Here is a 57,671-nt window from a genome sequence, read left to right on the forward strand (position 1 = left end):
GTGAAGCACAACGACCCGGTCGTGATGATCGAGGCGTACAGGCAGCTGGCCGCGCAGTGCGACTATCCGCTGCACCTGGGGGTGACGGAGGCGGGGCCGGCGTTCCAGGGGACGATCAAGTCGGCGGTGGCGTTCGGTGCGCTGCTCTCGCAGGGTATCGGTGACACGATCCGGGTGTCGCTGTCGGCGCCTCCGGTGGAGGAGGTCAAGGTCGGCAACCAGATCCTTGAGTCGCTGAACCTCAGGCAGCGGGGTCTGGAGATCGTCTCGTGTCCGTCGTGCGGCCGTGCGCAGGTGGATGTGTACAAGCTGGCCGAGGAGGTCACGGCGGGCCTGACCGGTATGGAGGTTCCGCTGCGGGTGGCCGTGATGGGCTGTGTCGTCAACGGTCCCGGTGAGGCCCGTGAGGCGGATCTCGGTGTGGCCTCCGGCAACGGCAAGGGGCAGATCTTCGTCAAGGGCGAGGTCATCAAGACCGTCCCGGAGTCGAAGATCGTGGAGACCCTCATCGAGGAAGCCATGAAGCTCGCCGAGAAGATGGAGGCGGACGGCGTGGCCTCCGGCGAGCCCGAGGTCTCCGTCGCCGGCTGACCCCTCCGGTCCCCCCTCACACCCCGTCACCCTGACGCCCCGTCACCTCCCTGGTGGCGGGGCGTAAGTATGTCTCCGACTCCCTTGACAGCTCCGATGTATGGAGGGACGTTATGGGGCGCACCTGCACCTATGTCCCACACGCCATACCCGCACCGGCTATACATCGGATGACAAGGTGACCGTATGAGACGCCGCAGACTGCTGGCCCTGTGGACCGCCCTCCTCGCCCTGCTGCTTGCCACCGCCCCCTCGGCCCAGGCGGCCCACACAGCACAGGCGCCCCCTTACCCACCCCGCCAGACCACGCTCCGCAACGCCACCGCCGGTCTCTTCCTCCACTGGGGCATGTTCACCGCCCCCGCCCACTACGACTGCGCCTCCTGGGAGAAGGCCGTCGACGACGGCGGCTGGAAACCCGACTACTGGGTCGACGAGGCCCGCAAGATCCGCGCGAGCTACATCGTGCTCGCCACCTTCCACTCCCGCCTCGGCTACGCGCGCCCATGGCCGTCGGCCATCCCCGGGTCGTGCTCCACGAAGCGCGACATCCTCGGCGAACTCATCGACGCCGCGGCGAAGAAGGGCCTGAAGGTCATCCTCTACATGACCGACGACCCCCAGTGGCACGACGAGAAGGGCGTGGAGAGCCTCGACTCGGCCGCCTACTCCGCATACAAGGGCCACGACGTCGACCTCACCACCCGTCAGGGCTTCGGCGAGTTCGGCTACGACAACTTCTTCGAGGTCATGCGCAACTACCCGAAGCTGTCGGGCTTCTGGATCGACAACGACAACGAGTACTGGGAACAGCACCAGCTCTACGAGCAGATCCGGCAACTGCGCCCGGACATGACGCTGAGCAACAACAACGAGGACACCCCGATCATGGACATGGTGTCCCATGAGCAGAAGGTCGGCATGACCCCGCCGTACGACCAGCCGTCGGCGATCTGGACGCCCCTGCCGCGCCTGACCGAGTCCTGCTACAAGGTGCCGGACACCGGCAGCTGGTGGTACGACGGCCAGGACCGCCCGGTGTCCACCGCCCTCAACGTCGACCGGTACATCGCCAACGCGGGCAACTCCATCCGCTCCCTCATGGACTTCACCGCCATGGTCGACGGCCGCTTCCCGCCGCAGCAGGAGAAGTTCATCGACCTGCTGAAGGACTACCTCCCGCCCATCTGGGAGTCCCTGCACGGCGTCGACGCGGGCGGCTTCCTGTACGGCGGCATGCAGCCGGGCAGCTGGAACGACGGCTCGTACGGCTACGTCACCGTCAGCCGCGCCCACCCCGCCACCACCCAGTACGTCCACGTCACCACCCGCCCGACCACCGGCGCCCAGATCCGCGTCCGCGACAACGGCTACCGGATCGAGCGCGTCACCGACCTGCGCACCGGCAAGCGCCTCCACTTCGACCAGCGCGGGGGCACGCTCACCATCCGAGGCATCACCGACTGGGACCCGTACGACACCGTGTTCAAGGTGCGCACCGCCGCACACCGCGAGGGCGTGTACCCGGCCTACTCCGTCAGGGCGAGCGAACCCGCCCTCACCGACGGCGACTTCACCACGTACAGCGACAACAAGGGCGTCCTGCCGACCGGTTTCACCCTTGACCTCGGCCGGGCCCGCAAGGTGGCCTTCCTCGGGATCGACCAGCGCGAGTGGTCGCCGACGTACAACCGGGAGTCCTTCGGCCGCAAGGAGGACTCCGCGCGGATCAAGGACTACACGGTCTCCGTGAGCGACGACGGAACCACCTGGCGGCAGATCAAGGCAGGGGTGCTGGAAAGCGCCCGGGGAATCCGCTTCGTGGACCTCGGCGACCGTGTGCGCACCCGCCACGTCCGGCTCGACGTCCCCACGACCTGGGCCGCGGCCACCGTACCGAACTACCACAAGCAGCTGCGCATCGACGAGGTACAGGTCGGTTACGGCCATCCCAGGAGCAAAGGCTGACCCGCGGCTCCCACCGCGCTGCCCCCGCGGGGCGGCGCGGCACAATTTCGGCAGGTACAGTGCGGAGATCAGCAGACCCTCAGGGTGAGGCCCGCACGTGTTGACCCAGACCACCTCTCGGGTGCTCGAACCGAGCGACCTGGACGCCGCGCTCGCCGTCCTCGACCGCGAGCCGGTCGCCAACGCCTTCGTGACCTCCCGCGTCCAGGTCGCGGGCCTCGACCCCTGGCGGCTCGGCGGGGAGATGTGGGGCTGGTACGAGGACGGCATGCTGACGTCCCTGTGCTACGCGGGAGCCAACCTCGTCCCGATCTGCGCCACCCCGCGCGCCGTACGCGCCTTCGCCGACCGCGCCCGACGGGCCGGACGCCGCTGCTCCTCCATCGTGGGGCCCGCCCAGACCACCGCCGAGCTGTGGCGACTGCTGGAACCGCACTGGGGCCCCGCCCGGGAGGTCCGCACCCGCCAGCCCCTCATGGTCACCGACCGCATGCCCGCCGACATCGCCCCCGACCCCTACGTGCGCCGGATCCGCAAGAACGAGGTGGAGACGATCATGCCGGCGTGCGTCGCGATGTTCACCGAGGAGGTCGGCGTGTCCCCGCTGGCCGGGGACGGCGGCCTCCTCTACCAGGCCCGCGTCGCAGAACTCGTCGGCTCCGGCCGCTCCTTCGCCCGCCTCGACGAACACGGCAAGGTCGTCTTCAAGGCGGAGATCGGCGCGGCGACCTCCCAGGCGTGCCAGATCCAGGGCGTGTGGGTGGCCCCGGAATACCGGGGCCGAGGACTTGCCGCCCCCGGAATGGCCGCGGTCCTGCGGTACGCGCTGGCCGACGTGGCCCCGGTGGTGAGCCTGTACGTGAACGACTTCAACACCCCGGCGCGGCGGGCGTACGAGCGGGTGGGCTTCCAGGAGGTCGGCGCCTTCATGAGCGTGCTGTTCTGAGACGGTCGCAGCAGCCCGGGGCGGTCGTACCGGGAGAGGTCAGGGCCCGCCTCAGGGACGTCTGAGGGGCAATCCCGGATGGCCGGGCCGAACGGTGTCGGCAGCATGATCCTCATGACCTCACACTGGATCTCCGGACGTGTCTCCCGACGTTCCTTACTCGGTGGCTCGCTGGCCGGCGCGGCCCTGGCCGCGTCCGGCGGCACGATGTCCCGTGCGGCCACCGGCGCAGACCGCCGCCCGCCGCCGCTGGACACACAGGCCCTGCGCGCCGCGGTCCGCGACCTCACCCACCCGCCCGCCACCTCGGCGCAGCTGCGCGTCTCCCGCGGGGCGGACCACTGGTACACGGCCGTGGGAGCCGCCGACCTGACCGACGGCCGCTCCCCGCGCCCGGCCGACCGGTTCCGCGCCGGCAGTGTCACCAAGGTGCTCGTGGCGACGGTCGTCCTGCAGCTGTGGACCGCGCGCCGCCTCCGGCTCGACGCCCCGATCGGCCGCCACCTGCCCGGGCTGCTCCCGCCGGACTCCGCCCGGATCACCGTCGCGCACCTGCTCAACCACACCAGCGGGCTCCCCGACCACCAGGGTCTGCCCGACCTCAGCACCCCGGAGGCCGTGCTGCGGCACCGGTTCGACCGGTGGACGCCGCAGCAGTGGGTCGACACCGTCGCACACAGTCCGCTCAAGTTCCGGCCGGGCACCGCACAGGAGTACCGGGGCATCAACTACGTCCTGCTCGCCCTGCTGGTCGAGGAGCTCACCGGACGCCCCTACGGCGAGGCGATCGCCTCCCGCGTCCTGCGCCCGCTGGGACTGGACCACACCCTCATACCCGGCGACGACCCGCGGCTGCACGGCCCGCACGTGCACGGCTATCTGCGGATGACCGACGGCTCCCTGAGGGACGTCACCGTCTTCGACCAGTCCGGCTCCTGGGGCGAGGGCGAACTGGTCTCCAGTCTCGACGACCTCGGTCGCCTGCAAAAGGCCCTGTTCACAGGCGAGTTACTGACTCCGCAGGCGACGGAGCAGCTCTTCACCATGCCCCCCGACACCGTGCGCATGCTGGACGGCAGCCCCGCCCGGTACAGCATGGGGCTGCAGAAGGCCACCGTGAACGGAGTGACCTTCTGGGGGAAGACCGGCGAGACCTACGGCTACCGCACCCGCGTCTTCGCCACCCGCGACCGGAGCCTGAGCTTCGTGCTCTCCTGCACGCCGACGCCGCTCAGCACGGACGAGGACATGACCCAGCGGGTGGTCACTGTGCTCACCTCCTGACCCACACGGCGGCGGCGCCCCCCTGTAGTCTCCCCGCATGGACGTAGTGATCGGCCCACTCGACCTCCCGGCACACGTGGACGAGGCCCTGGCCGTCCAGGCCGTCGCCTTCGGACTGGACCCCGACGAGGTGGCCGTGCGACGCCAGATCGTCCTGCGCCACATGCAGTACCCGGGAGCGAGGGCACTCGGCGCCACAGCCGGCGGACGGCTCGTCGGATTCGTCTACGGCATGCCCAACGACCGGACCCACTGGTGGTCCACCGTCGTGGAACCGTATCTGCGGGCCCGCGGCCACGACGACTGGCTCGACGACTCCTTCGTGATCACCGAGCTGCACGTCCACCCGAGCCACCAGAACCGCGGTGTCGGCCGGGCCCTGATCACCGCGATCACCGACGGCGCCACCGAACCCCGCTCGATCCTCTCCGCCATCGACATCGACAGCCCCGCCCGCGGCCTCTACCACTCCCTCGGCTACCAGGACCTCGCCCGCCAGGTCCTCTTCCCCAGCGCCCCGAAGCCGTACGCCGTCATGGGCGCCCCGCTGCCCCTGCGCCGGAGTTAAGGATTTCCGGCCACGGCGGCGCCCCGGCTAACCTCCTGGTCATCACCTTCACCCGGCAGGAGTACGAGAACCATGGCGAACGCACCGGTCCAGCGCATGTCCCAGCTGCTGGCGAAAACGCTGCGCGACGACCCGGCCGACGCCGAGGTGCTCAGCCACAAGCTCCTGGTCCGCGCCGGCTACGTCCGCCGTACCGCCGCCGGCATCTGGAGCTGGCTGCCCCTCGGCAAGAAGGTCCTGGCGAACGTGGAGCGGATCGTCCGCGAGGAGATGGACGCCATCGGCGCCCAGGAGGTCCTCCTCCCCGCCCTGCTGCCGCGTGAGCCGTACGAGGCGACCGGCCGCTGGGACGAGTACGGCGCCGAGCTGTTCCGCCTGAAGGACCGCAAGGGCGGCGACTACCTCCTCGGCCCCACCCACGAGGAGATCTTCACCCTGCTGGTGAAGGACCAGGCGTCCTCCTACAAGGACCTGCCGGTCATCCTCTACCAGATCCAGACCAAGTTCCGCGACGAGGCCCGGCCCCGCGCGGGCATCCTGCGCGGCCGCGAGTTCCTGATGAAGGACTCGTACTCCTTCGACACCGAGGACGAGGGCCTCGCCCAGTCCTACGCCCTGCACCGCCAGGCCTACCAGCGGATCTTCGAGCGCCTCGGCCTCGACTACCGCATCTGCGCCGCCACCGCCGGCGCGATGGGCGGCTCCAAGTCCGAGGAGTTCCTCGCCCCGGCCGAAGCCGGCGAGGACACCTTCGCGGACTGCCCGAACTGCGACTTCGCCGCCAACACCGAGGCGATCACCTACGGGCTCCAGGAGCAGGACGCCACCGGCGTCCCCGCCGCCGAGGAGATCCCGACCCCGGACACCCCGACCATCGAGACCCTCGCCGCCTCCCTCGGCGTCCCGGCCTCCGCCACCCTGAAGAACCTCCTCGTCAAGGTCGACGGCGAGATCGTCGCGGTCGGTGTGCCCGGTGACCGCGAGGTCGACATGGACAAGGTCGAGGCGCACTTCGCCCCGGCCGCCGTCGAACTGGTCACCGCCGAGGACTTCACGGGCCGTCCCGACCTGGTCCGCGGCTACGTCGGCCCGCAGGGCCTGGGCGAGAAGGTCCGCTACATCGCCGACCCGCGCGTGGCGCCGGGCACCGCCTGGATCACGGGCGCCAACAAGGAGCACACCCACGCCAGGAACGTCGTCGCCGGCCGTGACTTCGAGGTCGACGCCTACGTGGACGTCGTGGTGGTGCAGGAGGGCGACCCGTGCCCCAACTGCGGCACCGGGCTGAAGCTCGACCGCGCCATCGAGATCGGGCACATCTTCCAGCTCGGCCGCAAGTACGCCGACGCCCTCAAGCTCGACGTCCTCGGCCAGAACGGCAAGCCGGTGCGCGTCACCATGGGCTCCTACGGCATCGGCGTCTCCCGCGCCGTCGCCGCCCTCGCCGAGCAGCACGCCGACGAGCAGGGCCTGGTGTGGCCCAAGGAGGTCGCCCCGGCCGACGTGCACGTGGTCGCCGCGGGCAAGGCCCTGCAGACCGAGCTCGCCCTCGAGGTCTCCGGGAAGCTGGCCGCCGCGGGCCTGCGCGTCCTGGTCGACGACCGGGCGGGCGTCTCCCCGGGCGTGAAGTTCACCGACGCCGAACTCATCGGCGTCCCCCAGATCCTCGTCGCGGGCCGCCGCTCCGCCGAGGGCGTGCTGGAGCTGAAGGACCGCAGGAGCGGTGAGCGCGAGGAGCTGACGGTGGACGAGGCGATCGCACGCCTGACCGCCTGACCATCGCCGCGCGCGGCGGTCGGCGGGGTGCCGGCAGGCCTCGGCGGCGACACCGCCGTCGCGGGGCAGCCCCCTGGGCTGGGGGAGGGCTGACGGCCGCCCTGTGGCGGACCGGCCCTCCCCGGACCGGCGCCCATGCGGCCGCGGCCGGGAGCGGCCTCCCGGCGCCGGACCGAGGCGGCGCCGCCGCTGCCTGCCGACCCTGGTGATGGACCTCGTCGAGGGCCCCGACCTGCACCGCTACCTGCGCGAGAGAGGCCCCTTGCGCCGACGGCGCGGCGGACCCGCCCTGCGCCACCATGTCGACCCGAGCACCGGTCGGCCCGCCCGTACCCCTGGCACCCGGTCTCCGGGGCCGCCGCGACCACCACCGCGGCGGCCCCGGCCAGGGGCGTGGGATCCAAACGTCGGCCGGCCCGCGTCAGGCTGCCGCCCGGCTGGTCGCACCGCACGAGCTGGTCGCGACGACACCCGGCTGGAGCACCGCGCCCGCCGAGCCACGACCGACAGCCCGGCCCTGGACCTGAAGCTCCGCGCACGGCAGGGGGCGTCCTCAGAGGGTGTCCGCAAAGTTCCTCCCCCCAGCCTTCGGCCGGGGGCCCCCAGAGCGCGCACCAGACGCCGCGGAGCCGCCCTCCGGGCGGACGACGGGACTTCGCGGAGGCGGCCTAGAGCCAGCCCGCGAACTCCAGCAGCAGTTCAGCGTCCTGCTCACGACCCACCCGGCGGGCCCGCACCCCGGACTCCACCGCCCGGAACAGGGTCCAGCCTTTGAGCCGCTCCTGGTCCACGTCCAGCGACTCCGCGAGCCGCTTCACCCGCCGCCGGGTGGTGGCCGCCCCCGACGGCGTGGCGATCAGGTCCTCCACCCGGTCCCGGACCAGCCGCGCGAGATCGAAGGCGCACTCGCCGACCAGCGGGTCCGGACCCACCGCCAGCCACGGCATGCGGTCCCCGGCCAGCACCTTGCTCTGCCGGAACGTGCCGTGCAGCAGCCGATGCTCCGGCGGCGCGGCCAGCAGCTCAGCGCGGGCCGCGAGCGCCGCCTCGACCAGCGGGGCCACCTGGGGGTCGGTCTCCGCGCCGGCCCGCATGGCCTCGGCCTGCCGCCCGGTCCGTCCGGCCACGGTCTCGAAGGAGAACTCCGCCGGCGGTTCCACCCACAGCCGCCGCAGCGTCCCCGCCGCCTCCAGCAGCGCCTTCGCCTCGGGCAGGGACCGCACGGACACATCGGGGTGCAGCCGTTCCAGCAGCAGCACGCCCTCGGCGCCGTCCGTCTCCAGGAGCTGTACGGCGCCCAGCCCGTCCCAGTGCGCGAGCGCCGCCCGCTCCGCCTCCGGCCGGGCCCGGGGCGGCGCCAGCTTCAGCACGGCCGGGGTCCCGTCCGCCCGGCGCACCAGCACGACCAGGCTGCTGCGACCGCCCGGCACCTGCACCCGCTCGACGGTCAGCCCGCGCAGCGCGACGGCCTGCCGCACGGCCTCCGGCAGTCTTTCCAGCCAGCCGTCACCGTCCGGTGCCGTCTCACCGAGCGCTCTGACGAGACGCCGCGGCGGTTCGAAAGCCATGCGCGAGCCGTTCCTTCCCGGGCTGCCGGATCATGCCGTCGGTGTCGCCGAGGCCGAGGCCGGCGGCGCGGTCGCGGACGCACCGGCCGCGGTGCCGTCCCGTTCGGCGAGACCAGGGAAGGCTACGCTCTCGCCGCGCCAGCGCACCGCCCGCACGGCGGTCTCCCGCAGCACCCCGGCTGCCTCGCGGCGCCGCCCGCCCGTCGTCGCCCGTACCAGGTCGGAGTACACCCCGGCCACGCGTTCCTCCAGCTCGGCGGCGAGCCTCACCGCCGCCTCGGAGTCCGGTACCGGGAACGGCAGGGCGTACGCCGCGTCCGCGGCCACCGGGGCGCCGCCCAGGTCGCGCACCTCACGGACCAGTGCATCCCTGCGCGCCCTGTGCGCGTCGTACGCCGTCCGTGCTTCAGTGCGCCGTTCCGCGCGGATCCGCCCGCCGACGACCCCGTACCCGTACACGGCCGCGTGCTCGGCGGCCAGGGCCGCCTGCAGGGCCTTGAGCTCGCCGCTCCCGGCCTGGTCGCTCACTTCCCGTCCTCCGTCAGCAGATACAAGTGCACCGCTCCGGCGGCCGCCACCGAGGCCAGCAGCCGGGCCAGCTCACCGTCCACCTCCAGCAGCGTCTTCGCCCGCCGGTCGGCGAGGTCCCGCTCGGCGGCGGCCAGCGCGGCGCGGGCGGCCTTCTCGTCGGTCGGGACGGCCGATGCCGATGCCGATGCCGATGCGGAAGCGGAAGCGGACGCCGGGGCCGGCGCCGAGGCGCCGGGAGAGCGCGAGGGCGCCGCCGTACCGCCGCCGAACGCCTCCGCGTGCGCCGCGGCCTCCGCCCGCAGCGGCTCCAGTCGGCCGGCCAGCGCCGGATGCGCCGCGATCACCGCGTCGTACCGTGCCACCAGGGCCCGGCTGTCCCGGGCCGCACGCGCGCGTGCCCGCGCGGAGACCGAGGGGGCGTCGCCCGTGCCACCGGATCCCCCGCCCCCGTCGGAGCAGCCCGCGAGCAGGGCCGCTCCCGCGGCCGAGGCGAGCAGTGTTCTTCTGCGCGACCACGGGAGGGCACGCGGCGGTGAGGAGAGGGGCACGGCAGACGTCCTCGGGGGCTCGTACGAACACACGGGCGGGGGCTCGCCGCTGATCACGGTACCCGCGAACCCGCCCGACCCATGTCACCGGCTCGTGGACCCACTTGAGGGGGCGTCGGAGCGGGTCGGCGGGCAGAGCCACCCGCGCTCCCCTCCCCGGCGGACCGGCCGCCCCGCCGGAGGCGGACGTGGACGGCAACACCCCCTGCGACCGGATACCCTTTGACCAGACACGCGCCCCATCCCACAACAGCACACGCGGCCGAGGAGTCACCCGGATGAGCACCACCCAGAGCGAGAGGCTGCGAGAACTGCTGGAACCGCTCGTCACATCCCAGGGCCTGGATCTCGAGGAGATCGCAGTCGACTCCGTCGGACGCAAACGGGTGCTACGCGTCGTCGTCGACTCCGACACCGGGGCGGACCTGGACCAGATCGCCGATGTGAGCCGCGCGCTCTCGGCGAAGCTCGACGAGACGGACGCGATGGGCGAGGGCGCGTACGACCTGGAGGTCGGAACCCCGGGCGCTGAGCGCCTCCTCAAGGAACAACGGCACTACGCGCGCGCGGTGGGCCGGCTGGCGAAGTTCCAGCTGGCCGAGGGCGGCGAACTGGTCGCCAGGATCCTGACGGTCGACGACGAGGGCCTCGACGTCGAAGTGCCCGGAGTCAAGGGCCGCAAGGCCACCACCCGCAGACTCGGCTACCCGGACATCGCCAAGGCGCGCGTGCAGGTCGAGTTCAACCGCAAGGACAAGAAGGAAGAGGAGGCGTAGCCGTGGACATCGACATGAGTGCCCTGCGGGGCTTGGTTCGGGAGAAGGAGATCTCCTTCGACCTGCTGGTCGAGGCGATCGAGTCGGCCCTCCTCATCGCCTACCACCGCACCGAGGGAAGCCGCCGACACGCGCGCGTGGAGCTCAACCGGGAGACCGGGCATGTGACCGTGTGGGCGAAGGAGGACCCCGAGGACCTCGAGGAGGGCCAGGAGCCCCGCGAGTTCGACGACACCCCGTCCGGCTTCGGCCGTATCGCCGCCACCACCGCCAAGCAGGTCATCCTGCAGCGGCTGCGCGACGCCGAGGACGACGCGACGCTCGGCGAGTACGCCGGCCGTGAGGGCGACATCGTCACCGGAGTGGTCCAGCAGGGCCGCGACCCGAAGAACGTGCTCGTCGACATCGGCAAGCTGGAGGCCATCCTGCCGGTGCAGGAGCAGGTGCCGGGGGAGACGTACCCGCACGGCATGCGGCTGCGCAGTTACGTCGTACGGGTGGCGAAGGGCGTGCGCGGCCCGTCCGTCACTCTTTCGCGCACCCACCCCAACCTGGTGAAGAAGCTGTTCGCCCTCGAGGTGCCGGAGATCGCCGACGGCTCCGTCGAGATCGCCGCGATCGCCCGTGAGGCCGGTCACCGCACGAAGATCGCCGTGCGTTCCACCCGTTCGGGCCTGAACGCCAAGGGCGCCTGCATCGGCCCCATGGGCGGCCGGGTGCGCAACGTGATGGGCGAGCTCAACGGTGAGAAGATCGACATCGTCGACTGGTCGGACGACCCGGCGGAGATGGTCGCGAACGCGTTGTCACCCGCCCGGGTGTCCAAGGTGGAGGTCGTGGACATGGCCGCCAGGTCCGCCCGGGTGACCGTGCCGGACTACCAGCTGTCGCTGGCCATCGGCAAGGAGGGCCAGAACGCCCGGCTCGCCGCCCGGCTCACCGGCTGGCGGATCGACATCCGGCCGGACACGGAGCAGCCCGGGGAATAGATCCAGGCCGCAGGACGCTTGGATCACGACAGTTCTATGCACGACAACTGTTCGATCTATCACCCAGAGGGGTGAGGTCGGTACGGGGAGGTAGACTTAACCGTGTCTGGCCGGACGCATGCCCGAGCATGCCCTGAACGCACCTGCGTGGGGTGCCGGGAGCGGGCGGCCAAGACGGGTCTGCTGCGGATCGTGGCGATCGAGGACGCGTGCGTCCCCGATCCTCGCGGTACGCTGCCCGGCCGGGGTGCCTACGTGCACCCCGCACTGGTCTGTCTCGACCAGGCGGTACGCCGCCGGGCGTTCACGCGGGCACTGCGCGCCCCGGGAACGCTCGACACAAAGGCGTTGCGCCAGTACGTCGAGCAGACGACAGTTGCCGAGCAGGCAACACCGTAAGACGTGCCGCACGGAACCCCGTGCGGTCTGGTACCTCGCGAGTCGAAAGCAGGTCGAGATTGCGATGAGCACTCGATGAGTACGCGATGAGTACGCCCATGAACTAGCGACGGTCCGGCCGCAACCCGGACCTCAAAGGAGCGAAGTGGCTAAGGTCCGGGTCTACGAACTCGCCAAGGAGTTCGGTGTCGAGAGCAAGGTCGTCATGGCCAAGCTCCAGGAACTCGGTGAATTCGTCCGTTCGGCGTCTTCGACGATCGAAGCGCCCGTAGTACGCAAGCTGACCGACGCCTTCCAGGGCGGTGGCAACGGCAAGCCCGCCCCGCGCAAGGCCGCCCCCAGGCCCGCCGCGCCCTCTCCGGCGCAGGCGGCGCGTCCGGCTGCACCGAAGCCGGGCGCCCCCAAGCCGCCGTCGGCCCCGCAGCCGTCGGCACCCCAGCCCGCGGCTCAGCAGCCGTCGGCTCCGTCGGCGTCCACGCCGGCCCCCGGCCCGCGTCCGGTGCCGGGCCCCAAGCCCGCGCCGCGTCCGGCGCCGGCCGCCCCGGAGTTCACCGCTCCGCCGGCCGCTCCCGCCCCGCAGGCTCCGGCCGCCCAGGGTCCGCGCCCCGGCGGCGCGCGTCCCGGCGCGCCCAAGCCCGGCGGCGCCCGTCCGGGTGGTCCCGGCCAGGGCCAGGGCCAGCGGGGCGAGCGTCCCGCCGGTCAGGGCGGTCAGCGTCCCGGCGGCCAGGGCCCGCGTCCCGGCGCCCGTCCGGCCGGTCCGCGTCCGGGTAACAACCCCTTCACGTCCGGTGGCTCCACCGGCATGGCCCGCCCGCAGGCCCCGCGCCCGCAGGGCGGACCCCGCCCCGGCGGTCCCGGTGCCCCCGGTGGTGGCCCCCGTCCCCAGGCGCCCGGCGCCCAGGGCGGCGGTCCCCGTCCGCAGGCTCCCGGCGGCCCGCGCCCGACCCCGGGCTCGATGCCGCGTCCGCAGGGCGGTCCCCGTCCCGGCGGTGGCGGCCCCGGCGGCCCGCGTCCGAACCCCGGCATGATGCCTCAGCGTCCTGCCGCGGGTCCGCGTCCCGGCGGTGGCGGCCCCGGCGGCCGTGGTCCCGGTGGCGGCGGTCGTCCCGGTGGCGGCGGCGGTCGTCCGGGCGGTGGCGGCTTCGCCGGTCGTCCCGGTGGCGGTGGCGGCGGCGGCTTCGCCGGTCGTCCCGGTGGTCCCGGTGGCGGTGGCGGCGGTTTCGCCGGTCGTCCCGGCGGCCCGGGTGGCGGCGGCGGTGGCCGTCCCGGCTTCGGCGGTCGTCCCGGTGGTCCGGGTGGCCGTGGTGGCACGCAGGGCGCCTTCGGCCGTCCCGGTGGTCCCGCGCGTCGTGGCCGCAAGTCGAAGCGGCAGAGGCGCCAGGAGTACGAGGCCATGCAGGCCCCGTCGGTCGGCGGTGTGATGCTGCCTCGCGGCAACGGCGAGACCATTCGCCTGTCGCGCGGTGCCTCCCTCACCGACTTCGCCGAGAAGATCAACGCCAATCCGGCGTCGCTCGTCGCGGTGATGATGAACCTGGGCGAGATGGTCACGGCCACGCAGTCCGTCTCCGACGAGACGCTGCAGCTCCTCGCCGACGAGATGAACTACACGGTTCAGATCGTCAGCCCCGAGGAGGAGGACCGTGAGCTCCTCGAGTCCTTCGACATCGAGTTCGGCGAGGACGAGGGCTCCGAGGAGGACCTGGTCGTCCGTCCGCCGGTCGTGACCGTCATGGGTCACGTCGACCACGGTAAGACCCGCCTGCTGGACGCCATCCGCAAGACGAACGTCATCGCGGGCGAGGCCGGTGGCATCACCCAGCACATCGGTGCCTACCAGGTCTCGACCGAGGTCAACGACGAAGAGCGCAAGATCACCTTCATCGACACCCCGGGTCACGAGGCGTTCACCGCCATGCGTGCCCGTGGTGCGAAGTCGACCGACATCGCGATCCTGGTCGTCGCGGCCAACGACGGCGTCATGCCGCAGACGGTCGAGGCGCTCAACCACGCCAAGGCGGCCGACGTGCCGATCGTGGTCGCGGTCAACAAGATCGACGTCGAGGGTGCCGACCCGACCAAGGTGCGCGGTCAGCTGACCGAGTACGGCCTGGTGGCCGAGGAGTACGGCGGCGACACGATGTTCGTCGACATCTCCGCCAAGCAGGGTCTGCACATCGACAGCCTCCTCGAGGCCGTCGTCCTCACCGCCGACGCCTCGCTCGACCTGCGGGCCAACCCGGCCCAGGACGCGCAGGGCATCTCGATCGAGTCCCGTCTCGACCGCGGCCGCGGTGCCGTGGCGACGGTCCTCGTCCAGCGAGGCACCCTGCGGGTCGGCGACACGATGGTGGTGGGCGACGCCTACGGCCGCGTCCGCGCCATGCTCGACGACAACGGCAACAACGTCGCCGAGGCCGGCCCGTCGACGCCGGTCCAGGTCCTCGGCCTGACCAACGTCCCGGGTGCGGGCGACAACTTCCTGGTGGTCGACGAGGACCGTACGGCCCGTCAGATCGCCGAGAAGCGCGCCGCCCGCGAGCGCAACGCCGCGTTCGCCAAGCGCACGCGCCGCGTGTCGCTGGAGGACCTGGACAAGGTGCTGAAGGCCGGCGAGATCCAGCAGCTGAACCTGATCATCAAGGGTGACGCTTCCGGTTCCGTCGAGGCACTCGAGTCCTCGCTGCTCCAGCTGGACGTCGGCGAAGAGGTCGACATCCGCGTCCTGCACCGCGGCGTCGGTGCGGTCACGGAGTCCGACATCGACCTGGCGATGGGCTCCGACGCCATCGTGATCGGCTTCAACGTCCGCGCGGCCGGCCGCGCGGCGCAGATGGCCGAGCGCGAGGGCGTGGACGTCCGGTACTACTCGGTCATCTACCAGGCGATCGAGGAGATCGAGGCGGCCCTGAAGGGCATGCTGAAGCCGGAGTACGAGGAGGTCGAGCTCGGTACGGCGGAGATCCGCGAGGTCTTCAAGTCGTCCAAGCTGGGCAACATCGCCGGTGTCCTCATCCGCTCCGGCGAGGTGCGCCGCAACACCAAGGCCCGCCTCATCCGCGACGGCAAGGTGGTCGCGGAGAACCTCAACATCGAGGGCCTGCGTCGCTTCAAGGACGACGTCACCGAGATCCGCGAAGGCTACGAGGGTGGTATCAACCTCGGAAACTTCAACGACATCAAGGTCGACGACGTCATCGCGACGTACGAGATGCGCGAGAAGCCGCGGGTGTAACACCCACGGTCCGCACCGGCCGACGGGACCACGGTCCCGCCGGCCGGTGCGGCATAGCCGAGGGCTTTTCCCTTGGGAAACCGGGGGTCTGGGGGCGAAGCCCCCAGGCCTGACCGGCAGCCCCGGGCGAGGCAAAACCCCGTCGAGCCTCCGGCAGGAACGGGGTACCGTTCATGATGTCCCCGGCCACACGGCCCCGGGGCCATCGACCCCGTACCGGCGGGTGAACCGGTTACACACATGTACGTGGGGACTCTGTCCTTCGACCTCCTCCTCGGCGACGTACGGTCGCTCAAGGAGAAGCGCTCCGTCGTCCGCCCGATCGTCGCCGAACTCCAGCGGAAGTACGCCGTGAGCGCGGCCGAGGTGGACCACATGGACCTCCACCGGCGGGCCCTCATCGGCCTCGCCGTGGTCTCGGGCGACGCGGCACACCTCACCGACGTACTGGACCGGTGCGAACGGCTGGTCGCCGCCCGCCCCGAGGTGGAACTGCTGTCCGTCAGACGGCGGTTCCACGGCGACGACGACTAGACCCCCAAGAACGACCGAGAGACAAGAACGGGAGACGGACCAGTGGCCGACAACGCGCGGGCGAAAAGGCTGGCGGACCTCATCCGAGAGGTGGTGGCCCAGAAGCTGCAGCGCGGGATCAAGGACCCGCGGCTCGGCTCGCACGTCACCATCACGGACACCCGGGTCACCGGGGACCTGCGGGAGGCGACCGTCTTCTACACGGTGTACGGCGACGAGGAGGAGCGGAAGGCCGCCGCCGCGGGCCTGGAGAGCGCCAAGGGCATCCTGCGCTCCGAGGTCGGCCGGGCGGCCGGCGTGAAGTTCACGCCGACCCTCGCGTTCGTCGCGGACGCCCTCCCGGACACCGCCAAGAACATCGAGGACCTCCTCGACAAGGCGCGCCTGTCCGACGAGAAGGTACGCGAGGCGTCCGCGGGCGCCGCGTACGCCGGTGAAGCGGACCCGTACCGCAAGCCGGGCTCCGAGGACGAGACGGACGACACCGCGGAATGACCGACAAGCGCACCACGCCCGACGGACTTGTCATCGTCGACAAGCCGTCGGGCTTCACCTCGCACGACGTGGTCGCCAAGATGCGCGGGATCGCCAGGACCCGCCGCGTCGGCCACGCCGGCACCCTCGACCCCATGGCGACGGGCGTCCTCGTCCTCGGCGTCGAGAAGGCGACGAAGCTCCTCGGGCACCTGGCCCTCACGGAGAAGGAGTACCTCGGCACCATCCGCCTCGGCCAGACCACGGTCACCGACGACGCCGAGGGCGAGATCACGGCATCGGCCGACGCGTCCAAGGTCACCCGCGCCGCCGTCGACGCCGGTGTCGCCAAGCTGACCGGCGACATCATGCAGGTGCCGTCCAAGGTCAGCGCCATCAAGATCGACGGCGTACGGTCCTACAAGCGGGCCCGCGAGGGCGAGGACTTCGAGATCCCCGCGCGGCCCGTCACGGTCTCCTCCTTCGCCGTCCACGACGTCCGGGACGCGGTCGCCGAGGACGGCACACCGGTCCTCGACCTGGTGGTGTCGGTGGTCTGCTCCTCCGGCACCTACATCCGCGCCCTCGCCCGCGACCTGGGCGCCGACCTCGGCGTCGGCGGGCACCTCACGGCCCTGCGCCGCACGCGCGTCGGACCGTACAAGCTGGACGCGGCCCGCACCCTCGACGAGCTCCAGACGGAGCTGACCGTGATGCCGATCGCCCAGGCGGCCGCGGCCGCGTTCCCGCGCTGGGACGTCGACACCAGACGCGCCCGGCTGCTCACCAACGGCGTGCGGCTGGAGATGCCCGACGAGTACAAGGGCAGCGGCCCCGTCGCCGTCTTCGGCCCCGAGGAGCACTTCCTCGCCCTGGTCGAGGAGCACAAGGGCAAGGCCAAGAGCCTCGCCGTCTTCGGCTGACCCGGCCCGGGGCTGTGCCCGTGGAGCGGCGGCCACGGGATGTGGCCGCCGCTCCACGGTCCCCCCTCGGTTCCCCCACCCCTAGGGTTATCCAGCCGCCCCCGCCTATTCACCCGACCGAGCAGGCGCTCGGAGTGAACCGGGGGAGCGGAAGGGGGCGCTTTGTCCGATCGAGCTGCAGCGCTGATCATTCCGGGCCTACCTTCGTGGGCAGGGCACGGGTGACGGGCGGGAGGTTCGACCATGGCGGGACGGGGCCCGCGCAGCGAGCGCGGCGCCGGACGGACCCCCGAGGACGCGATCTGCCGGGAGCGGCGCCCGGGCACCCCCGGCGAGGACCCTGACCGCGCCCTCGACGCGCGTCTGGTCCGGATCCGGGACACGACCGGCCGCCCCCGAGGCACCGGCTTCCTCGCCGACCACCACGGCACCCTCGTCACCAGCCACGAGGCCGTCGACGGCCTGGCCCGCCTGGTGCTGCACACCGCCGACCGGCGGACCCGCGCCGTGACCGCCGACGCCGTCACCCCGCTGCCCGCCCTGGACCTCGCCCTGGTGCGCACCGAGGGCCTCGGCGTGGACCCGCTCCCGGTGACCGCGCGGGACCGCATCCCCACCGGCACGTATGTGCGTATCGCCGCCGGAGGCTGGCGCGCGGCGAGGGTGCTCGGCACCGCCCAGGTGACGTACACGCCGCAGGGCCCCGGCCTCCCACTCCGCGGCGAGGCGATGGAGTTGGCGCTGGGCACGGCGGGCCGGGACGCGCTGCGGCGCGGCGGCGGCGCGGCCGGCGGGCCGGTGCTCGACGCGGCGACCGGCGCGGTGCTCGGCGTCCTCGGCACGGCCCTGCGGTCCGGTGACCGCGAGGCCGGGTTCGCCGTACCGCTGCGCCCGGCCGACGGCCCGCTCGCCGAACTCCTCGACCGCAACGCCGCGACCGTGCCCGCGTACGGCGCCGACCTGAACCTGGCGGGCATCCTGGAACTGACCGCCACCTCGGTCGGCCAGGACGGCCCGCCCCGAGCGCTCGCCGGGTACGCCGGCCGACCCGGTGCCGTGGGCCCCGGACCGGCCGAGCCCGTCGAACGCCCCGAGGTGGTACGGCAGTTGACGGCCTTCACCGAGACCCGCGGCACCGCCGCCGTCCTCGGTCTCGTCGGCGCCCCGGGCAGCGGCCGTACGACGGAACTCGCGGCCCTCGCCACCCGCCGCGACCGCGGACCGGAACCGGCGCCCACCCTGTGGCTGCGCGGCGCCGATCTGACGGACGCCGACGGCTCGGTGGCCGACGCCGCGCGCCGCGCCCTGCGCCGGGCGGCCCGTATCGTCGCCGCCTCCCGGCCGCCCCTCCCCGCCGGCCAGGCCCCTCCGGGCGCCCCGGCCGGCCCTGAGGACACCACCCCGGAACGCCTCGCCCGCCTCGCCGCACGGCTCGGCCGTCCGCTGCTGCTCCTGCTCGACGGCCCCGAGGAGATGCCCCCCGCCCTCGCCCACCGGCTGCCCGAGTGGACCGCGGGGACCGCCCAGTGGCTGCGCGAGGCCGGCGCACGACTGGTGGTGGCATGCCGGGAGGAGTACTGGGAGAGCGCCGGGGCGCACTTCCCGCCCGCAGTGCTGTACCGCCCCGCGCCGGCCCCCGTCGACCCGCCCCGCCCGCTCCCGCCCTGCGTGCGCCTGACTGACCTCACCCAGGACGAGGCCCGCGCCGCCCGCGCCCGCTACGCGCTCCCCGACGGCGCCGTCAGCGACCACGACGCCCGTCACCCCCTCACCCTCCGGCTGCTGTCGGAGGTCCGCGCCGCCCTGCGGGACGCCCCGGCGCCCCGCGTCGACCGGCACGAGGTGTTCGCGGCCCACCTGGACCTGATGTGCCTGCGCATCGCGGTCCGCCTCGCCGCGGACAACGGCCTGCGCGGCACCGCCGTACGGCGTCTCGCGGCCCGGGTCTCCGGGCAGGTCCACGAGGCCGCCCGGCGCAGCCTCGGCCCGGGACAGGGCGGCCTGGACCGGGCCACCTTCGAGGCGGTGTTCCCCTGGGGGCCCGCCCCGTCCTGGCTGGGCGGCATGACCGGCTGGGCGTCCGCCGTCCTCACCGAGGGGCTGCTGGTGCCCGCCGGGACCGGCTACCGGTTCGCCCACGAGGAGTTCGCCGACTGGATCCAGGGCATGCACCTCGATCTGGACGAGGCCCTGCGCGCCCTGGTCCACCACGGCCCCGTCCCGCACGAGACCCACTCCCTGCCGGTCCCGCTCGACGGCCATCACCCGCCGGTCCCGCTCGACGGCCACCACCCGCCGGTCCCGCTCGCGAGCCACCACCCGCCGGTCCCGCTCGCGAGCCACCACCCGCCGGTCCCGCTCGCGAGCCACCACCCGCCGGTCCCGCACGACGGCCACCCCCTGCCGCTCCCGCACGCGAGCCATCACCTGCCCGTCCCGCACCACCGCGTCGGCCCCGTCGTCCAGGCCCTGCTCGTCCTCGCCCGCCAGCAGGGCACCGCCGAACTCGCCGCGCACCTGGAGAAGTTGATCCACGCCCTCGACGCGGCCCCCGGATCGTGGTGGGCCGCCCGACTGCTCGCCCGGGTGCTGTCCGAGGTCCCCGACGCGACCCCCTACAGCGGTGTCCTCCGTCTGCTCGCCGACCGCATCGTCGCCCGGCGGCGCCGACAGCGCCCCGTGCCCGCGGACTTCGGCCCCGCCTTCTGGACCACGCTGCCGATCCCGGACCGCGAGCGCTTCGACCTGCTGCGCCGCCTGCTCCAGGCCGACGAGGCCCCACCGGGCACCCCGGGGGCGGCCACCTCGCCCGGTTCGCTGCCGTGGCCACGGGGCGACGACACCCCCGCCCCGCCGCCGCCCACCAGCGTCCGGTACCTGGACGCCGTGGCCCGGCTCCTCGCCGCCGACCCCGCCGCCGTACAACCGCACCTGACCCGGTGGTTCGACGACGAGCGGCCGCTGCCCGCCACCCCGCACGCCACCGTGGCCACGGCCGCGCAGGCGCTGCTGCACACCTACCGACACGGCGCGCCGGACGACCTCACCGAGGTTCTCGTGGACAGCGCGCACCGACGGGGCGACGAACTGCTCGCGGTGCTCGCCGGGGACGAGACGTCCGCGGTCTGCCGGGCCGTCGACCGATGGGCGCACGACGAACGCCCGGCACGGCGGTCGGCGGCCATCACGTACGGCCTGCGCGCCGCACCCCACCTGCGCACCGAGGCCGACCGCGCGCTGCTGCGCCGTGCGGCCGTCACCCTCCTCGCCCGCCCCGCCGACCGCGGCCTGCACGGCGGCGCGCTCGCCCTGCTGGTGCGCGACCCGCGCACCCGCGCCCGCCATCTCCCGCGAGCGGTCGAGCACTTCGCCACCGGTGACCCCCTGTTCCCGCCCAGCGCCCTGGCCGCCGCCCTGGCCACGGATCCCGGGCCGGTGCTGGACGCCTTCCGTGCCCGGCTGCGCTCCGGGGCGGGCCCGGGGGAGGCGCTGAGCGCCCTCGCCGACGTCACCACGCCCCCGCTGGCCGGCCGGGTCGCCGCGCTCGTGTGCGAGACGGCCGAGCTGCGGCCGGAGACCGCCGAACCGGTGGCGCAGTACGTCGACCGCCGCCTCGACCAGTCCCCGGCCGCCCGCGCCGTGCTGCTGCCGCTGGTCACCGGCCTCCTGGACGCCGGAACGGCACCGCTGCGAGCGGCCCTCGCGGCCGTCCTCGCCGCCCCCGGCACCCCGGCGTCCCGACCCCTGCGCGAGGAGCTGCTGCACCACTCGCCGTCCCGCGAGCACGATCCCACCGTCCTGCCGGCGTGACGACGTGCGCCCGGTCACAGCCCCCATGCCGATGCGGGTCCGGAACGCGCGGCATGGCACCCTTAGACCTGCGCAATCGGTCAATGATGGATACGGACAAGGGTGCGAGGAGCGGTCACAGTGCAGCGCTGGCGTGGCTTGGAGGACATCCCCCAGGACTGGGGGCGCAGCGTCGTCACCATCGGCTCCTACGACGGAGTCCACCGCGGGCACCAGCTGATCATCAGGCATGCCGTGGACCGCGCCCGCGAGCTGGGCATCCCCTCCGTCGTCGTCACCTTCGACCCGCACCCCAGCGAGGTCGTCCGCCCCGGCAGCCACCCCCCGCTGCTCGCCCCGCACCACCGCCGTGCCGAAGTCATGGCCGAGCTGGGTGTGGACGCGGTGCTGATCCTTCCCTTCACCACCGAGTTCTCGAAGCTGTCCCCGGCCGACTTCGTCGTCAAGGTCCTGGTGGACAAGCTGCACGCCAAGGCGGTCGTCGAGGGCCCGAACTTCCGCTTCGGCCACAAGGCGGCCGGCAACGTCGAGTTCCTCGTCGAGCAGGGCAAGAGCTACGACTTCGAGGTCGAGGTCGTCGACCTGTACTTGAGCGGCGAGGCGGGCGGCGGCGAGCCGTTCTCCTCGACCCTGACCCGGCGCCTGGTCGCCGAGGGTGACGTCGACGGCGCCCGCGAGATCCTGGGCCGCCCGCACCGTGTGGAGGGCGTGGTCGTCCGCGGCGCCCAGCGCGGCCGCGAGCTGGGCTTCCCCACGGCCAACGTCGAGACCCTCCCGCACACCGCGATCCCGGCCGACGGCGTGTACGCCGGCTATCTGCACGCGCAGGGCGAGGCGATGCCGGCCGCGATCTCCGTCGGTACGAACCCGCAGTTCGACGGCACCGAGCGCACGGTGGAGGCGTACGCGATCGACCGGGTCGGCCTCGACCTGTACGGGCTGCACGTCGCCGTCGACTTCCTGGCGTACGTGCGCGGGCAGGCGAAGTTCGAGTCGCTCCAGGCCCTGCTGGAGCAGATGGCCGACGACGTGAAGCGCTGCCGGGAACTGATCGCCGCGGACCGGTAGGGGCGCGGCCTTCGGCGGCACGACGGAAAGGGCGGCCAGCGCCTCCAGGGGCACCGGCCGCCCTTCTTCATGCCGCTCTACTGCTGGGGCGGAGCCTGCGGGGGCGGGCCCTGCGGAGGCTGGCCCTGCGGAGGCTGCGCCTCGGACTGGCCGGGCTGCGGGTAACCGGGCTGCGGCGGGTACGGCTGGCCCTGGGCCGGCGGGTACGGCTGGCCGGGCTGGCCCTGGGCCGGCGGGTACGGCTGGCCTGGCGCCGGCGGATAGGGCTGACCCGCACCGTACAGCGGCTGCTGTGCGGGCGGGGCGTACTGCTGGCCCGGCATCGGCTGGCCTGGCATCGGTTGGCCCGGCATCGGCTGGCCCGGCATCGGCGGGGCGGCCACCGGCGGCGGGTTGCCGTCGTTGGTCCACAGGCCGTGCATCTGCTGGTGCCGGATGAAGTCCTCCGCGACCAGCGCCGAGAGGTTGAAGTACGCCTCCCGCACCTTCGGCCGCATCATGTCGAGGTCGACCTCGGCACCGGCGGCCAGATGCTCGTCGAAGGGGACGACCACGACACCACGGCAGCGGGTCTCGAAGTGCGCCACGATGTCCTCGACCTTGATCATCTTGCCGGTCTCGCGCACTCCGGAGATGACGGTGAGGGACCGCGAGACGAGGTCGGCGTACCCGTGCGCGGACAGCCAGTCCAGCGTCGTACTGGCGCTGCTCGCACCGTCCACCGACGGCGTGGAGACGATGATGAGCTGGTCGGCGAGGTCGAGCACCCCACGCATCGCGCTGTACAGCAGACCCGTGCCCGAGTCGGTGAGGATGACCGGGTACTGCCTGCCCAGCACGTCGATCGCGCGCCGGTAGTCCTCGTCGTTGAACGTCGTGGAGACGGCCGGGTCGACGTCGTTGGCGATGATCTCCAGGCCGGACGGCGCCTGCGACGTGAACCGCCGGATGTCCATGTACGAGTTGAGATACGGGATCGCCTGGACGAGGTCCCGGATCGTCGCGCCGGTCTCGCGGCGCACGCGGCGGCCGAGCGTACCGGCGTCCGGGTTCGCGTCGATGGCGAGGATCTTGTCCTGCCGCTCGGAGGCGAGGGTGGAACCCAGCGCGGTCGTCGTGGTCGTCTTGCCCACACCGCCCTTGAGGCTGATGACGGCGATCCGGTAGCAGGACAGCACCGGCGTCCGGATCAGCTCGAGCTTCCGCTGCCGCTCGGCCTCCTCCTTCTTCCCGCCCAGCTTGAACCGCGACGTCGCCGCCGCGGGCCGTCCGCTCTTCGCCTTCTGCTTCTTGTTGTTGAGCAGCCGGTCGGAGGACAGTTCCACGGCCGCGGTGTAACCGAGCGGCGCGGCACCGGGGTTGGTCATCTGCCGCTGGTCGTGCTGTATCGGCTGCGGCCAGGCGGCACCGGCCCGGGGATCGACCGGGGCCTGCGGCACCTGCGGCCGGCCCTGTTCCTGCTGGACCGGGGGCGGGGGAAAGCCGTAGCCGGCCTGCGGGTTGGGGGCGGGGGGCGGAGGGAAGCCGTAGCCGGCCTGCGGGTGGGGAGCGGGCGGCGGGGGAAAACCGTACCCGGCCTGCGCGTCGGGGGCCGGAGCGGGGGCGTGCGGCTGCTGGGGTGCCGGCGGGGCCGAGGGCGGCGGGAAGCCGTACCCCGCCTGTGCGTCGGGGGCCGGAGCGGGGGCATGCGGCGGCTGCGGTGCCGCCGGGGCACCGGGGGTGTACGGCTGGCCCGGGTGGGGTGCGGTCGGCGGGGCCGGGGGCTGGTGCCAGGCGGCGGGCGCGGGCTGCGGCGCCTGCGGCTGGAACGGAGGCTGCTGCGGCTGGTGCTGCGGCTGCTGTGGCTGGGGTTGCTGCTGTGGCTGGGGTTGCGCGGGCCACTGGGCGGCCGGGACGGGGGCCGCGGGCTGGTACTGCGGCGGCAGCGGCGGCACCCCGGTCTGCGGCGCCGGCGGGGGCCCCCAGGCGGGCGGGGCCTCCTGCGGAGCGGGCGGTGCGGCATCCGCGGGGGTGGCCTCCGCGGCCTCGTCCGGAGCGGGCGGAGCCTCGGCCGACGGAACCTCGGAGGACGGAGCCTGAGCGGGCTCGGCCTCGGCGGGCTCGGTCTCCGGCTTGACGGTCTCCTCTGCTGCGGACTCCGCGACACCGGCGGGGACGCCGGCCGGCTCGTCGTCGGTGTCCGAGCCCTCGGCATCCTCCACCACAGCCGCGGACTGCGGCGCGACCGCCTCGGCAGAGGAGAGCTCCTCGGCAGGCGCGTCCGCCTCTGCCGTCACCACCTCGGCGCTCTCGTCGGAGCCGACGGTCGCGTGACCGGCGTCCGCGGACGTCTCGGCATCCTCGGAAGCGCCGCGGACCTCGCCCGTGTCGGCCCCGTCCGTACCCGGTGCCTCCGCCTCGGCCCCACCCTTCGGCTCGTCCGACGCATCCTGCTCCGCCGAGTCCTCGTCCTTGGAGGCGGCGGCGTGCTCCGCGACGGCGGCCATCTCACGCTTCAACGCGACGGCCGAGAACCGCATGGTGGCGCCGCTCTCCAGGTCACCGTTGTCCGGATCCGGATCCGGCTCGGCGGGCGCGTTGGCGGGCGGCGCGGACGGCGCGGGCGGAGCCCAAGCCTGGGCCGGAGTCTCCGGCTGCGGCTGCTGCGGCTGCTGCGGGGGCTGCGGCTCGAACCCGCTCGACATCGGCAGCCTCGGCACCGGACCGGGCTCCCCGGTCTGCGCCGCGGGCGGCGTGAACGGCGCCCCGGGCACAGGACCTGGAGGAGCCGGGGGAACCGGGGGAACGGGGGGAGCCGGAGTGAAGGGCGCCCCGCCGGCCGTACCGGGCGCACCGGCCGAACCGGGAACGGCCCCGGAAGGCCCACCGGCTCCAGGGCCCTGCTCGGAACCCCCGGCGGCCCCGCCGGTCTGCGCCGCGTTCTGCGTGTACCAGGCAGGCGGCGCGTAGTCGATGGTGAACTCGCCCGTCGTCTCGAAGGCGGACTCCGCGTCGGGCTGGTCATCGCCGGGTGTGGCCCAGCCCCCGCGGATCCCGTCCCGATCGCTGCTCACAGTTCCTCCTGATGTGGTCGAGCACCCTCATGCCGTGCCGGGGCGACCATGTCGTGTCGTTCTCAGTCGTCCGTAGTCGTTAGAGGTAGTCGGATCCACCGGTTCTCCCCTGGACAGTCGATGCCCGGTCCACGGGTTCTGGCATCGCGCCCGGTACCAGCCTAATCACCACGAGCCGCACCCGGGCAGGCCCGTCCGCCCCTCAGCACCCGCACACCAGGTCACACCGCACCGGAAATGCCTGAGCTGCCCTCTGCTTTGCCGTGAAAACCGGCGAACAAAGCAGGCAAAGGCAACCAGTTCAGTCCATTCGCCTCGGGGTGCCCAACAATCCGATCTCGGCATCAGTGGGTTGAGTCAGCGCGTACTGCCGGTCGCGGTCGGTGCACCACAGGGTGACGCCGTCGGGCAGCGCCGGCAGCGAGTCCACCTCGGTCCGGGACAGACCCATGGTGCGGCCCAGTTCCGCCGCCTCGTCCGGCGAGACCCGCTGAATGCCGGCGAGCCGCGCCTGCCGCAGCAGCCGGGGCGCGACGGGACTGAGGTACGGCAGCAAGGTCAGCACCGACTGCCACGGCCCGGACACCACGCGCCCGCGGGGCGGCCGCATACCGCAGTCCCGCACCACCAGCACGGGCGTCCCGGCCGACGCACCCTGCGGCGGCACCTGCCCCACCTCGTACACGGCGAGCCCGTTCTGCCCGCCGCCCATGGCGTGCACCATCTGGATCCAGGCCTGCGGCCGACCGGTCTCGACCGCGACCCGCGCACCCGTCGCCGCCGTACGCAGCGCCAGCACCTGCGCCGTCCACAGACCGCCGATCAGCACGACGTCGTACGGAGTGGGCCGGTTGATCCCCAGTACGGCCGGCTGCCCCTCCGCGTCCACGCCGGCCACCACGCCGTCGTCGCCGATGGGCAGGGACAGCGCGTCGAACTGCTCCACGGGCAGCGTGTGCCGCGGGTGGCGGGGGCCCAGCAGGCCGAAGCCGGTGCGCAGCCGCTCGCCGAGGCCCGACGCCGACGAAGTGGGTGAAGTCGTCACGGCCATCAACGGGCACCTCCCAGCGGCAGGGTGGCCAGAACGCCGGGCAGCTGCTCACGGTCCAGGCGCGCGAGCTGGGTCCGCGCCTGCTGCGCCGCACGCTCCAGTTCGCGCCGCGCGTCGGTCAACTCCTGGTTGCTGCGGCCGGTGATCCTCAGATGACCGGTGACCGTCACGTCCTGCCGCGCACCCTTGGCCAGCGTCAGGCTGAACGTCGTCGCCAGCGCGGGCACCACGGTCAGCTGGGCCACCAACTGCGCCAGCGAGCCACCGGATCCGCCCAGCGGGGGCCAACGGCGCACCCAGTAAGTGGTGTGCCGGCGGTTGTCGCAGCGCCAGCTGCGGCTGGACTCCTCGGTACGGCGCTGCGGCGCCTCGCCCCGTCCTGTCTGTGCCGCCTGCGCCGTCACCATCGGATTGGCGCACGCGGAGGTGGCGATGGCGGCCGTCAGCTCCTCCTCGGTGAGCACGCTCGCCCGGAATCCGGCCCCGGTGAGCCGGCTCGACAGATGTTCGGCGGAGCGGGTCAGGCACTTCTGCGCCCCCAGCAGCCCGCCGCCGCGCGCGGCCACCGCCTCCGGGCACAGCTCGGGATCGAGCTTCAACGCGATCCACGTGATGCGCACGGCGGGGGAGCCGGTCTGGGCCTGCAGCGGTGCGTAGTTGCTGACCACGACCGACTGCTGGGGCAGGTGCAGCGCGGGCGCGGGCTGTGTGTGCACCACGATCTGCGCCGACTCCAGCCGGATTCCGTCGACTTCGAGGACATCCCGTACGAGCGCCATCGGCAGCGGTCTGTGGGTGCGCTCCGCGCGCAGCGCGCCGGCGTCCGACTCCACCTGGAGCACCACGGTCAGGAAACCGCCGTCACCCACCATGCCGATCGGCCGCTGGTCGCGGTCGTCGCCGCGGTTGTGGCTGTACGTGCGCAGAGCCGGATCGCACTCCACCGCAGGCGCCAGACCGGAGTCGGTACCCGGTGGCACCGGTGTGCTCTCGGCCCGCCGCCTGCGAGCCCGCAGCGCCAGCAGGGTGCCGAGCCACTCCGGCAGGGAACGCCCCCGGCGTCGTACGACGGCGAGCACCACGAGCATCGCCGCGACCGCGACGGCGACCACCAGGGCGACCATACCCACGACCCATCCGCACAGCACGAGCGCGGCCGCGATCTCCAGCAGCACCAGCCGCTGCACCGCGAACGAACCGCCGCGCCCCGAACGGGACTCCAGATGCGGCGTGAATGCGCCCTGGTGGGGCGTACGTGCCTGCTGGCCGCCCGGTCGGGAGGACGAAGAGCCGCGGGCGTCCGGCGAGCCCGCGCCCCCCGACCGTGACTCCGATTGCGATCGCGACCGGCTCCGCGTTACGGAAGCCATCACTCCAAACCCCCGAACTCTCCCTGAAACCCGGCGCTCCGGTCCCTTCAAGCCCTGAGCACCCTACCTGTGCCACAAGCACGTCCACGCAACAGGCATAGTAGGGGCCGGGTCTGACAGTCGAGGCACCAGAGGCAACCGAGGGCGGGGGACGGATCTTCACAGGTCCCCCACGGCTCCGCAACGGGGAGAGAGCGGACACAAATGGCATCACGGCGGGACGAACTCAACGCCTACACCTTCGCGAAGCGCCGCACGCTCGCGTCATTCCTGCAGCCGTCCGTCTCCGGCTCGGAGGAGGGCGCCCCCAAACCGCTGAGCGCGCTGGTGCCCGGCCTCGTCGTCGGCGTGGTGGTCCTCGCGGTGTTCGGCGCGGTCGGAATGTTCAGCCCCACGGCCCCCAAGGGCTGGGACACGCCGAACGAGCACGTCATCGTCGCGAGCAAGTCCACCACCCGGTATGTGGTGTTGAAGACGGGCAAGGAGACGCAGCTGCACCCTGTCCTCAACATGGCCTCGGCCAAGCTCCTCCTGGAGCCCGGCAAGGACAGCGTCATCACCGTCGACGAGAAGGTCCTCGACAGCGGCAAACCCCCGCACGGCGCGACCATCGGCATCCCCTACGCCCCCGACCGCCTGCCGTCCCCGGGTGATGCGGAGGCCGCCAAACGCTGGGCGGTGTGCGAGCGCCCCGGCGACGGTGGCCGGGCCATCCAGAAGGCGGCGTTCGTCCTCGCCAAGAAGGAATGGTCCAGGACGGAGGGCGCGGACAAGCTCACCCGCGGCGACCTGATGTACGTCGTCGGCCCGGACGGCAAGACCCAGTACGTCGTCGACGCACGAGGCACGGCGTACGAGATCGCCGACCCGAGCGACAAGGAACTGCTCAAGGCCCTCGACACCCAGAGCCGCGCCCCGCAGCGCGTCTCCCAGGAATGGCTCGACACCCTCCGCAAGGGCGCTCCGATCTCCATCCCGAAGATCCCGGGCACGCCCGGCGCGAAGGCCGGCGCCTCCGGCCTGCTGCGGCAGTACGACAAGGTCGGCGAGGTCATCAAGGCGTACGACGGCCAGACGATGCAGTACTACGTCGTACTCCCGGGAAAGGTGGCCCGCATCACCGAGTTCACGGCCACGCTCCTGCTGAACAGCGGAGACCTCGTCGCCACGGACCAGGCCGGTGAGGCGCAGCAGGTCAGCCCTGGCGCGGTCGCCGACAGCACGACGTTCGACGCGGAGAAGAACTGGCCGACGTACAAGCCGAGGACGGTGAACGACGGCTCCAGCACCACCAGCGGCCGCAACACGGTCTGCAACGTCCTGCGCTCGGTCGGCGCCAAGGGCACCACCACCCTGTCGACCTGGGTGGGCACGGACTTCCCCGCCCAGCTGCCCACCGGCTCCTCCAGCGCGTACGTCACCCCCGGCTCCGGCCAGCTCTACCGCCAGTTCAAGGGCACGGAGACCTCGGCCGGAGGCGTCTTCCTGGTCACCGACACAGGCCTGCGCTACGCCCTGCAGTCCAACAGCGACAGCGCCACCGACGACCAGGGCATCGGCATCTCCGCCAAGCAGCGCAAGGAGGAGCCGAGCGAGGCGAAGATCGCCCAGACCCGCCTCGGCTACGAGAAGGTGACGCCCACGCCCATCCCCGCGGAGTGGTCGACGTTCCTGCCGACGGGCCCGCGCCTGTCGGAGTCGGCGGCACGGCAACCGCAGGGTTCGTAGAGAAGGGGCGGAGGAGAACGGACTCATGCTGAAGGCAAGGACATCAGGGACGAGGACGCCGGGCATCCCGGCCCGAGCGGCGCTCTCGGCCGCCGGGGTGGTCATCACCGCGACGACCACGGTGATCGCCCTTCCCGCTTCCCCTGCCCGGGCGGACGACGGCCAGTGCACCTTCCCGTCGAAGAAGTACGCGGGCCGGCCCTGGGCGCTGCAGCGCGTCAACATGGACCAGCTCTGGGGTCAGTCCACCGGCAAGGGCGTCCAGGTGGCCGTGATCGACACCGGAGTGGACGTCAAGAACCCGCAGCTCACCAAGGCCGTGAACGTGTCCAAGGGCAAGAACCTGCTGCCCGCCGAGAACTCCAAGGGCGAGAAGATCGACCGCGGAAACAACTCGGGCACCACGGACACGGTCGGCCACGGCACCCGCGTGGCGGGCATCATCGCGGCCCGCCCGGCGCAGGGAACGGGCTTCGTGGGCCTGGCCCCGGACGCGACGATCATCCCGATCAAGCAGAACGACGCCGAAGGCGACGGCACGACGCTCACGCTGGCCTCGGCGATCCGGTACGCGGTCCAGGCGGGCGCGGGCGTCATCAACATCTCCCAGGACACCGCCAACGCGGTCGCGGGAGGCCCGCAGCTGAAGCAGGCCGTCGACGACGCCCTCGCCCGGAACGTCGTCATCGTGGCCTCGGCCGGCAACGACGGCCTGGGCGGCAACGTCAAAGTGACGTACCCGGCGTCGTACAAGGGCGTCCTGGCGGTGGCGGCGTCCGACCGCAACAACGAACGGGCGCCGTTCTCACAGTCACAGGACACGGTGGGCGTCGCCGCACCCGGCGTCGACATGATCTCCACAGTTCCCGGCGGCGGCCACTGCTCGGACAACGGCACGAGTTTCTCGGCCCCCTATGTGGCCGGCGTGGCAGCCCTGTTGAAGGCCAAGTACCCCAAATGGACCGCCCAGGAGATCGTCGCCCAGATCGAACAGACGGCGGAACGCTCGATCCCGGGACACGACCGACTGGTGGGCTGGGGAGTGGTGGACCCGGTGAAGGCGCTGACGGACGTCGACCCCGAACACCCCGTCCAGTCCCCACAACCCGAGGGCGGCGTGTCCAGAGCCGAGGCCCCCTCGGTCGCCCCCCTCCACTTCGGCGAGACACCGGACGAACGGAACACCCGCCTGGCCACCTACGTGGTCGTGGCCGGCCTGGTCGGCGTGGCAGGCCTGAGCGGCACGGCCGTGGCGGTCCGCGACGCGCGGCGCAGGCGGGCGAGGTTGCTGCAGGGCGGGCGGGGCACGCCCTGACGAGGCGGAGCGTGCCGGGCCGAATCTGTCCCTGCCCGCCGCGCTCCTGGCCCAGGCCTGCGTCAAGGGCGCCGGGGCCCGGCCCTGGTGCGAGTGCCTCAATCCCTCGGCGCCCGAACTCCCCGACTCCGCCTTCGGGATCGCCCTGACCCTCTTCGAGGGCCTGGTCGCGGCTGGGGTGTCTGCATCGTCGACGTCTTGGGGACACAGCTTGCCGTGGAGCCACGGAAGGCGAGCGCCGGCCCCGGCAGGACGTTGAGCGGCTGCTGACAGGGCGGCTTCGGTGAGGGGCGATGGACCTCACAGCTTGCCGAAGACCACTCCCCGCCAGACCCAGCCGGACTTCAGGACGGTGTCCCGCAGCGGCTCGCGAAGCTCGGAGCTGTCGAAGCGGAAGGTCTCCGTCGCCTCGAGGCGACCGCTTTCCCCACGACCGATGGTCCACTGGCGGCTGACGGTCCGGCTCGGCCCGCGCGTGTACTCCGACGATGCCTGGAGCGTCGTCGGCGTCCCGACCCGCTTGAGCTCCCACTGCTCCTCAAGAGCACGCACCTCGTGCTCCTTGTGGACCAGCCGCATCCGGATCCGCACGGCGTGACTGATCTGGGACCGCACGAAGAAGTTCTGCCATGCGGGCTCCGCCAACCGCCACTCCGCCACCAGGTCGCACCCCTCACCGCCGCCGTAACGGATGACGTACGGGAGGTCGGGTCGGCTCAGCCCGAGCAGCGCCGCCCGCAGTTCTTCCCCCGGAACCGGCACAGTCCCCTCCGGCGGGTGCTTGGTGCCGGTCAGTTTGTCGAAGAGTCCCATGAGGTCAACCTATGAAGGACGGCAACCCCGGCACAAAGTGCCTGCCCCGTATGTCTCATGAGTGACGCGTCGCAAGTCGCAGTCGCCACCACCGGAGAACGAACATCCCCTCGGCGTGCGAAAGCCCGGCGACCGGAACGGCTGCCGGGCTGCGGCCAGGGACGCCAGCCCCCGGTGTTGAACGGCATGGCGGTCAGTTCGGGGCGGGAGTGACCTTGTCGTCGGCCTTGATGTCGAAGTTGATCTGGCTTCCCTTGACCGAGGTCACCCTGACCGTTACGCCCAAGGTGCTGCCGTCCTTGGCCGTGAGCTTGCACCGGGTGGTGGTGCCGACTTTGGCGTCGAGGTCCTCGGGGCAGGCGATGTCCGGCTTCGGCTGGCCGGTCGTGGCAGCGAGCCTCTCGGCGACGGTGTTGGCCAGTTTGTCCTTGGACATTTTCGGTGTGGTGGCCTTTTCGGCATGCACCGAGGCCGAGCAGCCGACGAGCAGCACGCCGGCGGCCACGGCCGTAAGGCTCCAAGCGGCGGCGGACGGGCGGGCTGTGGTCATGGGTGTGCTCCAATTCGGCTGAGCAGGACAGGGAATGGCGGAAGCATACTGGCATCGACAGTTCCCGGGACGTTGCAGACGAACACCATATGGTCTCCGCTCGGACGTGAACGGCCCCTGTTTTCAAGGGAGTCAGCCATCAAACGCACATACCACCTGACGCATCTTCACATAATCTGACCAGGTCGACGGTCTCTCTCACGCACACCGGTGATGAGCCCGGGTGAGTCGTGTGGGGCCGGTGAGCTCGGCGTTGAGGGCGCGAGGCTGGTGTTAGCGTTAGCAAGTCGATCGCCAAGGCGCATGTATGCGGGCGGTGTTGAAGAAATGAGGCGGGGGTCTCGTGTCGGGTGATCTCGGAGTAGGGCCAGGCGTCCTGAAGAAGGGTGCTTCGGACATTCTGGAATGCCTTACGTCAGTTCAGAAGGTGGACATGCAAGGCCTGGCCGAGCAGGGCTCCGCGATCGGGGACGATTCGGCGGCCGAGGCGCTGGTCACGTTCTGCGGCACATGGGAGCTGGGAGCCGAGTTCCTCGCCGACTGTGCGGCGTCCCTGGCCGAGGGGCTGAACTCGGCCAACAACAACTTCACGGAGACGGACCAGGCCATCCGCGACGCGGTGAACTCGGTCAAGTCGGACTTGAGCTAAGACCTGAAGCAGGTCCGAGTCAGGCCCTGCTTCAGGGGCGGAATCAGAAACGGGGAATCCGTATCCATGGCAACCGAGTTGGGGTCGACGACCGACCCCAAGGAGCTCATCCCGGGAGACACCGGGAAGCTGGCCACTCTCGCCTCCACCCTCACCAGCTGGTCCAAGAAGTTCGACAAGATCGGCGACGGCCTGCGCGACGTCAAGATCCCGGGCTGGAGGGGCCAGGCCAGTGACGCCTTCTGGCCCACCCTGTCCAAGGAGAAGAACAACTGGTACCTCGCGTCCGACGCGATGTCGGGCGCGGCCGCGGCGGTCACCTCGTACTCCTCCACGCTGGGATGGGCACAGAAACAGGCCTCGACGGCGATCGAACAGTGGAAGTCCGGCGACCACGAAGCGGCCCAGACGACACTGAACGCCGCGCGCAAGCAACTCAAACCCGAACTCGAGAAGCTGACGAAGAAGCTCAATGACCTGGCGGGGGGTACGTCGCACAGTCCTGGCTGGTTGGTAGACGCGCGTCAGCGGGTGGACGACTGGAAGTGGGTCGCGGACCACGGCGTCGGTAAGACCAGTCAGAACCGGTGGAAGTGGGAGACCGAGAACTGGCTCCCGAAGGGCGACGGTTTCTACCGGGCCGACAAGGTCTGGGGCAAGGATGACGACGGCAACTGGTTCATCCGCAATAAGCCCGAACCCACCGGCGAGGAGGAGGGTGCAACCCCCGGCAAGAAGGCCAACCTGACCGTCAAGCTCGCCGAGTGGCAGGGTGGGGCCAATGCATGGTCGGGCGACGTGAAGGGTGAGACCTCATTCGGGGGCGACGGCAAGCTGCAGGGTTCTCTCGGCGTCTCGGCGCTCGGCGTCGACGGTTCCGCCGGTGCCAGCATCACCAACGGACGGCTCCAGGCCGGCCTGTCGGGAAGTGCGTACCTCGCACAGGCCTCCGCGAACGGCAGTGTGGAGTACGGCTATGTCGCGGCCCAGGTCGAGGGGAAGGCCTACGCGGGTGCCGAGGCCTCCGCGACCCTTGGCGCCGGCAAGGACGGAGTGCACGCCGGCGCCGAGGCGTTCGCCGGAGCCAAGGCCACCGGGTCGGTCTCCGGCGACGTCGCCGGTGTCGGCGCCGGTGTCGGCGGCGAGGCATGGGCGGGCGCGGGCGCCTCCGCCAGCGCCGACCTGGGCATGAAGGACGGCAAGTTCACCATCGGCGGCGAGGTCGGAGTCGGTCTCGGCGTCGGAGGCAAGGTCTCCTTCGACGTCACCGTGGATCCGCACAAGGTCGTCGACTCGCTCGGTGACGCGGCCGATGCGATTGGCGACTGGTTCTAGGCTGAGCTGACGCACATCAAGGAAGGGTTCACCATGACGGCCACGTTGCCGGTCAAGATCTCGTTCGAGTTGCCGGACGGCTGGCAGGCAGCACCGCCGGATGAGGTGGGAGCGCCCGGCGCCGCTTTCGTCGCGCTCCATCCCGCCTCCATCGACGACGGGTTCACGGCGAACATCACCATCACTGGGCGGATGCGGAACGACAACGCGACCATGCGGCAGATCGCCGACGAGTCGGTGCACCGGCTGGAGCAGGCGGGCACCGTCGAGGTCGTCAAGAAGTCCGAAGTGGGAACCCCGGACATCCCGGGCCTGACGGATGCCCCCGGCGTGATCCAGAACCTGCGCCTCCACACCACCCTGCGGGGTGAACCGCTGGAGCTACGCCAGAGCCAGGTCTACCTCGGCATGGAAGACGTCAAGAACCCGGCGAAGCGTGCGGTCATCGAACTCGTCCTCACCGCGAAGCCGATCCAGCTGGCAGAGGTGATCGACGACTTCAAGGCCTTCCTGCGGACGGTTCGGCCGGCCGAGGAAGACTCGGACTGAACGACAGAGTGCCCTATTCCTGCGAGCATGTCGACCACAGGAAAAGGGCATCCCAGGGCAATCTCATTGCTCAGGCGGCGCTCCAGGTCTGTGCCGGCATCCGGTCCAGGACATCGCACAGGTAGTTCAACTTCTCGTCGACAGCCTGTGGAGACAGGTTGCCCCTGTACCAGGTGAACAATTCGTTGTCGCGCAGCTGGAGTGAGGACTTGCTCTTCGGGTCCTGCAGTAGGTAGGGCACCACGTCGTGGCTCAGAGCCTTGCGGGCGAAACCCTCATCCCTCGTGATGATTCGGAAGTTCTTGTCGAATTCCGGTACGCCGAGCTCCACCTTGGGCCTGCGGTCGAAGAGCCTGTCCAGCAGGCTCGGACGGAGGATTTGCGTGAGCGGTCCCGAGCCTGGCGCCGTGACGATGAAAACGGCCTCGATGTTGGGCTGCTTGCGTTCCCCGACATCAGCGCCCGACATGAGATTCATGGAGCGGTACTCGAAGTACTTGAAGGGGCGGCCACGGAACTCTCCCGTGGTGTAGTGCCACGCCCGCAGGTTGCTTCCACGGCCGGGGAAAGGGCGCACACCGCAGTACTGATCGATTTGCCCTTGTACGCGCGGCTGGTATGTCCACCCACGTTCCGGTGCGATCTGGGCAAGCCGTGCGTAACCCTCCCTGATTTTCTCGTCCTTCTTGCGTCCGTACCTGGACATGCTGAACACCAGGATGAACATGCCCGCGACGAACGCGTACAGCGCCCACTTGATCAGTTCCCCAACCCAACCATTCATGGTGCCAGCTTATGGCGGACGCGGGCGACGCAGTGAATCGAGCCTTCCGCTTGGCCGCAGATGTAGGGAGGCGGCGGCGCGGGACTCGGGCGCCTGACGCTGGTCCGGAGGCCTAGGCCCGTCGACCAGAGCGGGTGCAGGAGTCTGCCCACCACGCCACACAGGCAGTCGAGTCGGGCGTACGAGATCCTTCGGGCCAGCCGACCGCGGCGCAAGGTGAGCGGCTTGTCGTTGCGCAGCCGGCCATGACGCGTTACTCAAGGTCGCTTGCTGTTTTATCCCTGTCATGAAGCCGCAACTGACCTTGTGTCTGTTTGCTGAGGTCACGCAGGTGGTCTACGTGAGCAGGGGCCCGTTTTCTTGAGCGCCGCCGTGTAGCCGGAAATCAGACTCCTCATGGCCGACTCGTTTGGCCGCGCCGGCTCCAAGACCTTGACGAGAGTACTGATGTCTTCCTTCTCCACGCCAGATCCGCGGCATTGGAGCAGTGACACAGCGGCCGATTCGGCGTACGCGATGGTGCCGCGCTCAGCAGACTTCTGCTTCCCAATTGAAAGTTGTCTGAGCAAGATGTGTCGTGCCGAGTCACCGGCGTCGATGTGCTCTCTGCTGAGCGTCAATACCATGTCCCCGTCGACGGTGACCTTGCATAGTAGATCGTCGTCACGCGAACCATCAACCTTGCCAGTGGTGAGGATCTTGCCGGAGGCAGGCAGAAGGCGGGAGAGCGCATCGGTCGGAACCGACAGCCCGCACAAGTTTTCTGGTACTGAAAAGTCGCGACTTGGCTCCTCCGTCGAGCAACTGGTCGCAACGGCTGCGATGACGACCAAGGAGAAAGTCCGCAGGACATGAGTTACCCCTCTCAACTTGCGTCACTCTCCGAATTCCACTGGGCGCCGTCCGTGTGACTGATGCCGGCGGCCGTTCGAGCGGCGCGCCTCAGGTCATCAGCGGTGTCGGTGTTGATGTGCTGATTGTTCGTCAGTGCCGTATTGACCGCTGCTTGGGCTGAGTCGATAGCTGCGTCACGACCCAGGGCATATTGTTTCCCGGCTTCTTGTTCCGCTTCGGTTGTCGTATCCTGCTCGATGCTCTTCATGATGGATTCCTGAATATCCTCCGATGCCCATTCAAGGGGGGCGCCAGCAACGGGAACCCGCTCGCCGACCTTCTCGATGCCCATGCCCAGGATGCGGTTCACCCACTTCTGCTTGTCGGCTGCGGCCTCGTTGAACTCTTTGTCGGACGCGGCGTGATATTCGTAGATCGCATCAGCACGGGCGTCGCTCATGATGCCGGCGATCGCCGAACCTGGCGCGACCGCGTCGCCCACCCGTCCGTCCAACGACGCCGTCGAATGACTGCCACCGTTGATGACGCGGTCCACGGCCTCGGCCGTGTAGGCCTGCTGCGCACTCGTGATCGCTGAATAGGCGTGGGGATCCTGCCCGACCGTGCTCAGAAAGCGAGCAGCGTGACCGGTGTCCAGGTTGGCGGCGTCACCAAAGGTTGGGAACAGGTCGCTGTTCGAACCCTCCTTGTACATTGCCTGCTGGAAGTCGCCCATGTACTCGGAGGTAATCTCTCCGAGACTGCCACGCATGGCATACAGAGGACCCGACTCCTGGTCCTCAAGGTCACCGTTCTCGTTGTGCCGGATGAGCTCCGGGTGTTCGCCGAACTTGTCGACGATTTCGCGAACCAGATTTGCTCGGGCCTCAGTGTGCCGGATCGCGTCTTCGGTGTCGTGACTGTCGTACGGTCGCCCGGTTGTCGCCGACTCCAAGGCGTGCCCGAGCGCCTCGGGGCCGAAGTTCAGTGCGTTCTTGGTCTTGTCCTCATCGGCCAGGACGTTCGTGTCGTTGGTGTCGATCGTCCACTCGAAGTCCTTGTCGGTGAACAGGTCGAGGTACGAGCTGAAGCCCAACTTGCCGTCCTTCTTGACCGTCCCGTCTTCGTTGTACGCCGTTGGGGGCTGGGTGAAGAACTTCTCCGAGGCCTCGGGACTGTGCCCCAGTGCGTCCAGAACGCTGTTGAGTGGATCGTTGCCGGTACCAAGCTTGCCCGAGGGGTTGAATCCATATTGGTCAGGCATGCCCGCTGGCTTGTTCCCCAGGAAGCGGTATGGGTCCTCTTTGTGAAGCTGGGTGATGTGCTCCGCGATGGGGTTGAGGAACCGTGCGTCATAGTTGCCGTAGCGGAGTAGACCGCCGAGGACCTGGTAGCCGTAGGGCTTGTTCATCTGCCCTGGCTCCCAGCCGATCTGCTGGGTGCCGAGTCGACGGAACTGTGCGTTCCAATCGGTGGGCAAGTGATACTTGTGATCCGGGTCCGTGGCGTTCGCCAACGTGTACCCCATGACCTTCTGCAGGTCCTGTACCTCGTTGAGCCGCATCTTGGTCGCGTCGGCGTCGGTGCCGTCGATCGACATCTCGGCGTAGAACTGCAAGGCCTTTTCCGGCCCGCCGAGCCCCTTGTAGAACCCCGTCGCGAACTCGCCATCCCTCTCAGCCGAGTTGAACCGCAGCAGCCGGTTGAGTTCGCGCAGTTCCACGTCGGACATCTTGTCGCCCTTGCGGGCTAGTTCGACAGCACGCTCGACCTCGGCGTCGTTCAAGGACTCGTACTTGCTGTGGCCCGCATTATGAGCGTCGTTGCCGTGACTCTTGGCCAGTGCCCGGGCGACCGTGGAGTCGATCTCCGCCGCGTGGTCCAGTAACCGGTTGATGCGGCTCTCAAGCTCCTGCTCGGCGTCGAGTTGCTCCTGCGTGCGTTCGTCCGAGTCACCGCGGACGTGGGGGAAGAAGCAGCGGACCTTGCCGCCACCAATGTCCTCGACCCGAACGCCGAGGTTACTGGCGTCCACTTCCGCCGCTTGTTTTACCTGCTTCTTTAGTACTGCGAGCTCTGTGTGTCCGTCGCTGAGCACCTGGTAGATGCTGTCCGCCTCGGCGTGCAGGTCGGAAATCTCTTTGGCTGTCTTAGTGATGAACTCCCGCGTCACCGTGGCATTGACGCCGGCCCACTGGGCGGCGTCCGCCTTGGCCTGCATCCCTCTGCGGGCGTTCTCCGCCAGTGTCTTGAGGCTGTCGACCGTCTTCTTCCAGTCCGACACGGCCGTACCAAGCTTGTCGAGGTCGACCTCAACGAGATCCGTGAACGTGAGAGCCACTGGATGTCCCCTATTTGAAGTACTCGTTGAGCTGCGAGACCGGCATGGGCGAGCCGTCGCGCCCCTTGATGACCGCTGCGATTTGCGCGTCGTCCTGTGTATGGAGCTTCTTGGTGTAGTCCAGGTGGTTGGAGATGTGGGCACAGGCCTGAAGAACGGACTTGAGTTGGGACGTCCACATCTCGACAGTCGTCTCCAGCGCACCGCCGGTCGCGAAGCCACGCGCCTTGAGCCCGGCCGCGGCCTGCATCGTCGAGCCGGCGTCGCCCTGCCCGGCCCCAGCCCTGGAGATGTCGGCCTGCTCACGGAGGTCGTTGAAGAGGACGTGGGCCTCGTGCCCTACGGCCCCCAAGTCGTCTTGGTGCACGACCAGGTCGCCGCCGCCTGCACCCCCTCCCCCGTCGGCCGGCAATTGGTTGAGGCGCGTATGGGTTGCATGCCTCTCGGCGACCTCTGACCTCAGCTGCTCCCACTCGTCCCACGCCATGGCTGGACCCTTCCCCCGTGTGTCTGGCTATTGGCGGCCGCGATCACCGGTGCTGCCGCTCCGACGTTGGTAACCAACCAAGTTAGCAACCAGGCTCGGGGAAAATTTGGGTCATGTCTGGCGTGCGTAGATTGTCGACCCTGAGGGTTTCTGGAGGTGCGTGGCTTGTGAGAGTTGCCTAGACCACTCGATCGAGCCATCCGCACACGGGAGCTGACGGCAGGGATTGGCTATACCTGATCGAGGCCCTTCACGGGATCGGCCTCGCGCAGGGCAATCAGCAGCCCAGGCGCGCGATCGGCCGACAGATCGATGACGGCCCTCGTGTATGCCTGGGCGTTACGGACAGCGATGCCGGAGCATGCTGCGGCCTGGGTGAAAGTGTCGTGCCGGCGCAGGTACACCAGACCGACCAAGGCGCGCTGGTCCGACTGGAGTTCGCAGCGGCAGCCACCCCCGCGAGGCGCGACGCGCATCGTGACTCACTCGATCAGAGTGTGAGGTCGAGCGCGGCAGAATAGGGAAACCATCAGAGCTCCTGCGCTTGACGGTTCGGACTTCCACACCTCCTCCAGCGGCACGGGAGCGTCCTGCGCCGCGGCCACCGCAAAGGCCATCACCCCGCGGTAACCACAAGGCTCACTGCGTCGGTCGGCACCTGGGGCGCCGAGCAAGCCTGAAGCGTGCCAGCAAACCACGTCGCACTTCGCCGATGCGCCGTGGAATCGTCATCAGTCACGTGTGGAAATTTGATGAAGATCGCAAACGGGCCCGCGTGGGCGGCGTGGGTCGTTGCCGCGATGGGCCGTCACCTGGTCGATGACATGGCCTGGCGCTGGCGTAATCGCTTCCCCATACCGGCATATCGGGCAAAGTGTGGCGCCAGGTACGGCGGTGTAACTGGGTTGGCGCACAGTCTGGTTGGACCCGTTGAGCAGGTTGACTAGAGTGGTAAAGGCGTTGTGAGACGCGGCTCGCTTTGCGATCGTACGGTGAGCTTGTGTGGTCGGTCCCGATCCGGTCGGGGGCGATGTATGTAACGGGGCAACGGGGAGGAGCGTCGTGCTTCCGGCAGACATGGGTGGGGGCGTGTCGGCGGCGAACCTGGAGGCCAGCGGTGACGCGCTGAAGAAGTTCGCCAGTCGGGTGGACGGGGTGCTGCGGGACCTTGAGAAGTCGGCCGGCAATCCGACGCGGGTCGGGTCGCAGGTGATCCGTCAGGGGTCGTTGCGCAGCGGAACTGGAACCTTCCACGAGGCCGAGGCCTTGTACGGCACGTTCAACGCTGTGCACGAGAAGCTCACCGCCCTTTCCAAGACCCTGCACCTGCAGATCGAAGCCATCGGCATCGCTGTTCTGGGCGCGAAGGGGACCTTCGACAACCTCGAAGAGGAGCAGCGTCGTCGGTTCTACGAGATCCAGTGGGAGATCAAGCAGCTCAATCCACAGGTCGAGAAGAGCACCGGCGGCGCGGAGAAGGGAGCGCTCTGAGGATGACCGAAAAGGATAAGCAGCACCAGGCAGATGTGGACCGGGTCTCCTTCCAGAACAATTTCACGGACATCGCCCGGGGCTTTGGGGGTCATCCTCACGGTGGCGGCGGCCTCATCGATGTCGTCGGCAACGCCATTCGTGCCGTGGCCAAGGGCACTCCGTACTCGCAGGCCATGGTCAGCCGTACGGAATTCGACCGCTACGACCTCAACGTGATGCTCGACCTGGTCGAGCAGACGGACCCGGAGGACCTGGAGTCATCCGGCCGGGCTCTCTGGGACGCTCGCGACGCCATCAAGGCAGCGGCCGACGACCTGAAGGGCCAGTTCGACACAGTCCCATGGGTCGGCAAGGCGGGCGACAACTTCCGTGCGTGGGGTGCTGGGCTCGTTACGAGCACGTATCACCTGAGCGCATTCGCTGGCGGAGCAGGCGACCAGATCGCCGCCGCGGCCGAGGGACTGGCGTCCGTCCGGAAGGCAATGCCCCCGCGTGATACGCGAGCGGATCCGACGCCGGCCAAGGACTTCCCTGCGCACGAGAAGGTGGCGAGCAACAAGGACTACGCCGCTGCCGTCCAGGTGGAGAAGCACCGCCAAGAGGCGATCAACCAGATGAATCGGTTGGCGTCGTATTACGCGGTGGCCAACGAGTCGCTGCAGGACTTGCACAAGAACGCGCCCGAGTTCAAGGGCCTTCCTGCTGTGGGGGTGCCCGAGCCCAACTCATCGCCTGATCCGGCCTCCGGAGGGCCCGGATCACACGGTTCCGCGGGCACAGGCTCGACAGCGGTCGGGGGGCATCACACCGCGGTGGCACAGGTGCATCACGCCGCGGTGGCACAGGTGCATCACGCGAGTGTGCCTGACGCAAGTGGTGCACCGGCACTGGTGAAAGACGCCACGGTCCAAGTCAGACACCCGGACGTGCCTGTGGGAACGCACATCGACAGCACTGGCACGCTGCCCACACCCACGACTACCACGCCTGGGCCCAGCCACACTCCTCCGGTGACCGGCACGTCTCCTGCAAGTGGCAGCCAGCCCAATGTGTTCGACGGCGGTGGCCTCAGGCTCCCCGTTCCCAATGCCACTTCAGGCCGAGGGTTGAGCGGCGCCGGCGGTTTCCGTACCCCTCCCTCCGCTCAGACGCGCGCGGGTGCATCTGAGTTGACCAATCCCGGTTCCGGGCGGTCCACGGGGCGAGGGCTCAGCGGCCAGATGGGCCGCGCCACGTCGACTGGTCAGTCCGCTGTCAATGGCACCGGTGCAGGGCCGAGGGCGTCCTCCCCCATGGGGCGAGGAATCACGGGAGGTACGCCGCGACCCGCCGGCCCGGCGGCGCAGCGTACAACCAGCGGGCCGACGACCGGAGCCGGCCGGTCCAACGGAGTCGTCGGAGGACGGCCCTCCTCGACGAACCCGTCATCGAAGAACGGGGCGAGGGGACCTCGAGGCACGGTCATCGGCGGTGAGGAAGAAGGCAGCTCCCGGTCCACGACGGGTCGGCTCGGCCAGCGTGGTGTCTTCGGCAGGCCCGAGCCCGAGTCCACGGCGCGCTCCGGCTCGGCTGCGACTGGTTCTCGTGCCGGTGCGGGAACGTCCGAGGCAGTCACCGGGAGGCCGACCGCACGCACCTCCGCGGCGGGGGCTGAGCGTAACGGCATGACCCATGGCGGTGCCGGTCTCACGCGCGGCGCCGGTCACAACGGAAGGCCTAGCGAAGAGCGGAGGCCGGACGGGACACCACGGCCCGACTACCTGGTCGAAGACGAAGAGGCGCACCTGCCGAACGGACCCCGGCGCGACGTGCCGCCGGTCATCAACTGAACGCGAGCGAGGACATTCAAAGCCATGAAGTCAGGGACCGGTCGACGAGGCGGGCAGGCTGAGCTTGGCAGGGCGCACTGCGGTAGACGAGTGCGCGCGGCGGCTGCGGTCGTCGGCGCCCTGGCCGTTGTGGCCATGGGCGTGGTCCCGGCCACAGCTGCGTCCGCCGAACAGCCCAAGGAGTGGTACCTGAGCCCCATGCACGCCGAGCAGATGTGGAAGGTGAGCACGGGGAAGGGCGTCAAGGTTGCGGTCATCGACACCGGGGTGAACGCGGATACGCCTTCACTGAAAGGGCAGGTTCTGACCGATGAGGTCCCCAAGGCGGTCGCTTACCACGCTACGGATGATTACGCCGGCCACGGCACGAGCATGGCCGCGTTGATCGCCGGTACTGGGGCGGGGGGTGGACTGAAAGGACTGGCACCCGGAGCGAAGATCGTTCCTTACCGCGTTCAGCTCGCGGGGATCAAGGACGGGAAGGAGAAGGAGAACACTCCGGAGGCCTGGCAAGCCCTCAGAGCAGCTGCTGACACTGACGCGAAGATCATCAATATGTCGTTCGGCGATATGATCGGCGATCAGGCCGAGGCCGCGGTCAAATATGCGGCCTCGAAGGGAAAGTTGCTGGTCGCAGCAGTAGGCAACAATGGAGTGAACAGCTACACCGACTTTCCCGCTGCCTACCCTTATGTCCTTGGCGTCGCGGCGGTCGATAAGTCTCTCACCGTGTCGAAATTTTCGTCGAGCGGGGGTTACGCCGACCTGGCAGCTCCGGGCGAGGGAATCACGGCGTATTGTGGTACCGATTTCCACTCGTACTGCGAAGGTCAAGCCGGTACGAGTCCCGCGACGGCACTTACCTCAGCTGCCGCCGCCCTGATCTGGTCGGCCCATCCGAGCTGGACGGTGAACCAGGTTGTGAGGGCCATGATCGACACTGCTGGGCGCACTTATCCGAAGAACGAACCGAGCAAGTACATCGGCTACGGAATCATTCGCCCGCGCGTGGTCCTCGCGAACCCCCATTACAACCCCGGCAAGCCGAACGTCGACCCGCTCGCCAGGAACAACGGTGGGGACCTGCTGGCCAAGTCCGCAACCACGGCTTCCGCTTCCCCCTCTCCTGTTGCATCAGCCACGTCACAAGACCAGAAAAAGGGTTCCACCGGCCCGACTTCGGCGGCAGGGTCGAACGCGGACTCATCGAGTGGCGGCAACGGCAACACCCCATGGATCGCGCTGGGTGCCGTCGCAGCGGTCGTCGTGATCGGCGGTGGCGGCGTGGCCGTCGCTCGGGCCCGGCGAGCCAGGTGACGTACCCCAGTCTCATCAGCCATGGCTCCGTGCTGTCCGACCGGACAGGCGCTGCTTGCTCACCGCTGTGAGTAACAAGCAACGGCGGTGAGTCGACACCATCAAATCAACGACGGAAACACGAAAGGCAGGGCCCCTCATGGCCGGCGGAAAGCAGAAGCTCGAAGATGCCGCAGTAATCCATCTGGAGAAGCAGATGGCCGAGAAGTACGAGGGCATCCGCAAGCGTGTGCACGGGCTCCAGGGCGTGATCGACGGCCTCGAGGGTCAGTGGCAGGGCATCGGCCGTGCCGCGTTCGACAAGAAGCAGTACGAGATCAACGAGTCGCTGCAGAACATCGGCAACATCCTCGGCGATGTAATCGAAGCGATGAACGCGACGCGCAACATCAAGGACAGCAAGGAAGACGAGGTGCGCGCGTCGGTCAACAAGATCGACGTCCAGGACGGCGCTCCCACGGTGTCCCCCCTGAGCTCGTACTGAGTCGAGCGGCACACAGGACAACTGCCGGACAGCCGGCGCATACACCAGGCACTCCAGGCACACACCAGCGAGACGAGGTAATCAGACATGGCCAGCAACGCTGATGGGCTGTCAGTCACTTATGACGGGCTCGACGTCGCGGCAACCAAGATCGGTAACGAGGCGAGCCAGCTCGAGCAGGACCTGCAGGAACTCAGGAGGCTCGTGGTGAGCAGCCTGCAGTACTGGGAGGGCCAGGCGCAGGACACCTTCAACGAGAAGCTGCACCGCTGGGACAAGGAAGCGAACGACATCCATCAGGCGCTGGCCGGCATCGGCCACGTCGTCGCCCAGTCCGGTGGTACGTACATGGAAGGCGACAAGAAGGCGGCCAGCTACTTCCGGTAGGAAGAGGCTCGCAGAGCAACTCCAGGGTGGGCGTGCGCGGGAGACGCCCACCCTGTCTTCGGTCCGTAGCCCGGTCCTACTCGTCGTTCGATTCCCGTTGTCGGCAGGGCTGTTCAGGCTGCGGAGACCGTACAGACAAGGGACTGGGGATCAGGTGCACGCGACACCGGCCGGAACCGGCGAAGCGCTGCAGGGCGTGCCTGCCTCGCGACGGATCGGCCCGTACGTCCTGATCACTTCGCTGGACGATCCCCGCAGCGGTGTCCCGGTGCCGGAACGGCGCTACATAGCCCGAAGCGCCGATGGTGAGCACACAGTCCTGCTCGGTGCTCCGCTCCCTGGCACCGATCCTCAGCGCTTCATGGCGGAAGCCGAAGTCTCTCGCTATCTGCTCAGTCGGTTCGCGGCGCCCGCCGTCACGTGCGCCGACCCTGGAGAGAGCGCCTGGCACGCCCGCCCCTATGTGCCCGCGCTGCCCCTGCCCACCGCACTCGCGGTGCACGGGGGTCCACTTCCCGAGCGGACCGTCCGGGCCCTTGGGGCGGCCCTCGCGGAGGCCCTGAGCATCGTGCACGGGCAGGGACTGACGTACGCCGGTGTGTCCCCGGCGGCCGTGCTGCTCGCCGCCGACGGGCCGCGCCTCACCTGCTACGGGGCCGTACGGGCCGCTGCCCCGGACGGTTCGGCTCGTGCCGGGTTGCCGGGACTGGAGCCGGGCAGCCTGCCGGCCGAGCAGGCGTCCGGCGGACGGCCACGTCCCATGGGCGATGTGTACGCTCTGGGCGCGACGCTCGCGTACGCCGCTACCGGCTACACCACTCCCGAACGCGACGAGCTTCCTTCCTCGCTGCGGACGATCGTCAGCCGCTGTCTGACCCGGGACCCCGAGGCCCGCCCGCAACTGGCCGAAGTGCTGGACGAGTTCGCGCCGACCTCGGTGGCCGCTTCCTCGGTGTCACACCGCGCTGACCCCGCCATGGCCCAGGAGCCGACCGGTACCGCCTTCGCGACCAGGACCGCCCCACTGCTCGGTCCGGGATGGCTGCCGAGCCGCGTGATCGCCGCCGTGGCCCATCAGTCGGCCGCCGTACTCGCCGCCGAGATCCCGCACGCCACCGTGCCCTCTTCACGCCAGGACTGACGACTACCGCATGCCCACTCCGCTCACTCACGACGATCCCCAGGCGTTCGGCCCCTACCGCCCGATCGCTCGCCTCGGCAGCGGCGGCATGGGGACGGTCTACCTGGCGCGCTCGGGCGGCGGACGGACCGTCGCCGTCAAGACGATGCACGCCGCCATCGCCGCGGATCCCGCTGCCCGGACCCGGTTTCGCCTGGAGGTCGATGCCGCCCGCGTCATCGGAGGGCGGCACGGTGCACAGGTCGTGGCGGCGGACACACAGACCGGGACACCCTGGATCGCCACCGAGTACGTACTCGGTCCGCCGCTCGACGAGGCGGTCGAACTGGCCGGACCACTCCCCGAGGCGACCGTACGTGCTCTCGGAGCGGCCCTGTGCGGGGCACTGGGGCAGCTGCACAGCAGCGAAGTGGTCCACCGCGACCTCAAGCCCTCCAACATCCTGATCACGGCCTACGGACCGAAGGTCATCGACTTCGGCATCGCCCGGGCGATCGGCGACGAACGGCTCACCAGAGTCGGCGCGGCCATGGGAACCCCGGCCTTCATGTCACCGGAGCAGGCAACCGGTCAGGAACACACCGCGGCGGGTGACGTGTTCGCGCTCGCCGCAGTCCTCGTATTCGCCGCCACCGGGCGCGCCCCGTTCGGGCACGGCCAGACCGCGGACCTTCTCTACCGCGTCCGCTACAGCGCGCCGGACCTGAGCGACGTACCCGCCGCCCTGGTCCCGATTCTCGGGCGGTGCCTGGACAAGAACCCGTTCCTGCGGCCGACCACGGCAGAACTGGCCGCCGAACTCCACGACGGGTCCGGCGAGTTCGCGGAGCATCTGCCGGACTCACTGCTCGCGGAGATCGGCCGGCGGGCCACCGAGGTCTGGCAGATCACCCCGCAGCGACTCCCCGCACCTCTTCCACAGCACGCGGAACCGCCGACGGCACCGGCCGCGCCGATGCCCCGTCGCCGACTGCTGCTGGCGGGAGCCGGACTGACGTTCGGCGCGGTGACCGTCGGGGCGGGAGCCTGGGCCTGGAGCCGACGGTCCGTGTCCGAGCCGAAGCCGCCCGTTCCGGGTCCCAGCAACAGCCTGCTGCCGAAGAAGCGGCTCGACTCGGTCTGGCAGCATCAGGTCGCCGATCCGCCGTACGGCACGGTCCCGCCCGCACAGCCGCTCGCCGTGAGGAACCTGGTCACGGTAGTGGCGGGGACCGGTCTGGCCGGAATCGACGCCGCCTCGGGAGGGATCCGGTGGGCGTCGGACCAGATGGAGATCCACTGGCAGATCGCGACGGACGGCGAGCACCTCGTCCGGATGGTGGCGCCGGAAGGGTCCGAGAACAACGCGGGTAAGCCCGGGGGTTTTCCGCTGTTCCTCGCGTCCGTCGACATCGACACGGGCGTGGCGGCCGAGCCCTTCGCCCGGCTCACGGATTTCAACGGGGTGATCAGCCAGAACCAGGTGCTGTGCACGGCCGACGGCATCGTGTACGCGGCAGCAGGCAGGGGCAAGTTCGACGAGTACTTCATGGCGTCCCAGTCCTGGTCCGTCTTCGCCGTCGACATCAGCACGGGAAGGAAGCTGTGGACCAAGCCTCTGCCCTCACGACCGGATCACACAGACCGCCTGCACTTCCTCTCCGCCCGAGCGGTCGGGCACAGCCTGGTGGCCCTTCAGGAGACCAACGACGGCAAGGTACGTATCGTCGTGCGGGACACCCGTACGGGCGCTGTCCGCTGGGAGAAGCCGTTCGACGGCGTCGCCCCGGACCGCGTACAACTGCCGCTTGCGACGGACACCGAGAACCTTTACTTGGGCACCGGCCGACTGCGGGCACTACGGCTGAGTGACGGCGCTGACGTGTGGGACTCCGCGAAGGAGCGCCCCGGGCGCACGTACGGCCCTCCGGTGGTCAGGGGCGGCTCGGTCTACGCCGTGGAGAAGGGGTTCGGCCTCGTCGCCTTCGACTCGGGTAACGGGCGGGTGCAGTGGGAGGAGAAGGGCGGCGGGGAAACGAAGGCGGATGTGTCCGCCGCACCGGTGATCGGCACCGAGTGCGTGTACAGCAAGCGGTCGTCGGCGCTCTGGGCGGTCGACATCTCCTCGGGCAGGCCCACGGCCTCCTACCGGACCACCGGCAATCGTTTCATCGCCCACGAGAAGGCCAAGGTGACCCTCGCGCTGGGCGGCAAGTTCCTCGCGGCCTTCCCCCTGAGATGAGCCGCCGCCAGCGGATGAAGAAGACAGAAGGCAGCCAACGATGAAACCCCTGGGTGTCGGCGACCCGATCCGTCTCGGCCCGTACCGCCTGCTCGGAGTCCTGGGCGAAGGCGGTATGGGCAAGGTGTACGTCGGCCAGGACGCTGCGGCGACAACCGCCGCGGTGAAGGTGCTACGCCCTGAACTCGCCCACGACACCGGTCTCAGCCGGCGCTTCGTACGGGAGGCGCTCGCGGCGCAGGCGGTGCGGAGCCCGGGCGTCGCCGGGGTACTCGGTGCACAGACCGAGGGCGGTCGCCCCTGGATCGCCACCGAGTTCCTCACCGGCCCGACCCTGGACGAGGCGGTCGGGAAACACGGGCCCCTCGATGAGACGGGCGTACGTGCCCTGGCCGCCTCCATCGCGCGTACGCTGGCGGACATCCATGCCGCAGGCTTCATCCACCGCGACCTCAAACCCCAGAACATCGTGCTGACGTCGACCGGCCCCCGGGTCATCGACTTCGGCATCGCACGCCCCGAGCACGGCTTGACGCTCACCACGACCGGCCAGATCCCGGTCACGCCCGGGTACGGCGCACCTGAGCAGGTGCTGGGCCAGCGCGTGACACCCGCCGCCGACGTGTTCTCCCTGGGCGCCGTCCTCGTCTACGCGGCCACCGGTCGGCGCGCGTTCGAGGGCGGGCACGTGGCTGCCGTTCAGTACGAGGTCGTCCATGGCGAGCCGCGCTGGGACGGCCTGACTCCCGAGCTGTACGCGCTCATCGCCCCCTGCCTGGCCAAGGACGCTGCGTCCCGGCCCGTCCCCGGGCAGATCGCCACGGCATTCGCGCCGCCGAAGAACAGCGACCGGGTGTGGCGACGAGGCCCGGTCGCGGACGACATCAAGGAACGGGACAGACTGCTCCGAGAGCTCACTGCGCCACCCACCACGGGCACGGTGACGACCGTGACCAGGCGGCGTCTGCTCACCGGCTTCGCAGCCGGCGGCACGGTGCTCGCCGCAGGGGGCGGCACGACGGGATGGTGGCTTCTCCGGTCGCGGTCGCGCCAGGAGAAGGACGACCTGTTCGACATCCCTACTGCCGTGAAGACACCGAACGCCCGTCTTCTGGTGGCGGATGACGGCGACTACCTGGTCGATGGCTCTCCGAAGGAGCTGTGGAGCACCGATGCGGCGGTGGACGGCAAGTCCCGCGCCCCTTTGCCCGTCAGGGACGTCATTGTGATCGGGCTCTACGGCGGTATCGGCGCCTACAACGTCGTCGACGGAAAGCTGCGGTGGAAGGTGGAGGACGTACAGCCCGACCACTACCTGTCGCTGTCCGACCGCCTGGTCGTGACCGTCGACGCCAAGGGGGTGCTGCGTACGTATGTCCCCTCCACGGGTGAACCCAAATGGACGGCGGCAGCCGATGCGGCGGCCCTTCTGACCGCGGACGACCACGCGGTGTACGTCGTGACGAAGGACCACCGGCTGCGCAGCGTGGGACGCTCGGACGCCCGGACCCGCTGGACCGCCGAGGTCCCGGCGCGGTATCGGGGCAAGCTCTCCGTCAGGGCAGCCGTCGGCAGCGGTCGCCTGGTGCTCTCGACGGTCGACGGTCATGTGCTGGCCGTGGCGACGGCCGACGGTCATCCGGTCTGGGAGCTGCGCCACCAGGCGGAGAAGGCCTCGCTCAGCCCCGTCGCGCAGGACGGGATCGTGTACGTCAACGGCAAGACGTTGACCGCGTTGCGGATCACCGACCGCAAGGAGCTCTGGTCCCGCACGACCCGGGACATGTACAAGGTGCGCGCGGAGTGGGGGCCGCCGAGCGTCCATGGAGACTCCGTCTACGCGCTCGGCGGGATGTTCCCCGAACGTCTCCGCATCAGCGACGGCAGTACCGTCTGGAGTTCCCGTAAGGACGGCAGTCCCGTCCTGGTGCAGGGCACCGGTGTGTGGACGATCGACGACTCCTACAAGACTCGGGTGAACACCGTCAACGTGGACAACGGATACCCGGTCTGGACCTACGAACTGCCCGAGTCCGAGCACCACGGCATCGCGGTCGACGGCAACCGAGCCTTCATCAGGAACGACGAGTTGCTCTGCGCGCTACCGGTCTTCTGACCCATGAGGTCGCGAAGACGGGAGAGGAGCCTTCGCGACCGCGCAGGAACTGCAGGCGTCGTCACCTGCTCACACGTTCTCGTCCTCGACCAGCCCGACCTGCACCATCGGCTTCCCCCGCTTCCGCGACACGAAGACGCCCCGCCCCGCCGGCATCGGCCGCGGCCGCACCCCGCCGAGCAGGTCGCCCTCGGCCGGATCACCCGCGAGGACCACGCCCTGGGCGCCGAGTTCCTTGATGCGCTGCATGAAGGACTCGTAGCCGGCGCGGCTCGCGCCTGCCGTGGAGCGGGCGATGATGAAGCGGACGCCGACGTCGCGGGCGAACGGCAGCAGTTCCGTCAGGCCCGACAGCGGGTTGCCGCTCGACGTGGACACGAGGTCGTAGTCGTCGATGACGACGTACACCGTGGGGCCTCGCCACCAGCTGCGGTTGCGCAGCTGCTCCGGGGTCACGTCGGCCGTCGGTGTGCGGCGCTGCATCAGTTCGGCCAGGGCGTCCATGTGGTGCTGCATCTGGTTCGACATCGGGATGTAGGCCGCCAGGTGGGACTCCGGGGTCACCCCGAGGAGCGAACGCCGGTTGTCCACCACGAAGAGCTTGCAGGTGTTGCCGTCGTAGCGCTCGGTGAGCCGCTTGATCAGCAGCTTCAGCAGGTTCGACTTGCCGGACTCGCTCTCGCCGAACACCAGGAAGAACGGGTCCTGTTCGAAGTCCACGAACACCGGCTCGAGGTTGTCCTCGTCGAGGGCGAAGGAGATGCCGCGGTGGGGGAACCGGTCGCCGGGGGGCAGTTGGGCCGCCGGGAGTTCGCGGGGGAGGAGGCGTACCTCCGGTGCGCCGGGCTCCTGCCAGTGGCGGGTGACCTCGGCGGCGAGGGCGGTCGTCGCCTCCGCGAGGTCGGTGTCGGAGGAGAGGCCGTCGATACGGGGGACCGCCGCCATGAAGTGCTGCTTGTGCGGGGTCTGACCGCGTCCTGGAACCCCGGTGGGCACGTTGGCCGCCACCTTGCGGTCGATCTCGGAGTCCATGGGGTCACCGAGCCGCAGTTCGAGGCGGTTCATCAGGTGGTCCTTGAGGTTCGCGCGGACCTCCATCGAGCGCGACGCCGTGATGATCACGTGGATGCCGTAGCCGAGGCCGCGGGCGGCGATGTCCAGGACCAGCGGCTCCAGGGCCTCGTAGTCCGTGCGGAAGTTGCCCCAGCCGTCGATGACCAGGAAGACGTCGCCCCAGGGCTGGTCGGTCACCGAGATGTCGCCTCGCGCGCGGCGGGAGCGGAACTCCGCGATGGAGGAGATGCCCGAGGAGCGGAAGTACTCCTCGCGGCGGGTCATGATGCCGTACACCTCGGCCGCCGTGCGCCGGACCTTCTCGGGGTCCAGGCGTGAGGCGACACCGCCCACGTGCGGCAGGCCGGCCACCGCGGCCATGCCGCCACCGCCGAAGTCCAGGCCGTAGAACTGCACTTCCCGCGGGGTGTGGGTGAGCGCGAACGCCGCGATGATCGAGCGCACCAGCGTGGACTTGCCGGACTGCGGGCCGCCGATGATCTGCATGTGGCCGGCCGCGCCGCCGAAGTCGACCATCAGCGGGTCGCGCCGCTGCTCGTAGGGCTTGTCGATGAGGCCGGCCGGGATGACGAGGCGGCCGGCGCCCTCGTAGCCCGGCTGGGTCATGCCACGGCCGGGCACCGGGGCGAGCCCCGGCAGCAGCGCGTCGAGCGACGGGGGGCTGTCCAGCGGGGGCAGCCACACCTGGTGCGCGGCCGGTCCCTGCGCCTCCAGGCGCCGCACGATCACGTCGAGCACGGTGTCGGCGAGCGCGTCGTCCTGCCGTTGGTCGGGCGTGTCCTGGCGCTGCTGCGGGATCGGCGCGTACCGCAACGGCACCTCGGCCGCCGTGAAGAGGACCGGCCTGCGGTCGACGGGCAGCGGGCCGCCGAGCGCCGCGGCCTGCTGGGAGCTCGTCCGATGCACGCCGGAGACGTACGCCGCCTTGAAGCGGACCATTTCGTCCGTGCCGAACTTCAGGAAACCGGAACCCGGGATGTTCGGCAGCTCGTAGGCGTCCGGGACGCCGAGCGCGGCACGTGACTCGGCCGCCGAGAACGTCCGCAGACCGATCCGGTACGACAGGTAGGTCTCGAGGCCCCTCAGCCGACCCTCCTCCAGGCGCTGCGAGGCCAGCAGCAGATGCACGCCGAGCGAACGGCCGATGCGGCCGATCTGCACGAACATCTCGATGAAGTCCGGCTTGGCGGTGAGCAGTTCACTGAACTCGTCGATGACCAGGACCAGCGACGGGATCGGCTGGAGGGGTGCGCCCGCCGCCCGGGCCTTCTCGTAGTCGTGGATGTTCGCGTAGTTGCCCGCGTCGCGCAGCATCTCCTGCCGGCGGTTGAGCTCACCGCGGATCGAGTCACCCATACGGTCGACGAGGGTCAGGTCGTCCGCGAGGTTGGTGATCACGGCCGCCACATGCGGAAGTTGGGCCATGCCCGCGAACGTGGCACCGCCCTTGAAGTCGGCGAGGACGAAGTTCAACGTCTCGGAGGAGTGGGTCACCGCGAGGCCGAGAACCAGCGTACGCAGCAGCTCCGACTTGCCGGAACCGGTCGCACCGACGCACAGGCCGTGTGGCCCCATGCCCTCCTGCGCCGCCTCCTTCAGGTCCAGCATCACGGGCCGGCCGTCCTCGCCGAGGCCGATCGGCACGCGCAGCCGTTCCGACTGCGAGCGCGGCCGCCACGTCCGTTTCGGGTCGACCGAGGCCGCGTCACCCAGGTTCAGCAGATCCGTGAACTCCAGGTTGGCGAGCAGTGGTTCGTCGTCGTCACCGCCCGACGCCACCCGCAGCGGGGCCAGTTGGCGGGCGAGAGCCTCCGCCGCCTCGTACGACAGGACGTCCGGCGTCCCCTCGTAGACCATGCCGTGCGCCGACTCCAGGCGCAGCTCGTCGGGATGCACGATGACGGAGAGGTCGCCGCGGCCGGTGGTGAGGTCGCCCGGCACGACCTCCAGGACCGTCACGCCCTGCAGGCCCTCGGGACTGGCCAGCAACGACGAGGGCGGAAGGGAGATGCCGTCGAGCACGACCACCAGGTGCGGTTGCTCGGCGACGGGTGGTCCATCGGGATGGAAGCGCGGGCGGCCCTGCAGCCGGGAGGCGAGCCGGTCCTCCAGCTCCACCGGGTCGGTGGTGATCAGGCGCATGCTGCCGGCACCGTCGGCCAGACCCGGGGCCTGCACGTGCGGCAGCCACTTCGCCCACTCCCACTCGGGCGCCGAGGCGCGCCCGGTGACGACGGCGACGACCAGGTCCTCGGGGGAGTGCAGTGAGGCGAGGGAGGCGCAGACGGCACGGGCGGTGCCGCGCACGGCGCCCGGCTCGCCGCTGATCGTCACGTGGTAGAAGGCGCGCAGCGACACCGCCATCGGCAGGTCGTCGAGGGTGCTGTGCGTGGCCATGAAACGCTGCATGGCGCCCGCGGTCAGCGGCTCCAGCTCGTCCACCGGGGCGGTCTGCGGCGGGATCAGGGGAGTGGCCAGGGCCTGCGGGCCGAGACCCACCCGCACCTGTCCGAAGTCCTCGTCGGCGGTGCGTCGTTCCCACACCCGGCTGCCCTCGGCGACCAGCGCCCACAGTTGCTCCGGTGAAGGGTGCAGGTAGTACTGGGCGTCGCGCTGGGCCTTCGCGGTGCCCAGGGCGGAACGCCGGGTCTGCGACAGGTAACGGAGGTAGTCACGGCGCATGTCGGCCATCTGCCCCTGGTTGCCGCGACGGTAGCGGACGAGCATCGAGATGCCCATGGCGATCGTCGAGGCCACCATCACCATGCCCATGATCTTCATGAAGGGCTGGGCCTGGGGGTTGAAGAAGAACACCACGGACCCGCCCATGCCGAGCATGGGCAGGAGCTGCATCAGAGCGCCTTCCTGCTGCCCCCGCGGAAGTTCCGGCGGAGCTTGCAGTACGACCTCGTCCGTGGGCACTTCCTTCGGCAGTGCCCGCGGCGGGCGCTTGACGACGATGTGGCTCACTACGCACCAATTCCCTTGCCGGACCGAGATTTCTCGTCCGCCGCCCCGTGTCAGACGGACGTCGATCGCGAAGCGCGATCCTACTGACAACGGCTGACGACGGCGGGCGGTAGGGTGCCGGTGAGACGGGTGAGCAGTTGCGAATCGTTCCGGGAAAACCCGGGCAATCCGCAACGGTCCGAAGCAAGTGCGTACCCGTAGACCCCGGATACGACCGCTCGGTTGTCGGGTGGAGGGGGCGGCACCGCACAACCTACACAGGATTCTCACGGGCGGAAGGTGCGTGGCGCACGTAGACCGCCTCACCACCGACGAGGGGGAACATCAGGTGAGCATGACGGCCTCCGCGCCGGCCGGCGCGACCGGTGGACCGGGCACCGCGGTTCCCGGGGCGGGCATGGGGTTCGGCTTCTGCCGGGTCACCATCGTGGCGCCCGACAGCCGCATCGACGTGGCGTTGCCCGACGACGTACCGGTCGCCGACCTGTACCCGGAGATCCTGCGCCTGTCCCAGCAGGACCCCGCCGAGGGCGCGCCGGTCGGCTACCACCTCGTCCGGCGTGACGGCACCGTCCTCGACGGGGCCCGGTCCTTCACGGCGCAGCGCATCCTCGACGGTGAGTTGCTCACCCTGCGCCCGTTCGCCGAGTCGCTGCCGCCCGCCGTCGTCGACGACGTCTCCGAGGCGGTGGCCTCCGCCGTCACCCGCGACCGTGCCCTGTGGAGCGGCGACCTCACGCGTGCCGCCGGTCTCGTCGCGGGCGGCATCCTGCCCGCGCTGCTCGCGTTCGTGGCCTGGAGCTCCCAGATCCGCCATGACATGAACAGCCTGCAGGGCATCATCGCGGGCGTCGCCGGCGCTCTCCTGATCACCATCGCGTGCGTACGCGCGCGTGTGTACGACGATCGGGGCTCCGCCGTCGCACTGGGACTGGGTGCCCTGCCGAACGTCGCCGTGGCCGGTTCGGGGCTGCTGCCGCTCTCCGACGGCCAGGGCATCGGTCGGCTCCAGTTCCTTCTCGCCTGCACCGCGGTCCTCGTCGCCTCCCTGGTGCTCACCCTGGTGTCGCCGGGCGGCGACGGGCCCTTCGTGGCGTTCCTCTTCGCCTCCGCCATCGGGCTGGTCACCACCTTCATCGCGATCCTCACCGAGCTGAAGCCCATCGAGACGGCCGCCGTGTGCGCTCCGCTGTCCGTCGTGGCGCTGGCCTTCCTGCCGGGCCTGTCCATGCGCTTCGCACGGCTGCCCATCGGCTTCGAACCGCCCAACCCCTCCCGCGGCGGCTACGACACCGGCGAGCCGGCCCGGCACGAGCCCGTGGACGCCGAGCGCGTGGCCGCCCAGGCCCGGCGCGGCCACGAACTCCTCGTCGGCCTCGTCGGGGGCTGCGCCCTCGTCGCGGTGGGCGCGTCGATCGTCCTCGGCTTCTCCAGCAACACCTGGGCCCAGCTCCTGGCCCTCGCGACCGGCGTGGCGATGCTGATGCGGGCACACCTGTTCCGTTACACCGCGCAGGTCGGCGCCACCCTGGCCGCGGGCCTCGCCGCGATCGTCTTCCTCGGCCTCGGGCTCGCCCTGAACCCGCCCCGGGGCTATGTGATCGAGGCCCTCCAGGGCGACGCGAACGCCCTCGACATCCGCAGCGTCTGGCTCGCCGCGGCGGTCGGCGCGGCCACCGTCCTGGTCACCGCGATCGGTCTGATCACTCCCCGGCGCGGTCTCACCCCCTTCTGGGGGCGCTTCCTGGAGGTCGCCGAGAGCTTCGTCCTGCTGACGCTGATCCCGCTCGCGCTGGCCGTGTTCGACGTGTACGCGCAGGCGCGGGCGATGACCAGTTAGAGGGGACGACGAAAGGGCGGCACGCGTGCGTGCCGCCCTTTGTCACGTTCGGCTCACTCCGCCGCGAGCCCCCCGTTGTGCGGAGCCGGTTCCAGGTCGAACTCCCCGTCCCGCGCCCCCAGGACGAACGCCCGCCACTCCGCCTCCGTGTACCGCAGGACGGTCTCCGGGTCGAGGGAGGACCGCATGGCCACCGCGCCTTCGGGGAGGTACGCGATCTCGACCCGCTCCTCGTGCTCCTCCGTGCCCGGCGCGCAGTGCCACTCGACGCCGGAGATGTCGAGCGCGTACAGCTCGTCCCGCTCCCGTTCCTTGCGTGCCCTGAGTTCCTCGGCGTCGGCCATCGTGACCAGGTCCTTCCTTCAGTGCCAATGAGCTGCACCAGCGAGCTGTGCAATGAGCTGCACCCGTGACTGTGCCAACGAGCTGTACCAACGAGGTGCGCAGACACCCTACTTGTAACTGTTGTCCCAGCTCAGACGTTTACCGATGTCCACCCGTGACGGAGCGTGGTGGCACCGTCGCGGTCATCGGCCCTCGGCCGGAGCGTCACCAGGCGCCCTTGTCAGGAGCGCGCGTCGATCCTGGTACCCTGAGTGACGGCCGTTCGTGTACGCACCCCCGGGCAACGCAGGCACCCCCTGCAGGCACCGGAGGCCGCGCCGGCGGATCCCGGGCTCCCGAGTAACGGAAGCTCCCCGAGATGAAGACCGGGGGCACTCGGTGGCCACTCACAGACCATGAGGAGTACGCGTGTCGCTCGACGCCGCCACGAAGAAGCAGATCATCTCCGAGTTCGGTACCCAGGAGGGTGACACCGGCTCCCCCGAGGTCCAGGTCGCTCTCCTGTCCCGTCGGATCTCCGACCTGACGGAGCACCTCAAGACCCACAAGCACGACCACCACTCCCGCCGCGGCCTGCTGATCCTGGTCGGTCAGCGCCGTCGCCTGCTGCAGTACCTGGCGAAGAAGGACATCCAGCGCTTCCGTGCGCTGGTCGACCGCCTCGGCATCCGCCGTGGTGCGGCGGGCGCCAAGTAAGACGCCGTGAAGGGAGCGGTTCCCGAAAGGATCGGGGGCCGCTCCCTTTGCCGTACGTGCGGAAACGTGCAGAGTGTCCCTGGCGCTTTGTAGTGTGGTAGCACAACGCAATACGGACGACACGGCACGACAACAGAGCACGACAAGCACGACAACGAAATGGAGAAGCGCACCGCGCCGCCGCCGGTCCTCGGTAGTGGCCCCCGGGGGGAGCCCCGGGTGCTTCGATCGAAGACCGGCCCGCACCAGACGGAGCGCTTCTCCGCCACCGTCCCCCGCCACACGGGCGAGGAGGGACGAAGACGAGGAGAAGACGCTAGTGGAGAACGAGACCCACTACGCCGAGGCCGTCATCGACAACGGCGCCTTCGGCACCCGCACCATCCGCTTCGAGACGGGCCGCCTGGCCAAGCAGGCCGCCGGCTCCGCCGTGGCGTACCTGGACGACGACACCATGGTGCTGTCGGCCACCACCGCCTCCAAGAACCCCAAGGACCAGCTCGACTTCTTCCCGCTGACGGTCGACGTCGAGGAGCGCATGTACGCGGCCGGGAAGATCCCCGGTTCCTTCTTCCGCCGTGAGGGCCGGCCGAGCGAGGACGCGATCCTCACCTGCCGCCTGATCGACCGTCCGCTGCGCCCGTCCTTCAAGAAGGGGCTGCGCAACGAGATCCAGGTCGTCGCCACGATCATGGCGCTCAACCCCGACCACCTGTACGACGTCGTGGCGATCAACGCCGCGTCCGCGTCCACCCAGCTGGCCGGTCTGCCCTTCTCCGGCCCGATCGGCGGCGTCCGCGTCGCGCTGATCCGCGGCCAGTGGGTGGCCTTCCCGACGCACACCGAGCTCGAGGACGCCGCCTTCGACATGGTGGTCGCCGGCCGCGTCCTGGAGGACGGCGACGTCGCG

The 57,671-nt window shown here is 70.3% G+C and carries 46 protein-coding genes (1 of these 46 running past the window's edge); 31 read left to right on the plus strand and 15 right to left on the minus strand.

The genetic code is table 11. From position 1 onward, the window contains the following. From ACFY0F_RS37435 to ACFY0F_RS37460, 6 genes are all read left to right on the plus strand, one after another. The coding region (locus ACFY0F_RS37435; RefSeq protein ID WP_388805050.1) for a flavodoxin-dependent (E)-4-hydroxy-3-methylbut-2-enyl-diphosphate synthase at positions 1-591 on the plus strand (591 nt) is incomplete at its 5' end. 186 nt (positions 592-777) lie between these two features. Next, positions 778-2,559, plus strand: a complete 1,782-nt coding sequence (locus tag ACFY0F_RS37440) for an alpha-L-fucosidase (protein WP_388805053.1) — start codon at positions 778-780, stop codon at positions 2,557-2,559. Between the two features lie 97 nt (positions 2,560-2,656). After that, entirely contained in the window at positions 2,657-3,505 is an 849-nt protein-coding gene (locus ACFY0F_RS37445; RefSeq protein WP_388805056.1) for a GNAT family N-acetyltransferase, read from the plus strand. A gap of 114 nt (positions 3,506-3,619) precedes the next feature. After that, positions 3,620-4,789: a serine hydrolase domain-containing protein gene (locus tag ACFY0F_RS37450; protein WP_388805059.1), complete on the plus strand. Its 1,170-nt coding sequence runs from the start codon at positions 3,620-3,622 to the stop codon at positions 4,787-4,789. A gap of 37 nt (positions 4,790-4,826) precedes the next feature. Then, on the plus strand, positions 4,827-5,357 hold the full coding sequence (locus ACFY0F_RS37455; RefSeq protein WP_388805062.1) for a GNAT family N-acetyltransferase: 531 nt from the start codon (positions 4,827-4,829) through the stop codon (positions 5,355-5,357). A 72-nt stretch (positions 5,358-5,429) separates the two neighbouring features. Beyond that, positions 5,430-7,133 carry a proline--tRNA ligase gene (locus ACFY0F_RS37460; RefSeq protein ID WP_388805065.1) on the plus strand — a complete coding sequence of 568 codons (1,704 nt, stop codon included), beginning with the start codon at positions 5,430-5,432 and terminating at the stop codon, positions 7,131-7,133. Between the two features lie 668 nt (positions 7,134-7,801). On the opposite strand, the gene ACFY0F_RS37465 is transcribed toward ACFY0F_RS37460, so the two are convergent. From ACFY0F_RS37465 to ACFY0F_RS37475, 3 genes are read right to left on the minus strand one after another with little or no spacing between them, the layout of a single operon-like run. Then, on the minus strand, positions 7,802-8,701 hold the full coding sequence (locus ACFY0F_RS37465; RefSeq protein ID WP_388805068.1) for an aminoglycoside phosphotransferase family protein: 900 nt from the start codon (positions 8,699-8,701) through the stop codon (positions 7,802-7,804). A 30-nt stretch (positions 8,702-8,731) separates the two neighbouring features. Beyond that, positions 8,732-9,229, minus strand: coding sequence for a ferritin-like domain-containing protein (locus ACFY0F_RS37470; RefSeq protein WP_388805071.1), 498 nt, complete (start codon positions 9,227-9,229; stop codon positions 8,732-8,734). Then, positions 9,226-9,780 carry a hypothetical protein gene (locus ACFY0F_RS37475; protein WP_388805074.1) on the minus strand — a complete coding sequence of 185 codons (555 nt, stop codon included), beginning with the start codon at positions 9,778-9,780 and terminating at the stop codon, positions 9,226-9,228. The genes ACFY0F_RS37470 and ACFY0F_RS37475 overlap by 4 nt, the downstream gene beginning before the upstream one ends. A gap of 278 nt (positions 9,781-10,058) precedes the next feature. Here ACFY0F_RS37475 and rimP point away from each other — a divergent pair, with 278 nt between their 5' ends. The 9 genes from rimP to ACFY0F_RS37520 all read left to right on the plus strand — a co-directional run bounded on the left by rimP (position 10,059) and on the right by ACFY0F_RS37520 (position 21,988). Then, positions 10,059-10,556 carry a ribosome maturation factor RimP gene (gene rimP, locus ACFY0F_RS37480; RefSeq protein WP_388805077.1) on the plus strand — a complete coding sequence of 166 codons (498 nt, stop codon included), beginning with the start codon at positions 10,059-10,061 and terminating at the stop codon, positions 10,554-10,556. 2 nt (positions 10,557-10,558) lie between these two features. Continuing rightward, entirely contained in the window at positions 10,559-11,545 is a 987-nt protein-coding gene (nusA, locus tag ACFY0F_RS37485; RefSeq protein ID WP_186287342.1) for a transcription termination factor NusA, read from the plus strand. 102 nt (positions 11,546-11,647) lie between these two features. Next, positions 11,648-11,944, plus strand: a complete 297-nt coding sequence (locus ACFY0F_RS37490) for a YlxR family protein (RefSeq protein WP_388805080.1) — start codon at positions 11,648-11,650, stop codon at positions 11,942-11,944. A gap of 145 nt (positions 11,945-12,089) precedes the next feature. Continuing rightward, on the plus strand, positions 12,090-15,179 hold the full coding sequence (gene infB / locus ACFY0F_RS37495) for a translation initiation factor IF-2 (protein WP_388805083.1): 3,090 nt from the start codon (positions 12,090-12,092) through the stop codon (positions 15,177-15,179). Between the two features lie 240 nt (positions 15,180-15,419). Beyond that, the gene (locus ACFY0F_RS37500; RefSeq protein ID WP_388805086.1) at positions 15,420-15,713 is read left to right on the plus strand and encodes a DUF503 domain-containing protein; all 294 of its coding nucleotides are present in this window, start codon (positions 15,420-15,422) and stop codon (positions 15,711-15,713) included. Between the two features lie 42 nt (positions 15,714-15,755). Next, positions 15,756-16,208 (plus strand): 30S ribosome-binding factor RbfA, encoded by a 453-nt coding sequence (gene rbfA, locus ACFY0F_RS37505; protein WP_388805089.1) that lies wholly within the window; start codon positions 15,756-15,758, stop codon positions 16,206-16,208. After that, positions 16,205-17,110, plus strand: a complete 906-nt coding sequence (gene truB / locus ACFY0F_RS37510; protein WP_388805092.1) for a tRNA pseudouridine(55) synthase TruB — start codon at positions 16,205-16,207, stop codon at positions 17,108-17,110. The genes rbfA and truB overlap by 4 nt, the downstream gene beginning before the upstream one ends. A gap of 243 nt (positions 17,111-17,353) precedes the next feature. Next, positions 17,354-20,920, plus strand: coding sequence for a trypsin-like peptidase domain-containing protein (locus ACFY0F_RS37515; RefSeq protein ID WP_388805095.1), 3,567 nt, complete (start codon positions 17,354-17,356; stop codon positions 20,918-20,920). A 120-nt stretch (positions 20,921-21,040) separates the two neighbouring features. Continuing rightward, positions 21,041-21,988 carry a bifunctional riboflavin kinase/FAD synthetase gene (locus tag ACFY0F_RS37520; protein ID WP_388805098.1) on the plus strand — a complete coding sequence of 316 codons (948 nt, stop codon included), beginning with the start codon at positions 21,041-21,043 and terminating at the stop codon, positions 21,986-21,988. A 77-nt stretch (positions 21,989-22,065) separates the two neighbouring features. On the opposite strand, the gene ACFY0F_RS37525 is transcribed toward ACFY0F_RS37520, so the two are convergent. The 3 genes from ACFY0F_RS37525 to eccE form a co-directional block, all read right to left on the minus strand. Further along, positions 22,066-25,041 carry an SCO5717 family growth-regulating ATPase gene (locus ACFY0F_RS37525; protein ID WP_388805101.1) on the minus strand — a complete coding sequence of 992 codons (2,976 nt, stop codon included), beginning with the start codon at positions 25,039-25,041 and terminating at the stop codon, positions 22,066-22,068. 301 nt (positions 25,042-25,342) lie between these two features. Continuing rightward, the gene (locus tag ACFY0F_RS37530) at positions 25,343-26,092 is read right to left on the minus strand and encodes a hypothetical protein (RefSeq protein ID WP_388805104.1); all 750 of its coding nucleotides are present in this window, start codon (positions 26,090-26,092) and stop codon (positions 25,343-25,345) included. Continuing rightward, entirely contained in the window at positions 26,092-27,462 is a 1,371-nt protein-coding gene (eccE, locus tag ACFY0F_RS37535) for a type VII secretion protein EccE (RefSeq protein WP_388805107.1), read from the minus strand. The genes ACFY0F_RS37530 and eccE overlap by 1 nt, the downstream gene beginning before the upstream one ends. A 204-nt stretch (positions 27,463-27,666) precedes the next feature. Here eccE and eccB point away from each other — a divergent pair, with 204 nt between their 5' ends. Next, positions 27,667-29,190, plus strand: a complete 1,524-nt coding sequence (gene eccB / locus ACFY0F_RS37540) for a type VII secretion protein EccB (RefSeq protein ID WP_388805110.1) — start codon at positions 27,667-27,669, stop codon at positions 29,188-29,190. Between the two features lie 25 nt (positions 29,191-29,215). After that, complete coding sequence (mycP, locus tag ACFY0F_RS37545; protein ID WP_388805113.1) at positions 29,216-30,505, plus strand: type VII secretion-associated serine protease mycosin; 1,290 nt, start codon at positions 29,216-29,218, stop codon at positions 30,503-30,505. Positions 30,506-30,805: 300 nt separating this feature from the next. On the opposite strand, the gene ACFY0F_RS37550 is transcribed toward mycP, so the two are convergent. Together ACFY0F_RS37550 and ACFY0F_RS37555 are read right to left on the minus strand one after the other, a co-directional pair. Further along, positions 30,806-31,318, minus strand: coding sequence for a hypothetical protein (locus ACFY0F_RS37550; RefSeq protein ID WP_388805116.1), 513 nt, complete (start codon positions 31,316-31,318; stop codon positions 30,806-30,808). Between the two features lie 193 nt (positions 31,319-31,511). Then, complete coding sequence (locus ACFY0F_RS37555) at positions 31,512-31,868, minus strand: DUF4333 domain-containing protein (protein ID WP_388805119.1); 357 nt, start codon at positions 31,866-31,868, stop codon at positions 31,512-31,514. A gap of 433 nt (positions 31,869-32,301) precedes the next feature. On the opposite strand from ACFY0F_RS37555, the gene ACFY0F_RS37560 reads away from it, so the two are divergent. The 3 genes from ACFY0F_RS37560 (at position 32,302) to ACFY0F_RS37570 (ending at position 34,401) form a co-directional block, all read left to right on the plus strand. Next, positions 32,302-32,517 (plus strand): hypothetical protein, encoded by a 216-nt coding sequence (locus ACFY0F_RS37560; protein WP_388805122.1) that lies wholly within the window; start codon positions 32,302-32,304, stop codon positions 32,515-32,517. Positions 32,518-32,583: 66 nt separating this feature from the next. After that, the gene (locus ACFY0F_RS37565; RefSeq protein WP_388805125.1) at positions 32,584-33,852 is read left to right on the plus strand and encodes a putative T7SS-secreted protein; all 1,269 of its coding nucleotides are present in this window, start codon (positions 32,584-32,586) and stop codon (positions 33,850-33,852) included. Between the two features lie 33 nt (positions 33,853-33,885). Further along, positions 33,886-34,401, plus strand: coding sequence for a hypothetical protein (locus ACFY0F_RS37570; protein WP_388805127.1), 516 nt, complete (start codon positions 33,886-33,888; stop codon positions 34,399-34,401). A gap of 70 nt (positions 34,402-34,471) precedes the next feature. Here ACFY0F_RS37570 and ACFY0F_RS37575 read toward each other — a convergent pair whose 3' ends face one another. From ACFY0F_RS37575 to ACFY0F_RS37595, 5 genes are all read right to left on the minus strand, one after another. Then, on the minus strand, positions 34,472-35,185 hold the full coding sequence (locus tag ACFY0F_RS37575; protein ID WP_388805129.1) for a hypothetical protein: 714 nt from the start codon (positions 35,183-35,185) through the stop codon (positions 34,472-34,474). A 323-nt stretch (positions 35,186-35,508) separates the two neighbouring features. Further along, positions 35,509-36,018 carry a hypothetical protein gene (locus ACFY0F_RS37580; protein ID WP_388805132.1) on the minus strand — a complete coding sequence of 170 codons (510 nt, stop codon included), beginning with the start codon at positions 36,016-36,018 and terminating at the stop codon, positions 35,509-35,511. A gap of 32 nt (positions 36,019-36,050) precedes the next feature. Continuing rightward, positions 36,051-38,360 (minus strand): hypothetical protein, encoded by a 2,310-nt coding sequence (locus ACFY0F_RS37585; protein ID WP_388805134.1) that lies wholly within the window; start codon positions 38,358-38,360, stop codon positions 36,051-36,053. A gap of 10 nt (positions 38,361-38,370) precedes the next feature. Then, positions 38,371-38,847 carry a hypothetical protein gene (locus ACFY0F_RS37590; protein WP_388805137.1) on the minus strand — a complete coding sequence of 159 codons (477 nt, stop codon included), beginning with the start codon at positions 38,845-38,847 and terminating at the stop codon, positions 38,371-38,373. Between the two features lie 230 nt (positions 38,848-39,077). Beyond that, entirely contained in the window at positions 39,078-39,323 is a 246-nt protein-coding gene (locus ACFY0F_RS37595) for a transposase family protein (RefSeq protein ID WP_388805140.1), read from the minus strand. A gap of 586 nt (positions 39,324-39,909) precedes the next feature. On the opposite strand from ACFY0F_RS37595, the gene ACFY0F_RS37600 reads away from it, so the two are divergent. The 8 genes from ACFY0F_RS37600 (at position 39,910) to ACFY0F_RS37635 (ending at position 49,836) form a co-directional block, all read left to right on the plus strand. Further along, entirely contained in the window at positions 39,910-40,338 is a 429-nt protein-coding gene (locus ACFY0F_RS37600) for a hypothetical protein (protein WP_388805143.1), read from the plus strand. A 2-nt stretch (positions 40,339-40,340) separates the two neighbouring features. Continuing rightward, complete coding sequence (locus ACFY0F_RS37605; protein ID WP_388805145.1) at positions 40,341-42,170, plus strand: hypothetical protein; 1,830 nt, start codon at positions 40,341-40,343, stop codon at positions 42,168-42,170. 90 nt (positions 42,171-42,260) lie between these two features. Further along, positions 42,261-43,487, plus strand: coding sequence for a S8 family serine peptidase (locus ACFY0F_RS37610; RefSeq protein ID WP_388805148.1), 1,227 nt, complete (start codon positions 42,261-42,263; stop codon positions 43,485-43,487). 139 nt (positions 43,488-43,626) lie between these two features. Further along, positions 43,627-43,971, plus strand: coding sequence for a WXG100 family type VII secretion target (locus ACFY0F_RS37615; protein WP_388805151.1), 345 nt, complete (start codon positions 43,627-43,629; stop codon positions 43,969-43,971). 87 nt (positions 43,972-44,058) lie between these two features. Continuing rightward, positions 44,059-44,358, plus strand: coding sequence for a WXG100 family type VII secretion target (locus ACFY0F_RS37620; protein ID WP_388805154.1), 300 nt, complete (start codon positions 44,059-44,061; stop codon positions 44,356-44,358). Positions 44,359-44,512: 154 nt separating this feature from the next. Then, positions 44,513-45,499, plus strand: coding sequence for a serine/threonine protein kinase (locus ACFY0F_RS37625; RefSeq protein WP_388805157.1), 987 nt, complete (start codon positions 44,513-44,515; stop codon positions 45,497-45,499). 10 nt (positions 45,500-45,509) lie between these two features. Further along, positions 45,510-47,720 carry a protein kinase gene (locus ACFY0F_RS37630; protein ID WP_388805159.1) on the plus strand — a complete coding sequence of 737 codons (2,211 nt, stop codon included), beginning with the start codon at positions 45,510-45,512 and terminating at the stop codon, positions 47,718-47,720. A gap of 40 nt (positions 47,721-47,760) precedes the next feature. After that, complete coding sequence (locus ACFY0F_RS37635) at positions 47,761-49,836, plus strand: protein kinase (RefSeq protein ID WP_388805162.1); 2,076 nt, start codon at positions 47,761-47,763, stop codon at positions 49,834-49,836. Between the two features lie 69 nt (positions 49,837-49,905). Here ACFY0F_RS37635 and eccCa read toward each other — a convergent pair whose 3' ends face one another. Then, on the minus strand, positions 49,906-53,880 hold the full coding sequence (gene eccCa / locus ACFY0F_RS37640; protein WP_388805165.1) for a type VII secretion protein EccCa: 3,975 nt from the start codon (positions 53,878-53,880) through the stop codon (positions 49,906-49,908). A 334-nt stretch (positions 53,881-54,214) separates the two neighbouring features. Between eccCa and eccD the strand changes: the two genes are divergently transcribed. After that, on the plus strand, positions 54,215-55,720 hold the full coding sequence (gene eccD / locus ACFY0F_RS37645; RefSeq protein WP_388805199.1) for a type VII secretion integral membrane protein EccD: 1,506 nt from the start codon (positions 54,215-54,217) through the stop codon (positions 55,718-55,720). 53 nt (positions 55,721-55,773) lie between these two features. Here eccD and ACFY0F_RS37650 read toward each other — a convergent pair whose 3' ends face one another. Next, positions 55,774-56,064, minus strand: coding sequence for a DUF397 domain-containing protein (locus ACFY0F_RS37650; protein WP_388805168.1), 291 nt, complete (start codon positions 56,062-56,064; stop codon positions 55,774-55,776). Between the two features lie 409 nt (positions 56,065-56,473). Between ACFY0F_RS37650 and rpsO the strand changes: the two genes are divergently transcribed. Continuing rightward, complete coding sequence (gene rpsO, locus ACFY0F_RS37655) at positions 56,474-56,761, plus strand: 30S ribosomal protein S15 (protein WP_133047446.1); 288 nt, start codon at positions 56,474-56,476, stop codon at positions 56,759-56,761. Positions 56,762-57,080: 319 nt separating this feature from the next. Then, on the plus strand, positions 57,081-57,671 hold the beginning of the coding sequence (locus ACFY0F_RS37660; RefSeq protein WP_388805172.1) for a polyribonucleotide nucleotidyltransferase. It continues 1,644 nt past the right edge of the window; 591 of the gene's 2,235 nt are visible here — the first part of the coding sequence; the start codon lies at positions 57,081-57,083; the stop codon falls past the right edge of the window.

The sequence above is a fragment of the Streptomyces sp. NPDC001544 genome (assembly GCF_042894285.1).
Taxonomy (GTDB): Bacteria; Actinomycetota; Actinomycetes; order Streptomycetales; family Streptomycetaceae; genus Streptomyces.

What these genes read in the sequence shown, in the direction of transcription:
- rimP (WP_388805077.1), top strand. Translation starts at nt 10,059, where the DNA reads ATGAGCACCACCCAGAGCGAGAGGCTGCGAGAACTGCTGGAACCGCTC.
- ACFY0F_RS37450 (WP_388805059.1), top strand. Translation starts at nt 3,620, where the DNA reads ATGACCTCACACTGGATCTCCGGACGTGTCTCCCGACGTTCCTTACTC.
- ACFY0F_RS37650 (WP_388805168.1), bottom strand. Translation starts at nt 56,064, where the DNA reads ATGGCCGACGCCGAGGAACTCAGGGCACGCAAGGAACGGGAGCGGGAC.
- ACFY0F_RS37455 (WP_388805062.1), top strand. Translation starts at nt 4,827, where the DNA reads ATGGACGTAGTGATCGGCCCACTCGACCTCCCGGCACACGTGGACGAG.
- eccD (WP_388805199.1), top strand. Translation starts at nt 54,215, where the DNA reads ATGACGGCCTCCGCGCCGGCCGGCGCGACCGGTGGACCGGGCACCGCG.
- eccB (WP_388805110.1), top strand. Translation starts at nt 27,667, where the DNA reads ATGGCATCACGGCGGGACGAACTCAACGCCTACACCTTCGCGAAGCGC.
- ACFY0F_RS37460 (WP_388805065.1), top strand. Translation starts at nt 5,430, where the DNA reads ATGGCGAACGCACCGGTCCAGCGCATGTCCCAGCTGCTGGCGAAAACG.
- ACFY0F_RS37565 (WP_388805125.1), top strand. Translation starts at nt 32,584, where the DNA reads ATGGCAACCGAGTTGGGGTCGACGACCGACCCCAAGGAGCTCATCCCG.
- eccE (WP_388805107.1), bottom strand. Translation starts at nt 27,462, where the DNA reads ATGGCTTCCGTAACGCGGAGCCGGTCGCGATCGCAATCGGAGTCACGG.
- truB (WP_388805092.1), top strand. Translation starts at nt 16,205, where the DNA reads ATGACCGACAAGCGCACCACGCCCGACGGACTTGTCATCGTCGACAAG.
- ACFY0F_RS37630 (WP_388805159.1), top strand. Translation starts at nt 45,510, where the DNA reads ATGCCCACTCCGCTCACTCACGACGATCCCCAGGCGTTCGGCCCCTAC.
- mycP (WP_388805113.1), top strand. Translation starts at nt 29,216, where the DNA reads ATGCTGAAGGCAAGGACATCAGGGACGAGGACGCCGGGCATCCCGGCC.
- ACFY0F_RS37635 (WP_388805162.1), top strand. Translation starts at nt 47,761, where the DNA reads ATGAAACCCCTGGGTGTCGGCGACCCGATCCGTCTCGGCCCGTACCGC.
- ACFY0F_RS37530 (WP_388805104.1), bottom strand. Translation starts at nt 26,092, where the DNA reads ATGGCCGTGACGACTTCACCCACTTCGTCGGCGTCGGGCCTCGGCGAG.
- ACFY0F_RS37440 (WP_388805053.1), top strand. Translation starts at nt 778, where the DNA reads ATGAGACGCCGCAGACTGCTGGCCCTGTGGACCGCCCTCCTCGCCCTG.
- ACFY0F_RS37465 (WP_388805068.1), bottom strand. Translation starts at nt 8,701, where the DNA reads ATGGCTTTCGAACCGCCGCGGCGTCTCGTCAGAGCGCTCGGTGAGACG.
- ACFY0F_RS37615 (WP_388805151.1), top strand. Translation starts at nt 43,627, where the DNA reads ATGGCCGGCGGAAAGCAGAAGCTCGAAGATGCCGCAGTAATCCATCTG.
- ACFY0F_RS37575 (WP_388805129.1), bottom strand. Translation starts at nt 35,185, where the DNA reads ATGAATGGTTGGGTTGGGGAACTGATCAAGTGGGCGCTGTACGCGTTC.
- ACFY0F_RS37500 (WP_388805086.1), top strand. Translation starts at nt 15,420, where the DNA reads ATGTACGTGGGGACTCTGTCCTTCGACCTCCTCCTCGGCGACGTACGG.
- ACFY0F_RS37595 (WP_388805140.1), bottom strand. Translation starts at nt 39,323, where the DNA reads ATGCGCGTCGCGCCTCGCGGGGGTGGCTGCCGCTGCGAACTCCAGTCG.
- ACFY0F_RS37590 (WP_388805137.1), bottom strand. Translation starts at nt 38,847, where the DNA reads ATGGCGTGGGACGAGTGGGAGCAGCTGAGGTCAGAGGTCGCCGAGAGG.
- ACFY0F_RS37555 (WP_388805119.1), bottom strand. Translation starts at nt 31,868, where the DNA reads ATGACCACAGCCCGCCCGTCCGCCGCCGCTTGGAGCCTTACGGCCGTG.
- ACFY0F_RS37620 (WP_388805154.1), top strand. Translation starts at nt 44,059, where the DNA reads ATGGCCAGCAACGCTGATGGGCTGTCAGTCACTTATGACGGGCTCGAC.
- ACFY0F_RS37605 (WP_388805145.1), top strand. Translation starts at nt 40,341, where the DNA reads ATGACCGAAAAGGATAAGCAGCACCAGGCAGATGTGGACCGGGTCTCC.
- ACFY0F_RS37550 (WP_388805116.1), bottom strand. Translation starts at nt 31,318, where the DNA reads ATGGGACTCTTCGACAAACTGACCGGCACCAAGCACCCGCCGGAGGGG.
- ACFY0F_RS37570 (WP_388805127.1), top strand. Translation starts at nt 33,886, where the DNA reads ATGACGGCCACGTTGCCGGTCAAGATCTCGTTCGAGTTGCCGGACGGC.
- ACFY0F_RS37560 (WP_388805122.1), top strand. Translation starts at nt 32,302, where the DNA reads ATGCAAGGCCTGGCCGAGCAGGGCTCCGCGATCGGGGACGATTCGGCG.
- ACFY0F_RS37515 (WP_388805095.1), top strand. Translation starts at nt 17,354, where the DNA reads ATGGCGGGACGGGGCCCGCGCAGCGAGCGCGGCGCCGGACGGACCCCC.